The 55,365-nt window shown below is 72.8% G+C and carries 54 protein-coding genes, 1 pseudogene and 1 riboswitch (2 of these 56 running past the window's edge); of the genes and pseudogenes, 33 read left to right on the forward strand and 22 right to left on the reverse strand.

Features of this window, described 5'->3' with window-relative positions:
* A protein-coding gene (locus BMY61_RS19235; RefSeq protein WP_042445531.1) for an esterase/lipase family protein crosses the window boundary here: on the reverse strand, window positions 1–192 show its start. 768 nt of this gene lie to the left of the window's left edge; the window shows 192 of its 960 coding nt (coding positions 1–192); its start codon is at window positions 190–192; its stop codon lies beyond the left edge, outside the window.
* 320 nt (window positions 193–512) lie between these two features.
* Between BMY61_RS19235 and BMY61_RS19240 the strand changes: the two genes are divergently transcribed.
* Window positions 513–2,264 (forward strand): sensor histidine kinase, encoded by a 1,752-nt coding sequence (locus tag BMY61_RS19240; protein WP_042445532.1) that lies wholly within the window; start codon window positions 513–515, stop codon window positions 2,262–2,264.
* Window positions 2,265–2,593: 329 nt separating this feature from the next.
* Here BMY61_RS19240 and BMY61_RS45060 read toward each other — a convergent pair whose 3' ends face one another.
* Window positions 2,594–3,193, reverse strand: a complete 600-nt coding sequence (locus BMY61_RS45060; protein WP_042445534.1) for a hypothetical protein — start codon at window positions 3,191–3,193, stop codon at window positions 2,594–2,596.
* A 401-nt stretch (window positions 3,194–3,594) separates the two neighbouring features.
* Between BMY61_RS45060 and BMY61_RS19250 the strand changes: the two genes are divergently transcribed.
* The 4 genes from BMY61_RS19250 to BMY61_RS19265 all read left to right on the forward strand — a co-directional run bounded on the left by BMY61_RS19250 (window position 3,595) and on the right by BMY61_RS19265 (window position 7,679).
* Window positions 3,595–4,491: a universal stress protein gene (locus BMY61_RS19250; protein WP_042445536.1), complete on the forward strand. Its 897-nt coding sequence runs from the start codon at window positions 3,595–3,597 to the stop codon at window positions 4,489–4,491.
* A 154-nt stretch (window positions 4,492–4,645) separates the two neighbouring features.
* Complete coding sequence (locus BMY61_RS19255) at window positions 4,646–5,653, forward strand: Acg family FMN-binding oxidoreductase (protein WP_042445538.1); 1,008 nt, start codon at window positions 4,646–4,648, stop codon at window positions 5,651–5,653.
* Between the two features lie 140 nt (window positions 5,654–5,793).
* Window positions 5,794–6,807, forward strand: a complete 1,014-nt coding sequence (gene adhP, locus BMY61_RS19260; RefSeq protein WP_042445540.1) for an alcohol dehydrogenase AdhP — start codon at window positions 5,794–5,796, stop codon at window positions 6,805–6,807.
* Window positions 6,808–6,845: 38 nt separating this feature from the next.
* Window positions 6,846–7,679, forward strand: a complete 834-nt coding sequence (locus BMY61_RS19265; RefSeq protein WP_042445543.1) for a universal stress protein — start codon at window positions 6,846–6,848, stop codon at window positions 7,677–7,679.
* 6 nt (window positions 7,680–7,685) lie between these two features.
* Here BMY61_RS19265 and BMY61_RS19270 read toward each other — a convergent pair whose 3' ends face one another.
* Window positions 7,686–10,106 (reverse strand): glycoside hydrolase family 65 protein, encoded by a 2,421-nt coding sequence (locus BMY61_RS19270; protein ID WP_042445545.1) that lies wholly within the window; start codon window positions 10,104–10,106, stop codon window positions 7,686–7,688.
* 151 nt (window positions 10,107–10,257) lie between these two features.
* Between BMY61_RS19270 and BMY61_RS19275 the strand changes: the two genes are divergently transcribed.
* The gene (locus BMY61_RS19275; protein ID WP_042445547.1) at window positions 10,258–11,286 is read left to right on the forward strand and encodes a zinc-dependent alcohol dehydrogenase family protein; all 1,029 of its coding nucleotides are present in this window, start codon (window positions 10,258–10,260) and stop codon (window positions 11,284–11,286) included.
* Between the two features lie 52 nt (window positions 11,287–11,338).
* On the opposite strand, the gene BMY61_RS19280 is transcribed toward BMY61_RS19275, so the two are convergent.
* The 3 genes from BMY61_RS19280 to BMY61_RS19290 form a co-directional block, all read right to left on the reverse strand.
* Window positions 11,339–12,064, reverse strand: a complete 726-nt coding sequence (locus tag BMY61_RS19280) for an HAD family hydrolase (protein WP_042445549.1) — start codon at window positions 12,062–12,064, stop codon at window positions 11,339–11,341.
* An 87-nt stretch (window positions 12,065–12,151) separates the two neighbouring features.
* Entirely contained in the window at window positions 12,152–14,689 is a 2,538-nt protein-coding gene (locus BMY61_RS19285) for a pullulanase X25 domain-containing protein (RefSeq protein ID WP_052438554.1), read from the reverse strand.
* 190 nt (window positions 14,690–14,879) lie between these two features.
* Window positions 14,880–15,245, reverse strand: coding sequence for a hypothetical protein (locus tag BMY61_RS19290; RefSeq protein ID WP_042445551.1), 366 nt, complete (start codon window positions 15,243–15,245; stop codon window positions 14,880–14,882).
* 166 nt (window positions 15,246–15,411) lie between these two features.
* On the opposite strand from BMY61_RS19290, the gene BMY61_RS19295 reads away from it, so the two are divergent.
* Complete coding sequence (locus BMY61_RS19295; protein WP_042445552.1) at window positions 15,412–16,476, forward strand: porin PorA family protein; 1,065 nt, start codon at window positions 15,412–15,414, stop codon at window positions 16,474–16,476.
* A 23-nt stretch (window positions 16,477–16,499) separates the two neighbouring features.
* On the opposite strand, the gene htpX is transcribed toward BMY61_RS19295, so the two are convergent.
* Genes htpX through BMY61_RS19310 form a run of 3 tightly spaced genes read right to left on the reverse strand, consistent with a single transcriptional unit; the run spans window position 16,500 to window position 18,706 of the window.
* Window positions 16,500–17,408 (reverse strand): zinc metalloprotease HtpX, encoded by a 909-nt coding sequence (htpX, locus tag BMY61_RS19300; protein ID WP_042445554.1) that lies wholly within the window; start codon window positions 17,406–17,408, stop codon window positions 16,500–16,502.
* Window positions 17,409–17,448: 40 nt separating this feature from the next.
* A complete protein-coding gene (locus tag BMY61_RS19305) occupies window positions 17,449–18,270 on the reverse strand; it encodes a PspA/IM30 family protein (protein ID WP_042445556.1) in 822 nt (273 codons plus the stop codon).
* A 16-nt stretch (window positions 18,271–18,286) separates the two neighbouring features.
* Window positions 18,287–18,706, reverse strand: a complete 420-nt coding sequence (locus BMY61_RS19310) for a CBS domain-containing protein (RefSeq protein WP_042445558.1) — start codon at window positions 18,704–18,706, stop codon at window positions 18,287–18,289.
* A gap of 202 nt (window positions 18,707–18,908) precedes the next feature.
* Here BMY61_RS19310 and BMY61_RS19315 point away from each other — a divergent pair, with 202 nt between their 5' ends.
* The gene (locus BMY61_RS19315; RefSeq protein ID WP_052438555.1) at window positions 18,909–19,976 is read left to right on the forward strand and encodes a sigma 54 modulation/S30EA ribosomal C-terminal domain-containing protein; all 1,068 of its coding nucleotides are present in this window, start codon (window positions 18,909–18,911) and stop codon (window positions 19,974–19,976) included.
* Window positions 19,977–20,130: 154 nt separating this feature from the next.
* Here BMY61_RS19315 and BMY61_RS19320 read toward each other — a convergent pair whose 3' ends face one another.
* Both BMY61_RS19320 and BMY61_RS19325 read right to left on the reverse strand, forming a co-directional pair.
* Entirely contained in the window at window positions 20,131–20,958 is an 828-nt protein-coding gene (locus BMY61_RS19320; protein ID WP_236655952.1) for an ABC transporter permease, read from the reverse strand.
* Window positions 20,955–21,905: a daunorubicin resistance protein DrrA family ABC transporter ATP-binding protein gene (locus BMY61_RS19325; RefSeq protein WP_042445559.1), complete on the reverse strand. Its 951-nt coding sequence runs from the start codon at window positions 21,903–21,905 to the stop codon at window positions 20,955–20,957. The genes BMY61_RS19320 and BMY61_RS19325 overlap by 4 nt, the downstream gene beginning before the upstream one ends.
* A gap of 205 nt (window positions 21,906–22,110) precedes the next feature.
* Here BMY61_RS19325 and BMY61_RS19330 point away from each other — a divergent pair, with 205 nt between their 5' ends.
* Both BMY61_RS19330 and BMY61_RS19335 read left to right on the forward strand, forming a co-directional pair.
* The gene (locus BMY61_RS19330; protein ID WP_042445561.1) at window positions 22,111–22,971 is read left to right on the forward strand and encodes a universal stress protein; all 861 of its coding nucleotides are present in this window, start codon (window positions 22,111–22,113) and stop codon (window positions 22,969–22,971) included.
* A gap of 65 nt (window positions 22,972–23,036) precedes the next feature.
* Window positions 23,037–23,261 (forward strand): hypothetical protein, encoded by a 225-nt coding sequence (locus tag BMY61_RS19335; RefSeq protein ID WP_143094433.1) that lies wholly within the window; start codon window positions 23,037–23,039, stop codon window positions 23,259–23,261.
* Between the two features lie 79 nt (window positions 23,262–23,340).
* Here BMY61_RS19335 and BMY61_RS19340 read toward each other — a convergent pair whose 3' ends face one another.
* On the reverse strand, window positions 23,341–23,931 hold the full coding sequence (locus tag BMY61_RS19340; protein ID WP_052438556.1) for an Rv1733c family protein: 591 nt from the start codon (window positions 23,929–23,931) through the stop codon (window positions 23,341–23,343).
* A 397-nt stretch (window positions 23,932–24,328) separates the two neighbouring features.
* On the opposite strand from BMY61_RS19340, the gene BMY61_RS19345 reads away from it, so the two are divergent.
* The 10 genes from BMY61_RS19345 to BMY61_RS19390 all read left to right on the forward strand — a co-directional run bounded on the left by BMY61_RS19345 (window position 24,329) and on the right by BMY61_RS19390 (window position 31,697).
* Entirely contained in the window at window positions 24,329–24,631 is a 303-nt protein-coding gene (locus tag BMY61_RS19345; protein ID WP_042445828.1) for an urease subunit gamma, read from the forward strand.
* Between the two features lie 52 nt (window positions 24,632–24,683).
* A complete protein-coding gene (locus tag BMY61_RS19350; RefSeq protein WP_042445831.1) occupies window positions 24,684–24,995 on the forward strand; it encodes an urease subunit beta in 312 nt (103 codons plus the stop codon).
* A 44-nt stretch (window positions 24,996–25,039) separates the two neighbouring features.
* Window positions 25,040–26,752 (forward strand): urease subunit alpha, encoded by a 1,713-nt coding sequence (locus BMY61_RS19355; protein ID WP_042445834.1) that lies wholly within the window; start codon window positions 25,040–25,042, stop codon window positions 26,750–26,752.
* A gap of 33 nt (window positions 26,753–26,785) precedes the next feature.
* A complete protein-coding gene (locus BMY61_RS19360) occupies window positions 26,786–27,493 on the forward strand; it encodes an urease accessory protein UreF (protein WP_042445565.1) in 708 nt (235 codons plus the stop codon).
* A gap of 85 nt (window positions 27,494–27,578) precedes the next feature.
* Window positions 27,579–28,265 carry an urease accessory protein UreG gene (gene ureG / locus BMY61_RS19365; protein ID WP_042445568.1) on the forward strand — a complete coding sequence of 229 codons (687 nt, stop codon included), beginning with the start codon at window positions 27,579–27,581 and terminating at the stop codon, window positions 28,263–28,265.
* A complete protein-coding gene (locus tag BMY61_RS19370) occupies window positions 28,262–29,089 on the forward strand; it encodes an urease accessory protein UreD (RefSeq protein WP_063773221.1) in 828 nt (275 codons plus the stop codon). Before ureG ends, BMY61_RS19370 begins: the two co-directional genes overlap by 4 nt.
* A gap of 122 nt (window positions 29,090–29,211) precedes the next feature.
* Entirely contained in the window at window positions 29,212–29,391 is a 180-nt protein-coding gene (locus BMY61_RS19375; RefSeq protein ID WP_042445572.1) for a hypothetical protein, read from the forward strand.
* Window positions 29,392–29,485: 94 nt separating this feature from the next.
* Complete coding sequence (locus BMY61_RS19380; RefSeq protein ID WP_042445574.1) at window positions 29,486–30,637, forward strand: glycosyltransferase family protein; 1,152 nt, start codon at window positions 29,486–29,488, stop codon at window positions 30,635–30,637.
* A gap of 78 nt (window positions 30,638–30,715) precedes the next feature.
* The gene (locus tag BMY61_RS19385; protein WP_042445577.1) at window positions 30,716–31,345 is read left to right on the forward strand and encodes a DUF3887 domain-containing protein; all 630 of its coding nucleotides are present in this window, start codon (window positions 30,716–30,718) and stop codon (window positions 31,343–31,345) included.
* Between the two features lie 19 nt (window positions 31,346–31,364).
* Entirely contained in the window at window positions 31,365–31,697 is a 333-nt protein-coding gene (locus BMY61_RS19390; RefSeq protein WP_042445579.1) for a PH domain-containing protein, read from the forward strand.
* A gap of 72 nt (window positions 31,698–31,769) precedes the next feature.
* On the opposite strand, the gene BMY61_RS19395 is transcribed toward BMY61_RS19390, so the two are convergent.
* On the reverse strand, window positions 31,770–32,195 hold the full coding sequence (locus BMY61_RS19395) for a nuclear transport factor 2 family protein (RefSeq protein WP_042445581.1): 426 nt from the start codon (window positions 32,193–32,195) through the stop codon (window positions 31,770–31,772).
* Between the two features lie 74 nt (window positions 32,196–32,269).
* Window positions 32,270–33,535, reverse strand: a complete 1,266-nt coding sequence (locus tag BMY61_RS19400; protein WP_042445582.1) for an ATP-binding protein — start codon at window positions 33,533–33,535, stop codon at window positions 32,270–32,272.
* A gap of 516 nt (window positions 33,536–34,051) precedes the next feature.
* Here BMY61_RS19400 and BMY61_RS19405 point away from each other — a divergent pair.
* The 3 genes from BMY61_RS19405 to BMY61_RS46305 all read left to right on the forward strand — a co-directional run bounded on the left by BMY61_RS19405 (window position 34,052) and on the right by BMY61_RS46305 (window position 38,806).
* Window positions 34,052–35,854, forward strand: a complete 1,803-nt coding sequence (locus BMY61_RS19405) for a CocE/NonD family hydrolase (protein ID WP_042445585.1) — start codon at window positions 34,052–34,054, stop codon at window positions 35,852–35,854.
* A 492-nt stretch (window positions 35,855–36,346) separates the two neighbouring features.
* Window positions 36,347–38,437 (forward strand): SpoIIE family protein phosphatase, encoded by a 2,091-nt coding sequence (locus tag BMY61_RS19410; protein ID WP_042445588.1) that lies wholly within the window; start codon window positions 36,347–36,349, stop codon window positions 38,435–38,437.
* Between the two features lie 69 nt (window positions 38,438–38,506).
* Window positions 38,507–38,617: riboswitch (SAM riboswitch) on the forward strand.
* Between the two features lie 48 nt (window positions 38,618–38,665).
* Entirely contained in the window at window positions 38,666–38,806 is a 141-nt protein-coding gene (locus tag BMY61_RS46305; RefSeq protein ID WP_161791229.1) for a putative leader peptide, read from the forward strand.
* 90 nt (window positions 38,807–38,896) lie between these two features.
* Here BMY61_RS46305 and BMY61_RS47735 read toward each other — a convergent pair whose 3' ends face one another.
* Window positions 38,897–39,067 (reverse strand): hypothetical protein, encoded by a 171-nt coding sequence (locus BMY61_RS47735; RefSeq protein WP_236655963.1) that lies wholly within the window; start codon window positions 39,065–39,067, stop codon window positions 38,897–38,899.
* Window positions 39,068–39,233: 166 nt separating this feature from the next.
* On the opposite strand from BMY61_RS47735, the gene BMY61_RS19415 reads away from it, so the two are divergent.
* The 3 genes from BMY61_RS19415 to BMY61_RS19425 all read left to right on the forward strand — a co-directional run bounded on the left by BMY61_RS19415 (window position 39,234) and on the right by BMY61_RS19425 (window position 41,876).
* On the forward strand, window positions 39,234–40,067 hold the full coding sequence (locus BMY61_RS19415; protein WP_425314696.1) for an amino acid ABC transporter permease: 834 nt from the start codon (window positions 39,234–39,236) through the stop codon (window positions 40,065–40,067).
* Between the two features lie 53 nt (window positions 40,068–40,120).
* The gene (locus tag BMY61_RS19420; protein WP_082014918.1) at window positions 40,121–41,149 is read left to right on the forward strand and encodes a transporter substrate-binding domain-containing protein; all 1,029 of its coding nucleotides are present in this window, start codon (window positions 40,121–40,123) and stop codon (window positions 41,147–41,149) included.
* A gap of 133 nt (window positions 41,150–41,282) precedes the next feature.
* Entirely contained in the window at window positions 41,283–41,876 is a 594-nt protein-coding gene (locus tag BMY61_RS19425; protein ID WP_042445591.1) for a hypothetical protein, read from the forward strand.
* Window positions 41,877–42,316: 440 nt separating this feature from the next.
* On the opposite strand, the gene BMY61_RS19430 is transcribed toward BMY61_RS19425, so the two are convergent.
* Window positions 42,317–42,973: a TetR/AcrR family transcriptional regulator gene (locus BMY61_RS19430; RefSeq protein WP_052438557.1), complete on the reverse strand. Its 657-nt coding sequence runs from the start codon at window positions 42,971–42,973 to the stop codon at window positions 42,317–42,319.
* 88 nt (window positions 42,974–43,061) lie between these two features.
* Here BMY61_RS19430 and BMY61_RS19435 point away from each other — a divergent pair, with 88 nt between their 5' ends.
* From BMY61_RS19435 to BMY61_RS19450, 3 genes and pseudogenes are all read left to right on the forward strand, one after another.
* Window positions 43,062–45,335 (forward strand): arylsulfatase, encoded by a 2,274-nt coding sequence (locus BMY61_RS19435; protein ID WP_042445593.1) that lies wholly within the window; start codon window positions 43,062–43,064, stop codon window positions 45,333–45,335.
* A gap of 835 nt (window positions 45,336–46,170) precedes the next feature.
* Complete coding sequence (locus BMY61_RS19445; protein ID WP_042445597.1) at window positions 46,171–46,743, forward strand: HPP family protein; 573 nt, start codon at window positions 46,171–46,173, stop codon at window positions 46,741–46,743.
* 78 nt (window positions 46,744–46,821) lie between these two features.
* Window positions 46,822–47,277: pseudogene (locus BMY61_RS19450) on the forward strand (NHL repeat-containing protein); the annotation flags it as partial.
* On the opposite strand, the gene BMY61_RS19455 reads toward BMY61_RS19450, so the two are convergent.
* Window positions 47,265–47,936, reverse strand: coding sequence for a class I SAM-dependent methyltransferase (locus BMY61_RS19455; protein WP_042445850.1), 672 nt, complete (start codon window positions 47,934–47,936; stop codon window positions 47,265–47,267). The pseudogene BMY61_RS19450 and the gene BMY61_RS19455 sit on opposite strands and share 13 nt — an antisense overlap.
* A 181-nt stretch (window positions 47,937–48,117) precedes the next feature.
* Here BMY61_RS19455 and BMY61_RS19460 point away from each other — a divergent pair, with 181 nt between their 5' ends.
* Window positions 48,118–48,630, forward strand: coding sequence for a hypothetical protein (locus BMY61_RS19460; protein ID WP_042445599.1), 513 nt, complete (start codon window positions 48,118–48,120; stop codon window positions 48,628–48,630).
* A 46-nt stretch (window positions 48,631–48,676) separates the two neighbouring features.
* Here BMY61_RS19460 and BMY61_RS19465 read toward each other — a convergent pair whose 3' ends face one another.
* Entirely contained in the window at window positions 48,677–49,192 is a 516-nt protein-coding gene (locus tag BMY61_RS19465; RefSeq protein ID WP_042445600.1) for a GNAT family N-acetyltransferase, read from the reverse strand.
* Window positions 49,193–49,219: 27 nt separating this feature from the next.
* Here BMY61_RS19465 and BMY61_RS19470 point away from each other — a divergent pair, with 27 nt between their 5' ends.
* Complete coding sequence (locus tag BMY61_RS19470) at window positions 49,220–49,864, forward strand: helix-turn-helix domain-containing protein (protein WP_042445602.1); 645 nt, start codon at window positions 49,220–49,222, stop codon at window positions 49,862–49,864.
* A 113-nt stretch (window positions 49,865–49,977) separates the two neighbouring features.
* On the opposite strand, the gene BMY61_RS46310 is transcribed toward BMY61_RS19470, so the two are convergent.
* Window positions 49,978–50,139 (reverse strand): hypothetical protein, encoded by a 162-nt coding sequence (locus BMY61_RS46310; RefSeq protein WP_161791230.1) that lies wholly within the window; start codon window positions 50,137–50,139, stop codon window positions 49,978–49,980.
* Between the two features lie 122 nt (window positions 50,140–50,261).
* Between BMY61_RS46310 and BMY61_RS19475 the strand changes: the two genes are divergently transcribed.
* Window positions 50,262–51,749, forward strand: coding sequence for an FG-GAP-like repeat-containing protein (locus tag BMY61_RS19475; RefSeq protein ID WP_143094434.1), 1,488 nt, complete (start codon window positions 50,262–50,264; stop codon window positions 51,747–51,749).
* A 96-nt stretch (window positions 51,750–51,845) separates the two neighbouring features.
* Here the strand turns inward: BMY61_RS19475 and BMY61_RS19480 are convergent, their stop codons facing one another.
* From BMY61_RS19480 to BMY61_RS19490, 3 genes are all read right to left on the reverse strand, one after another.
* Window positions 51,846–52,598 carry an SDR family NAD(P)-dependent oxidoreductase gene (locus tag BMY61_RS19480; protein ID WP_052438559.1) on the reverse strand — a complete coding sequence of 251 codons (753 nt, stop codon included), beginning with the start codon at window positions 52,596–52,598 and terminating at the stop codon, window positions 51,846–51,848.
* A gap of 181 nt (window positions 52,599–52,779) precedes the next feature.
* The gene (locus tag BMY61_RS19485) at window positions 52,780–53,604 is read right to left on the reverse strand and encodes an aldo/keto reductase (protein WP_042445858.1); all 825 of its coding nucleotides are present in this window, start codon (window positions 53,602–53,604) and stop codon (window positions 52,780–52,782) included.
* A 121-nt stretch (window positions 53,605–53,725) separates the two neighbouring features.
* Window positions 53,726–54,955 carry an MFS transporter gene (locus BMY61_RS19490; protein WP_042445605.1) on the reverse strand — a complete coding sequence of 410 codons (1,230 nt, stop codon included), beginning with the start codon at window positions 54,953–54,955 and terminating at the stop codon, window positions 53,726–53,728.
* 224 nt (window positions 54,956–55,179) lie between these two features.
* On the opposite strand from BMY61_RS19490, the gene BMY61_RS19495 reads away from it, so the two are divergent.
* Window positions 55,180–55,365: the 5' end (the start) of a MarR family winged helix-turn-helix transcriptional regulator gene (locus BMY61_RS19495; protein ID WP_042445607.1), read on the forward strand. It continues 288 nt past the right edge of the window; 186 of the gene's 474 nt are visible here — the first part of the coding sequence; its start codon is at window positions 55,180–55,182; its stop codon lies beyond the right edge, outside the window.

The following is a 55,365-nucleotide window of genomic DNA, read 5'->3' on the forward strand; positions in this document are numbered from 1 at the left end:
CGAGGAGGCCGGGTCGGCGAGGGCGGGGATGACGCCGTTCGTGGGGGAGTAGGCGACGGGAAGCGGCAGCCCGCCGGCCTGGGCGGGTGCGGCGCCGGCGCCCAGGAACAGGGCGACGGCGGCGGTCAGCGACGCCGCTGCAGCGGCGAGTCTCCGGCGGGGGCGGGCAGGGCGGTGCGGCAGGACACGCATGGACGCTCCAGGGTGGAAGGGTGGGGGAGCGGAGCGGCGGCGCCCCGTCGCAAGGCGCGCGGACGGAGGCCGGTTCGTGCCGTGGGCGGTGACGGGCTGTGATGCGGCGCCTCGTCGTACGGGATTGTCGTGCCGCGTTCACCCGGGGGTCCATAGGCGTGCGCGAACTTGTTACTGACCCGTCAGTATCGGAGTGGGTTCAGGTGGCTCAGCCGCGCCAAGGCCGACGCGCACACGGCTGGTCGCGCCGCGCTCGCTGGCTCGGTAACGTGGCCTTGGCCGGGGGAAACGGCAGACAACACAGGTGGGGTGGAGGGCACGTGCCCGAGGAACCGTCGGCGGCGACGGACAGGGGAGCCCTGGGACTCCCCGATCTGCGCCTGGACCAGCTGCTGGAGGAGCTGCAGTCCCGGCTGGACGCCGCGCGCGGCACCCGCGACCGGGTGCACTCGCTGCTGGAGGCCGTCCTCACCGTCGGCCGTGAGCTCGACCTCGACCAGGCGCTGCAGCAGATCGTCGAGTCCGCGGTGTCCCTGGTGGACGCGCGGTACGGCGCCCTCGGCGTGATCGGCGACGACGGCATGCTGGCCAAGTTCCTCACCACCGGCATGACGCCCGAGCAGGTCGAGCGGATCGGCCCGTTCCCGACCGGCCACGGCATCCTCGGCGAGCTGATCCGCCACCCGGAGCCGCTGCGCCTGCGCGACATCGCCGAGCACGTCGCCTCCGTCGGGTTCCCGGCCAACCACCCGCCGATGCACAGCTTCCTCGGGGTTCCGATCCGGGTGCGCGGCGAGGTGTTCGGCAACCTCTACCTGACCGAGAAGCGCGGCGGCGGCCAGTTCGACGCCGAGGACGAGTCGGTGCTGCAGACGCTCGCCGTCGCCGCCGGGGTGGCCATCGACAACGCGCGCCTGTACCGCGAGGCCCGACTGCGCGAGCGCTGGCTGACGGCCAGTGGAGAGATCACCAGTCGGCTGCTGTCCGGCGCGTCCGAGCACGACGTGCTCGCCGAGTTGGTGCAGGCCTCCCTCGGGCTGGTCGAGGCCGACCTCGGCGTGATCGCGCTGGCGCTGCCCACGGCTGCCGGCGCGGAGCTCGCCGTCCAGCTCGCCGAGGGCGTCGGGGCCGAGGAGCACCGCGGGCTGCTGCTGCCGCTCGAGGGCACCTTCATGGGGGCGGCCTTCACCGCTCAGGCGCCCGTGACCAGCAACGACGTGGCCAACGACGTGCGGATCACGGCCGGACCGCCCCGCTGGCAGGGGCTCGGCGCGGCCGTGGCCGTGCCGATGGGCTCCGGGCCGAAGGGCCCGCGCGGCGTGCTGATGCTCGCCCGCAGGGCCGGTCTGTACCCGTTCGCGGCCGCCGACGTCGCCCCGCTCAAGTCCTTCGCCGACCAGGCCGCGCTCGCCCTGGAGCTGGCCGCGCGCCGCAGCGACGCCGAGCAGCTGGCCCTGTTGGAGGACCACGACCGGATCGCGCGCGACCTGCACGACCTGGCCATCCAGCGGATCTTCGCCACCGGCATGACGCTGCAGAGCGCGCAGCGCTTCATCACCCACCCGCAGGCCGCCGACCGGGTCGGACGCGCCGTGGAGGACCTCGACGAGACGGTGAAGATCATCCGCACGTCGATCTTCGGCCTCCGCTCGCGGGCCTCCGCCCAGGAGTCCGCCGGGCTGCGCGCCCGCCTCGTCGACGTCGTCTCCCGGTTCATCCCCACCTTCGGCTTCACCCCGTCGCTGCGCCTGGAGGGTCTGCTCGACACCGACGTGTCAGCGGAGATCGCCGAGGACGTCCTCGCGGTGGTGGAGGAGGCACTGAGCAACGCCTCCCGGCACGCCGCGGCCAAGGCGGTCGAGGTCTCGGCCAAGGTCACCGGCGGAACGGCGCCCGAGGTCGTGGTGACCGTCACCGACAACGGTGTCGGCCTGCCCGAGGGCGGGCGGCGCAGCGGGCTGGTCAACCTCGCCGAACGGGCCGCCAAGAACGGCGGCACGCTGGAGACCGAGACCCCGGCCGGCGGTGGCACCCGCCTCGTCTGGCGGGTGCCGGTGCTGACCGAGCCCTGACCGGGCGGCGGACAGCGCCTCCCGGCCGCCCGGACCGGCACGACCGGCGCCCTTGCCGCCCAGCCGATCGGCCTCCTCCGCTGCTTCGGCTCAGGACCTGATCGGCCCGCCGGAGAAGGCTCGAGGTGCCCGGACGCAACGGACCGGACCGGACCGGAGGAAGCAGCCCGGCGATGACCGCGGTCGTCGCCACGGCTCGCGGGTCGGTCTCGGCCGCCTGTCGGTGCGACGCGGAGGGCAACGCCGTCCTGAAGGTCGCGCTGTTCCGTCGCCGACGGGACGGCGTGCCCGTGGGCCGACACCTGGGTGTCGGCCCACGGGCGTACGGGTCAGTTGTCGGCTGTGAGCCCGTCGGAGAGGTGGTCGGGCATCGTGCCCATCAGACGGCCGAGCCGGGGGCCGGCCTTGGGCCGCAGCAGCGCGTCCACACTCCAGGTGGCGCCGGCCGACGCGTGGAACAGGGCCAGGGCGGCGAAGATGTAGGCCACCGCCGGGCCGAGGTCGGTGATGCCGGGGGCGCTCCAGGGCAGGCCGAAGGCCTCGGCGCTGGACCAGACGCCCAGTGCGTAGACGGCGCTGCCGAGGAAGACCGCGTTGCTGAGGAAACCGGTGACCATGGCCAGGGCGATGCACGTCTCGATGACGGCGGTGCCCACGGCGAAGGCGGCGGGCGCGGAGGTGGCGACGGCGTGCCACACCTGGATCCACTGGTGGATGACCGGTGTGTGCACGGTGCTGCCCTGGCCGAGCTCGTCACTGAGCGTGCGGCCGTGGATGAAGCCCGGCAGCCACTTGAAGGAGGCGTCGACGGCCCAGACGAGCCCGAAGGCGATGCGGACCGCGGCGGCGCGGTGCAGCGTGCGTAACGCGCTGGAGCCGGTGGTTTGTTGGCGGGTGAGTCGGCTGGTCGATGCTGTTGAGGTCGACATGGTTCTGCGTCCTGTCCGGAGCGGGGGAGGGAGCCGGAAAGTGGACACGCCGTCGGCCGTCCGACGTGCCTCGCACGGGTGCGGCGTTTGCCTCCCCGTGAGGTGGTGTCATGTCGAGACTGACGAGCAGCTCATGGGCATGTCAATGAATCCGAGGCCTTTGAGAGCACCTTGATAGAGCGCTCAGAGCGTGCGCGGCTCCGGACGGGCAAGCGCGCCGAGGACGATCGTGACGGCCTGCGGAACCGCCTCGGCCAGGACCGGGGGAGGCGGAACAGCCGGGACCGGGGCCGCCCGGCCTCTCGGGCGAGGCCGGGCGGCCCTTTCCGCGCCCCCGCGGGCGTGGCGCACTGGAGCCGAGGCGAGCCTTACCCGAACCGCCCCGGACGAAGGAGGCAGCCATGTCGTACGCCGACAACGCACCGATCCGCATCGTGGCCGGCGTCGACGGCACCCTGGAGAGCCGTCACGCCGTGGCCTGGGCCCTGGACGAGGCGAAGCGCCGCGGAGAGGCGGTCGAACTCGTGCACGCCTACGAGTACCCGCCGCCGCTGCTCCCGTTCTACGCCGCCGCCACGGAACTCGGCCAGGACCACCTGCGCGAGGTCGCCCGCGCGGCGATGAAACGCGAGGTGGCCGACGCCGCCACGCGCGAGCCGGGGGTTCTCGTCAGCGGCGAGGTCCGCGAGGGCCCGCCGATCGAGGTACTGCTGGACGCCGCCCGCGAGGCACGGCTGCTGGTCCTCGCCACGCGGGGTACCGGGGCTCCGGGGGAGCTGGTCGTCGGCTCCACCGGCACCGCGCTGGCCGGCCAGGCGGCCTGCCCGGTCGTCGTCGTGCCCTCGCCCGAGGACGGCGCCGCGGCCGGTGGCTCCGGTCCGGTCGTCGTCGGCGTCGACGGCTCCCCGCACGGTCGGGCCGCGCTCCGGCAGGGCCTGGCGGAGGCGTCGCTGCGAGGCCGCTCGCTCGTCGTCGTGCACGCCTGGCACGGTGTCCCCGGCGGCGTGTCCCAGTCCGCCGCCGCGCAACGGCGCCGGTTCAGGGCCGACGAGGTCTCCCACCAACTGCTCGTCTCCGAGACGCTGGCGGGCGAGGGACAGCTGTGGCCCGAGGTCGCCGTGACCGCTCACGTCCGGGAGGACCACCCGGTCCGCGCCCTGCTGGAGACGGCGCGCAGCGCCGCCCTGCTCGTCGTCGGCGCCCGCGGTACCGGCGGCTACCCCGGCCTGGCGCTCGGCTCCGTCGCCCTCGCGGTCCTGCACCACGCCACGCGCCCCGTCTGCGTCGTCCCGGACTGAACGGGAGGCGTTCGGGGACCGCAGTGGGGGCCGGTCGGCCCTGTGCAACGCCGGGACGGGGGCGAACGCTGGGACAGGAGGAGACCAGCCGGGCTTGCCCGGCCCTCGCACGCAACGATGACACCCGATCGGTCCACCGGAGGAGGCGGCCGCCATGACCGAGAACTCCCGCACCATCCACGCCCCGGACGCGCTGACGCCGGAGCAGTTCGGCCAACTGGCGGCCGCCGGCGGAGCCGCGCCCTCACTGCACAACAGCCAGCCCTGGCGCTTCCGCGCCACCGACGACCGCGCCGGGCTGCTGGTCTGCGTCGACCGATCCCGTGCCGTGCCCGCCACCGACCCGACGGGGCGCGCCCTGCTCGTCTCCGTCGGTGCCGCCGTCCTCAACATCCGGGTCGCCGCCGCGGCACTCGGCCTGGCGACCCGTCTGCGGCTCTTCCCGGACCCCGGGCAGCCGGACCTTGCGGCGGAACTGCGCTTCGTCCCGCCCGGCCCGGGCGAGCACCCTTCCGTCGACGCGGCGCTCCACCCCGCGATCACCGAGCGCCACAGCAGTCGGCAGCCGTTCACCAACCGTGACGTGCCCGAGCGGCTCGTCGGCGAGCTGATGGCGGCGGCCGACCAGGAGGGCGTCGTGCTGGCCGTGCTGGAGGAGGCCGAGACCCGGCGGGTCCTCGAGCTCACCACCGACGCCGAGCGCCGCACCGCGGCGGACATCGCCCGTGAGGCCGAACTGCGCAGCTGGGTACGGTTGGAGGCCCCCGCGAGCGACGGCATCCCGGCAGCGGCGCTCGGACCGCTGGACCGCGACGCCCGCGTGCCCATGCGCAGCTTCACCGGACACCCGCCGACCGGCGTGCCGGCCTCCGCCCGGTTCGAGCCGCTGCCGCAACTCGCGACGTTCACCACCCCGCACGACGACCGCAGCGCCTGGCTGCGCACCGGCATGGCGCTGGAGCGGGTGTGGCTGCTGGCGACAGTGAACGGCGTGCGCGCCTCCGTGCTGCACCAGGCCGTCGAGTGGCCGGACACGCGCTGGCAGTTGCGCGATCCGGAGAGCGGTCCCGGTTACGTTCAGATCGTGCTGCGTCTGGGCTTCGGCCCGCCCGGAGCCGAGACCCCGCGGCGACCGGTCGCGGAGATCCTGCAACTGGACTAGCCCCGGACCGAGCGCTCCGGGCCACCCGGCCCGCGCGGCGGGGACCGTCCGGCCCAAGGAGGGCCGGGCGGCCTCCTGCTGGGATGGGTGTCCGACCGCCCGCCCCGGCCCGACCGGGGCGACGAGGTGAGGAGAGAGTGATGAAGGCTGCCGTCGTCCGTGACTTCACGGCCCCGCTGACCATCGAGGACCGCACGCTGCCCGAGCCCGGCCCGCACCAGGTCCGGGTCCGGATCGAGGCCTGCGGGCTGTGCCACACCGACATCCACGCCGCCCGGGGCGACTGGCCGGTCAAGCCCACCCCGCCGTTCGTCCCCGGCCACGAGGGCGTGGGCATCGTCGAGGCCGCCGGCCACGAGGTGCGGCACGTCCGGGTCGGGGACCGGGTGGCCGTCCCGTGGCTCGCGGACGCCTGCGGCCGCTGCGACTACTGCGTCACCGGGTGGGAGACGCTCTGCCTCCAGCAGCACAACAGCGGCTACTCCGTCGACGGCGGCTACGCCGAGCAGGCGCTCGCCCACGGCGACTACGTCGTCCCGGTCCCGCACGGGGTCGACCCCCTGGACGCCGCGCCGCTGACCTGCGCCGGAGTGACGACCTACAAGGCCGTCAAGGTCTCCGGCGCCCGCCCGGGCTCGCGGGTCCTGGTCTCCGGCATCGGCGGCCTCGGCCACCTCGCACTCCAGTACGCGCGCATCGCCGGCGCCGAGACCGTCGCCGTGGACGTGACCGACGAGAAGCTCGCCCTGGCCCGGGAGCTCGGCGCCGACCACGTCATCGACGCCCGCACCCAGGACGTGGCCGCCGAGACCCAGAAGCTGGGCGGCGCGGACGCCGCGATCTCGCTCGCGGTGAGCAGCGCGTCCTTCCAGGCCGCCTACGGCGCGCTGCGGCGTGGCGGGACGCTGGTGCTGGTCGCCCTGCCCGCCGGGGGCAAACTGGAACTGCCGGTCTTCGAGACGGTGCTGAACGGCACCAAGGTCGTCGGGTCCATCGTCGGCACGCGCCAAGACCTCGCCGAGGTCTTCCGCCTGCACCAGCTGGGCCGGACCCGGGTGATCCGGGAGAGCCGCCGCCTGGAGGAGGTCAACGCCTGCATCGAGGAGGTGCTGGCCGGCAAGGTCTCCGCCCGCCTCGTCTTCGACCTTCGCTGACCGCCCGTACGGCGGCCCGGACGCAACAGGAGGAAGCCATGCCCAAACCCATCGTTCTGGCGGTGGACGAGGACGCGACCGACGACGGACCCTCTCTCGCCTGGGCCGCGTCGGAGGCCGCGCTGCGCGGAGCCGAGCTGCGGCTGCTGCACGCCTGCGGCGACGCGGCCCCGGACTACGCCCGCCAGTTCCTCGACACGCTCGCCGACGGGCTGCGCAAGCGCAGTCCCGAGCTCCTCGCCGTCAACGTCGAGGCCGTGCCGGGAGACGTGCGCGACGCGCTCGCCGCCGCGACGGCCTCCGCCGAACTGCTCGTCCTCGGCGCCCGCGGCTCGGGCGGATTCCCGGGGCTGCTGGTGGGCTCGACGAGCCTGCACCTGGCCGGCACCGCGGGCTGTCCCGTGGTCGTCGTCCCCGACCGCAGGGGTATCGGCGCGGGCTCGGTGGACGGGCGGGTGGTCGTCGGCGTCGACGCCAAGGACCCCGACGAGGCGGTGCTGGACTTCGCCTTCGAGGCCGCCGAACGGCGGAGCCGCTCCCTGCGCGCGGTGCACGCCTGGCGCTATCCCCTGCTGACGCAGGGCCGGGCGATGCCGCCCGTCTACGAGAAGGGCCACATCGAGGCCGACGAGGAGCGGCTGCTCGCCGAGGTACTGGCCGGCTGGCGTCAGCGCTACCCGTCGGTCGACGTCGGCGAGGCCAGTGTCCGGTCGGGTGCGGCCAAGGAGCTGGTGGCGCTGTCCGCGGACGCCGCGCTGGTCGTCGTCGGGCGCCACGGGAGCCACGCCGGGCCGCTCTCGCGGCTCGGCTCGGTCAGCCTCGCCGTGGTCCAGAACGCGCTGTGCCCGGTGGCCGTGGTGCCGGTGGGCTGACCTCGCTCACCTCGCGGGCCGGAGGTCGACCCGGAAGGTCTCCCCGGCCCGCAGCGTCGCCTCCGCGCCGTGGACGACGACGCGGATCGGCGCCGCGGTGCCGCGCGGCATCGTCACGGAGGCGTGCTGGTGCGTGAGCCGCACCGCGATACCGTCGTGCCCCCGGTGGTGCAGCGTCAGGTCCAGCTGTCCGAGTTGCGGCGGCAGCGCCGGGTCGAGCACGAGCGTCTCCTCGCGCAGGGACAGGCCCGAGTAGCAGCGTTCCAGCAGGTCCACCGCTCCCGCCATGGCGCCCAGGTGCACTCCCTCGGCGGTCGTGCCGCCCTGGATGTCGTGGACGTCGCTCGCGACGGCTTCCTGGAAGAACCGCCAGGAGGCCGTCCGGTCGCGGCGGGCCAGCACCCAGGCGTGGACGACGGCGCTCAGCGTGGAGCCGTGGGAGGTGCGGGCCAGGTAGTAGTCGACGGTGCGCTCCATCAGCTCCGCGTCCACCGGCACGCCGAGCCGGGAGAGCAGCCGGTGCACCTCGGCGGGCGGGAACAGGTACCAGAGCATCAGCACGTCCGCCTGCTTGGAGGCGCGGTAGCGGTTGACCGTGTCGCCCTCGGCCTCCAGGATCCGGTCCAGACGGCGGATGTCCGGGTGGCGACGGCGCAGCCCGGCCCAGTCCAGTTCCTCCAGGCGTTCGTAGCCGTCGAACTGGCTGATCACCCCGTCGTGCAGCGGCACATGGAGCCGGTGCTCGACGTCGGACCAGCGGGCCGGCTCGGCCGCGTCGATCCCGAGCCGTTCGAGCAGCTCGGCACGGCGGTGCCCGGGCAGCTGGGGGAGCAGGCGCCTGGCGGTGTGCAGGGTCCAGGAGGCCATGACGTTGGTGTAGGCGTTGTCGTCGATGCCGGGGCTCGGACTCCACGGGTACGCGTCGTGGTACTCGTCCGGGCCCACCACGCCCCTGATCCGGTAGCGGCCGATCCCCTCGTCGAACACGGCCGAGTCGGCCCAGAACCGGGCGATCTCCAGGACCAGCTCCGCGCCGGCCTCGGCCAGGAACTCCGTGTCGCCGGTGGCCTGGTGGTACTGCCAGACGTTGTAGGCGACCGCCGAGCCCACGTGGTGCTGGAGGCGGCTGTGGTCGGGCAGCCAGCGGCCCGAGCGGGGGTTGAGGTGCAGCTCCTGAGTCTCCTCGGCGCCGTCGCTGCCGCTCTGCCAGGGGAACATGCCGCCACGTCGGCCCGTGTCGGCGGCAGCGCGACGGGCCTGGTCCAGGCGGTGGTGGCGGTAGCGCAGCACGGACCGGCTCAGTTCGGGCAGGTGTCGGTTGAACCAGGGCAGGATGAACAGTTCGTCCCAGAACACGTGGCCGCGGTACGCCTCGCCGTGCAGGCCCCGCGCCGGAATGCCGACGTCCAGGTCGACCGAGTGCTGCGAGTAGGTCTGGAGCAGGTGCAGCAGGTAGAGGTGGATCGTGCCGGCGCCCTCGAAGTCCGTGCCGATCCGGCAGCGGCGCCACAGCTCGGCCCAGCGCAGCCGGTGCTCCTTCTCCAGCGCTGTGGCGTCGCCCGCGACCGCGAGCAGGTCGACGGCGGCCGTGGCGGGTTCGGCGGTGAGCCGGTCCCGGGAGGTGAACAGGGCGACGGTCTTCTCGACGGAGAGGGAGTGCCCCTGACGCACCGCCACGGTGAGCACCTGGTCGACGCGGCCGGGGGTGTCGGAGCGGGCGACGAGCGGGGCGGGCAGTTCGCGGTCGCCGGCGCGAAGCCGCGTGCGCGCGGCGAGCCCGATGCGCAGGCCGGTGTCGGGGGTGGCCACCTGGAGCCGGACCAGCTCGCCCGCAGCGTCCTGCCCGGTCGGGACGAGGTGCCGGTTCTGCAGTCCCCGGTACCGGGCGACGCCGTCGTTGACGACGCGGCCCTCCAGTCCGGAGCGGATCTCGACCGTGCCGGACCAGTCGACGGGCGTGAGGTGGGTGACCAGCACGCCCAGGTGCGGTTGGCCCATGTGGGCGAAGACACGCTGCACGAGGTCGGTCGTGCGCCCCCGGCTGTCGCGGCAGCGGCGCCGCCGGGTGAGGACCGCGTGGCGTAGGTCGAACTCCAGGCGCTGGTCGAGTGCGCAGAAGCCCGGCTCGCCGAACCAGGGAGTGTCGGCGGGCCCGTCGTCGTCGAAGGCCCGGAACGTGAAGGGGAGCCAGTTCGGGCAGTTCACCAGGTCCTCGTTGGCCACCGTACGCCCCTGCACGGTGGAGACCGTGCGGTGGTAGACCCCGGCCAGGTAGGTGCCGGGGTGGTGCACACCGTCGGCGACGGACTCGGGGGCGGCCGCGCGCGTGACGAACCAGCCGTTCCCCACCGCGCACAACGCCTCCCGCAGGCCCTCCTGGGCCGGGTCGAGGCCCTCGAAGCGCAGGGTCCAGGCGTCGCCGTTCACGGGGGCTCCAGTTGCCGGCCGGGGCCCTCATCGTCCCCGTCGGCCGGGGCCGACGCATCTCGGCCCGCCCGGGTGCGGGCTTGCGGGCCCGGCACGCCGGGAGGACCGTCGAGGGAGCAGGGGGTCGGCGAGCGGAGGCAGGTGGGCCGCGGTGGCCGCAGCAGGACACGAGACGGACGCGTGGGTCGTGGAGCGGCCGGGCCCCATGGCGAGCGGGCCGCTGCGGCTGGTCCGCAAGGCCGTGCCCGATCCGGGACCCGGCGAGCTGCTCGTCCGGGTCGACGTGTGCGGTGTCTGCCGCACCGACCTGCACCTCGCCGAAGGCGATCTGGCGCCGCACGGGCCCGGCCGCACGCCCGGTCACGAGGCCGTCGGCCGGATCCTCGCCACCGGTCCGGACACGGCCGGGTTCGCCCCCGGCGCCCGGGTCGGTGTCGCCTGGCTGGCCGGGACCTGCGGGGAGTGCCGCTACTGCCGGGCCGGGCAGGAGAACCTCTGCCCGAACTCCCGGTACACCGGCTGGGACCGCGACGGCGGCTTCGCCCGCCACCTGCTCGCCGACGCGCGCTACGTCTACGCGCTGCCGGAGGACGGGCGCGACGACGCCGAGCTGGCGCCGCTGCTGTGCGCGGGCATCATCGGCTACCGCGCCCTGGAGCGGGCCCAGCTGCCGCCCGGGGGGCGGCTCGGCCTCTACGGCTTCGGCGCCTCCGCGCACCTGACCGCGCAGCTGGCCCTGGCGCGCGGTGCCACCGTGCACGTGCTCACCCGCGCCGAGGAGGCCCGGCGGCTCGCCCTCGAGCTCGGCGCGGCCTCGGCGGGTGGCGCCTACGACGCCCCACCCGAACCGCTGGACGCGGCGATCCTCTTCGCACCCGTCGGCGACCTCGTGCCGACCGCGCTGGCCGCGCTCGACCGGGGCGGCACCCTCGCCGTGGCGGGGATCCACCTGACCGACATCCCGGCTCTGAACTACGCGGACCACCTGTTCCAGGAACGCACGCTGCGCAGCGTCACCGCGAACACCCGCGAGGACGGCCGCGCCTACCTCGCCGAGGTCGCGGGCCTGCCGCTGCGTGTCCGGATCGTGCGCTACCCGTTCGAAGGGGCCGACCGCGCCCTCACCGACCTGGCGGGCGACCGGGTCACCGGCGTGGCGGTCCTGGACCTGCGAGAGTGAGGACCGCCGACACCGGACCGCGTCTGGGGGCCGGGCCGTCCGAGTCTTCGACTCACAGCCCGAGCAGCTCCGGCAGTTCGGTCAGGGCGCCGACCACGACCTCGGCGCCGTTCGCCAGCAAGGGCCCCGCGCCCGCGCCCCGGTCCACCCCGACGACCGGCGCGAACCCGCCGCGCCGACCGGCCTGGACGCCGACCAACGCGTCCTCGACGACCATCGTCCGACCGGGCTCGGCGCCCAGGCGCCGCGCGGCCTCCAGGAACAGCGCCGGATCGGGCTTGCCCGCCAGGCCCAGCTGCGCCGCCACCAGTCCGTCCACCCGGGTGTCGAAGAGGTCCGTCAGCCCGGCGACGGCCACCACCTCCGCACAGTGCCGGCTGGCCGACACCACCGCCGTCGGCACACCGTGCCCGCGCAGGGCCGCCAGCAGCGCCACCGCGCCCGGCCGTGGGACCGCGCCCTCGTGGCGCAGCAACGCGAGGTAGATCCGGTCCTTGCGCTCGGCGAGCCGGGTCACCGCCGCCGGGTCCAGCCCGCGGAGGTCGCGTGAGGCGAGGAACACCCGCACGCCGTCCTCGCGGGAGCGGCCGTCGACGTGACGCGGATAGTCCGTCGCGATCTCGAACGGCGCCCGGGCTTCCTCGGGGGTTCCCGGCGGCAGCCCGCGCAGCAGGTCGTCGAAGGCGGCCTTCCACGCCATGGCGTGCAGCGCTGCGGTGTCGGTGAGCACGCCGTCCGTGTCGAACAGGGCCCCGGCCAGCTCCTCGATCCCGATCACACCGCCAGTACAGCACCCCCACCGGCAGGACGCGGCCCGGGGCTGGGCCGGTCGGCGGGCCGAAGGGGGCCCGCCGACCGATCCTGCTCAACCCGTGGTGAAGACCGTCACCGCCTGGGGGTCGCACGAGTTCCCGGTCGCGGAGGTGGCGCCGCCCGCGTTCAGCACCTTGGTCCAGGTCCCTGCCGGCAGGGTGACGTTGTAGGCGCCGGCGGTCGGGTTCACCACGACGACCGTGTCGTACGTCGTCGGCGCGGCCGGGTTCGAGCTGATCTCGGCGACCACGACCGAGCCGCTCACCTGTGTGGCGATCTGGTTCTTGACGGCGGACCAGGTGGTCAGCCGCAGTGAGGCGGTGGCCTTGCGCAGGGCGATGGCGTCCCGGTAGTAGCTGACGACGCTCGCGTTGGTGATCATGTCACCCCAGTGGATCGCGTTGACCGTGTCGGGGGCGTCGTAGGAGTTCATCGCCGTGGCGTAGTCGCCGTTCACCACCTTCGAGCGCAGGAACTCGTCGCCCTCGGCGATGATCGGCACGCCCTGCGAGGTGAGGATCGTGCCGACGGCCAGCTTGTCGATCGCCCCGGCGGCGCCGGTGGCCCCGCCGGCGGCACCGGAGTACGTGATCTTGTCGTAGAGGTTCAGGTTGTCGTGGATCGACGCGTAGTTCATGGTCTGCTCGGGGTTGACCGCGAAGGCCGGGGTCCACAGGTTGGAGACCGTGGCCGTGCTGTCGGCGTCGGTCGGCGAGCCGGTCATGCCGAAGGCGATGGCCGAGGGGTTGCCGTTGTTGCCCATGTAGCCGAGGACGTTGTCGTTCGTGCCGCCGCGGATCGCGTCACGGTAGACGCCGTTGAAGGCACCGAAGTGCACCGGCGACAGGGCGGGCATGTTCCCGTAGCGGACCTTCTGCGGCTCGTTCGGGTCGCTCGCCCCGCCGTTCCACGGCTCGCCGTACATCATCAGGTCGCGGTCGGCGTAGGTGGTCTGCAGATAGTTCGCCCACTGGTAGACGTTGTCGTAGTAGTGGACGCCCGCCAGGTCGAAGCGGAAACCGTCGACGTTGTAGTCGCGGACCCAGTGCTCAAGGGAGTCCTGGATCATCTGGCTGACCATCGGGTTGCCGTCGTCGATCGAGTCGCCCGTGCCGGACAGGTCGGTCGCGGTGTAGTACTTGCCGGTGATGTTGCCGAACACGCTCTTGGTGTAGGTGTGGTTGTAGACCACATCCATGATCACGCGGATGCCGTTCTTGTGGAACGCGTTGACCATGTCCTTGAACTCGCGGATGCGGTCCTCCGGCGCGGTGAACTGCGAGTACTGCTCCTCGGGCACGTTGTAGTCCACCGGGTCGTAGCCCCAGTTGGGCACGGTGCTGCCGAAGTCGAACGAGGGCATGATCTGGACGGCCGTGACGCCCAACTGCTTGAGGTGGTCGATGCCGGTGCTGACCCCGTCGTAGGTGGTGCCGTTCTCGACCAGGCCGAGGAACTTGCCGCGCTTGGCGGCGTCGACCCCGGAGCTCGGGTCGACGGTGTAGTCGTGCACGCTCAGCTCGTAGACGACCGCGTCCGTGCGGTTGACCAGAGCCGGGCGCGGGTCCCAGGCGCCGTCCGTGGGGGTGACGGCGGCCGTGTCGACGACGACGCCCTGGGTGGTGTTCGGCACGACCATCTGCGCGTACGGGTCCGGCACGGCCACGCCGTTGACGGCGAACTGGTAGTCCTGGTCCAGCAGGTTCCCGCTGACCACCGCCTGGTAGACGCCCGAGTAGCCCGGCAGGGTGGTCGCGCTCATCGGGTAGCTGGTGCCGCCGATGCTGACGGTGACGTTGGAGCTGTCCGGTGACCAGAGGCGGAACGTGGTCGCGGACGAGGTGTAGAGCGCGCCCAGCGTGTTGAGCGGCGCTGTGGGCCCGGCGTTGCTCACCACCGTCTCCAGATGCGTGGCCTCGTTGTACGAGAACGTCGTGGTGTCCCCGTCGGCCGGCACGGTGAACGGGATGTTGGCGCCGTTTGCGGCGCCGCCCGCGCCGTAGTTGGTGTTCCAGGACTGCCCGAGGGTGACCTTGGTGTTCCAGCTGCCGGCCGGGATGGCGGTGGTGGACCAGGTGGAGACGCCGGTGCCGTTCGGGTCCGTCATGGTGGTGTTCGCGCAGGTGGCGGACCAGGTGGTGGTGCATCCCGCCGACGTCTGCCAGTCGCCGGTCGAGGTGACGACGGGCATGGCGGAGCTGTCGGTGACGACGTGGGTGTCGGGGTCGTAGACGAAGCTCACCTGCTCGCCGCCGGTGGGCACGGTGATGGTGATGTTCGTGCCGCCGGGCGCCCCGCCCGCACCGTAGTTGACGGTCCAGCTGTTGTTCAGGGCGATCTTGTACGACCAGGTTCCGGCCGGCAGGTTCAGCGACGCCTTCCAGCGGCCGTCGGCTGCGAGCGTCATCTCCGCCTGGGAGCAGGCGGGTTGCCAGGTGCCGGAGCAGCCGATGGCGGTGTCGAAGGTGCCGGGCAGGCTCACCTGCGTCGGCGCGGCGGCGCGGGCCGGGGCGGGTCGGGACATCGCGCCGCCGCCGAGCAGCGCGAGCGTCGCGGCGAGGGTCGCCGCGCGCGTGACGGTGGGTCTCATGGGAGGGCGGCCTCCTGGACGTGCGGAGGCGCCGACGCGCCGGGATCCGCACGGCCGCGATGCCGGCACCTCGGGTGGGGTGGGGGACGGCGACGACGATCTCGCCCGCCGAGCGGCGCGTCAAGACACTTGCAGAAACTTCTTTGTAACTTGCTGCAAATCCATTCATCATCCGCTCGACGCGGACCGGTCACACCTTGCCGTCGGCGTAGAACTTGCCGTAGTAGCCGCCGAGCCGGTCCAGGTAGTCGTCCTCCGGGTGGCGGAACAGCTGCTTCGGCTCCGGTGCGTCCTTGATCTCCTGTCGCGTCCGGTCGACGAACACCGTCTCCTGCTCGGCGTCGACCCGGGAGACGGCCCCTGCGGGCAGCACCACGTGCTTGCCGAAGTGCCACCGGCCGATGTCGACGACGACGTAGGACGCGCTCGGCCCGTCGCTGCTGACGTGGATGATCCGGCCGATCCGCCCGTCGAGCGCCTCGACGTGGAAGCCGACGAGGTCGATGTCGTCCCCGAATCCGGTCCCCTCGCGGAATCCCCACACCCTGCCGTTCATGCTGCCTGTCCCTTCGCTGACCGCCCCCTCCAGCCTGCGTCCGGCCGACCCGCCCGGCATCTCGGGCCGGGGCCTCCGGATGCAGGGACGCCCCCGCGCGCGCACCCTTTGGTCATCAGCGGCAGCGGATCGTGAGCAAGCCGGGAACAAGCAAGGAGCAGGGAACATGACGCGGAACAGGACCCTTCGCCTCGTCGCCCTCGTCCTGGGCGTGGTGCTGATCGCGGGCGCGTTCGTGCTCGCCTTCGTCGTCACGCCGAACCTCGTGGCCCGGCTCCCCTCGGACACCAACGCCCAGCGCTCCTACACCGGCACCTTCAAGACGCTGCTGGACAGTCGGGCCGTGGCCACGGGCAACCTCGCGGCCGCGTTCAGGACGGACGTCCCGCTCAGCGTCGATCGCACCGTCAAGGTGACCGCCACCTCGGGCAACACCGCGCTGGTCGTCGACTCCCGGACGACCAGCGCCGGCGGTACGGCCGTGGAGAAGACCAGCTGGCAGTACGCCGTCGACCGCAAGACCCTGGAGCCGGTCGCCGGCCACCCGGGGGACTGGACGGTCGTGAACGCCCAGGGCCTGACGGTCAGCTTCCCGTTCGGCGCGCAGAAGAAGACCTACACCGGATGGGTCCCCGAGACCGCCGGCACCACACCCGTGGCCTACGCGCGCACCGAACAGCACGCGGGCCTGTCCACCTACGTCTACAAGGCGGCCTACGCCCCGGCGCGGATCACCGACCGTCAGGTCCTGGCCGGGCTCCCGCTCACGATCCCCAAGCAGACCCTGGCGCTCGCGGCCCAGTTCGGCCCCGGGACGGTCGCGCAGAAGGCCCAGCTCGCCGCGGAGCTGCCGAAGCTGCCCGCGCTCGTGCCGCTCGCCTACACGCTCCAGGGCACCGACACCTTCTGGGTCGAGCCGCAGACCGGCGTCGTGGTCGACGTGCAGCGTAGTCAGACGCGCGTCGCAGGCATCGCGGTGCCGGGCGCCGCGTTCACGCCGCTGTTCCCCGTCGCCGACTACAGCTACACCCAGACGCCCGCCGCGACGCAGGCCGCCGTGCACGACGCGAACAAGGGCACGGACGCGATCTCCCTCTACGGCACGATCCTGCCGATCGTCGCCGGTCTGGTGGGGGCCGCGCTGGTGGTGGTCGCCCTGCTGCTGGGGCGCCGTGCCGGGCGGGCCGCGAAGCCGGCGGCCCCGCAGGCGGGCCCGGTCGACCCCAGCTGAGCCTGACGCGTGGGACTGTCGCGTCAGTCGGCCGGCTCGCCCAGCTCCTTCGAGAGCCGGGCGAGCGCGTCGAGGCGCTTCTGCAGGCTCGGGTGCGTGGAGAAGGCGGCGACCAGCGGGGAGTCCTCGGACAGCGCCGGGGTGAAGAAGAACGCGTTGAACGCCTGCGCGGTGCGCAGGTCCTGGCTGGGAATCCGGGCGATGTCCCCGCTCACCTTGACCAGCGCGGAGGCCAGCGCCGAAGGACGCCCCGTCAGTTGGGCGGCCGAGCGGTCCGCGGCCAGCTCCCGGTAGCGGGACAGGGCGCGGATCAGCATCAGGCTGACCAGGTAGACGGCCGCGGAGACCACCATGACGAGGGCGAACAGCGCGGCGGTGTTCTGGTCGCGTCGGCCCCGGCCGCCGAGCAGCTCGGAGTAGAAGGCCATCCGGACCATCAGCCCGGCCAGCACCCCGAGGAACGAGGCGATGGTGATCACCGAAACGTCCCGGTGTGCGACGTGCGACAGCTCATGCGCCAGGACCCCGTCGAGCTCGTCCCCTTCGAGGCGGCGCAGCAGGCCGCGCGTGACGCACAGGACCGCGTGGTCGGCGCTGCGTCCGGTGGCGAAGGCGTTCGGCAGGTCCGTCTCGGAGACGGCCACCTTGGGCTTGGGCATGTCGGCCAGCGCGCAGAGCCGGTCGACCGCGCCGTGGAGCCGGGGCTCCTCCTCGGCGTCGACCTCGTGCGCGCGCATCGCGAACATGGCCATGCGGTCGGAGAACCAGTACTGCATCACCAGCACGCCGCCGGCGATGACCACGATCAGCACCACCGACTTCAGCAGCAGCACCAGCGCGGCGACGAACGCGCCGTAGACCAGGGCGAGCAGCACCAGGACCACGACCATCCGCGCGGTCAGCTGCCGGTCGGGAGCGAATCGTGAGCGCACCGCAACCACCCTCCTCTGCCGCTTCCATTGTCCTGCGGACTCAGCCCTTGCGGCCCTCCTCGTCGGGGTCGCTTTCCGCGTGCTCTGCTTCCGTATGTTCGGCGGCCTCGAGCGAGGCGGGTGACTCGGCTCCGGGGGCGAGCGCCGTTCCGCCGGACTCCGCCGCGAGCTCGGCCTTCATCGCCGCGAGTTCCGCGTCCACGCCCCCGCCGGAGCTGAGCGCGTCCAGCTCGTCGCCCAGGTCGTCGCGGGCGAGGGAAGACGTGGGGTCCTCCAGTGCGCCGGAGGCCATCAGCTCGTCGAGAGCGCCCGCCCGCGCCTGGAGCTCCTCGGTGCGGTCCTGGGCACGCTGGATCGCCGTGCCGATGTCGCCCATCTGGTCGGAGATGCCGGTCGTGGCCTCGCCGATCCGGGCCCCGGCCTCGGCCGCCGTGTAGGTGGCCTTGATCGTCTCCTTGCGGGTGCGGAAGTCCTCGACCTTGGCTTCCAGCTGCTGTGAGGCCGTGGTGAGCTTCTGCTCCTCCTGCCGCAGGGTGGTCAGTTGCTCCTCCAGCCCCTGGTCCTGTTCGAGGACGGCCGCGCGGCGGGTCAGCGCCTCGCGGGCCAGATCCTCCCTGTCGGCCGACAACGCCTGCTGCGCCTGGTCCTGGAGGGTCGCGGCGGACTTCCCCAGCTGTGTGCGCTGCAGTTCGATGCGCTTGCGGCTGGTGGCCACGTCCGCCAGGCCGCGCCGGACCTGCTGCAGCAGCTGCAGCTGGCGTTGGTACGCGTAGTCCAGGACCTCGCGGGGGTCCTCGGCCCGGTCCAGGGCCTTGTTCGCCTTGACTTTGAACACTCCGGTGACCCGGTTGACCAGACCCATCGGGGAACTCCCTCCCTCACGCGGTCGCGCAGACCGCCTCGACGAAGTGTCCGACGCGCCACTCGCCGAGGTGCCGCGACAGGTCCGCCTCGGTGATCATGCCGACCAGGCGGTGGTTCTCGATGACGGGCATGCGACGGATGCGGTACTCGGCCATGAGCTCCAGCACCTCGTCAGCCTCCGTCCCGACGTCGACGGTGAGCGGCTTGCCCTGGGCCAGGGCGCCGGCCGTCGTCGTGTTCGGGTCCATCCCGTCGGCCACGCACCGGATCACGATGTCGCGGTCGGTGATGATGCCGTGCAGCCGCTCGTCGGCGCCGCAGACGGGCAGCGCGCCGACGTCGAGCTCGCGCATGCGCCGCGCGGCGGTCGCGAGGGTCTCCTCCTCGCGCACGCAGGCCACGCCCGTGTGCATCAGGTCCCTGGCATCGCTCATGACCCGCTCCGTTCCTCGTCGTTCCTGGTCGCGCACGCGCAGGCGGCCGTGGGAGGCCTGGGCCGGAACGCTTCGGTCCACCCGGCTCCTGCCCCGTGGCGGGACGGCTACGCACCGGCGGCGGCGCGGACTTCCGGAATGCCACCGGGCCGTCGACCGCTCACAGTGGAGTCAGGACACCCGCTTCCACGGAGGGCATGCCATGGACCACGACGACCTTCCGCAGGAGCTTCCCGAGCTGCAGGTGACCGTGCTGGGCGAGGTCTCTCCGGCGACCAGCGAGCTGGCGAGGTCGACACTGGCGGAGGTGCTGGCGGAGTCCGGTGGGCACATCCGGACCGCCCAGGTGCGGCTGGCCCGGATGAGGCGGCAGGAAGGCCGCCCCGCCACGGCGCAGGCGCTCGTCGACGTGGACGGGCAGTTCGTGCGCGCCCAGGTCGCCGCGCACACGATGACGGAGGCCATCGCGCTCCTGCGCGAGCGGCTGACCGTGCAGCTGACCCGCTTGGAATGGGCCCGGCACTGGGATCCCGGCTACGACGTGGAGGGGTCCGGTCCGCTGGAGTGGCGCGAGGGGACCGAGGGCGCGCACCGGCCGGTCCGGGTGATGCTGCCCAAGGAGGAGCGCGGCATCGTCCGCCGCAAGGCCTACGACCTGGTGACCCAGACCGTGGACCGGGCGGCGCTGACGATGGAGATGATGGACTACGACTTCCATCTCTTCACCGAGTTCGGCAGCGGTCAGGACAGCGTCGTCTACCGCTTCGGTCCCGGGCCGTTCCGGCTGGCGCAGCTCGACCCGCAGCCCGAGCGCGTCACCGCCTCGGCGATCCCGGTGAACCTGCTGAAGACGCCGGCGCCGGTGCTCACCGAGGACGAGGCCAAGGCCCGGCTGGGCGAGACGGAGTACCCGTTCGTCTTCTTCAAGGACGCCTCCACCGGGCGCGGCACCGTCCTGTACTGGCGCTATGACGGCCACTACGGCCTGGTCAGCGCCGCCGCGGCCGCGGGGGCCGCGCAGGACGCCGCCCGAACCGCCGCGTCCGAGGTCGCCGAGCCCACCCCCTTGCCCGCCGCGCAGCGCAGGCCGGACTCCCTCGGTGAGCGCGTGGAGGCGCTGGAAGGCCGGGTCGCGGCCCTGGCCGACGCGCTCGACACGCTCACGACCGGCCTGGAGTCAGGCCCTGGGGAGCCCGCGGACCCCGAGGAGGTCCGACGCGCCGCACGCCTGGCGCGCGAGCTGTTGATCGCCGCCGGCTTCCGCCGCTGACCGCCGCTGACCGGGGCTGACCGGCACGCCCGCGAAGCCCACCACCGGTCGGAGTGACCGCGAGCCGGCACGACCGGCCGAACGGCTGGAGTGCCAGGAGGCTGAGACCCCGTAACTGCAGTGCCGCCGCGACGGCCCCCCGTAGGGCGGACGGTCACACCGCCCTGCGATAGAGCCAGACCCCGAGCGGGGCGAAGACGGCGACGATGCCGGCGTCCCAGGCCAGGGCCCGCCAGACATCGCTCGCCGCCGGAACGCCCAGGACCAGATCCCGGACCGCCTGGGCGGTGTGGGAGACGGGCTGGTGGTCGGCGAAGGCCTGGAGCCAGCCGGGCATCGTGTTCACCGGGATGAACGCCCCGGAGGCGAACACCAGGGGGACCAGCACCGGGAACGCGGCCGCCTGCGCCGTCTCGGGGTCACCGACCGCGAGCCCGACCACAGCGAACACCCACGACATGGCGAACGCGAAGGCGATCACCAGCAGCACCGCGGCCAGGAACGCCGGCACCGAGCTGCGCAGCCGGAAGCCGACCGCGAAGCCCGCCGCCGTCATCAGCGCGACGACGAAGACACTGCGCGCGAGGTCGGCCAGGGTACGACCGGCCAGCACGGCCGAGCGGGACATCGGCAGCGAGCGGAACCGCTCCATCAGGCCGGTCTGCATGTCGGTCGCCAGGCCGATCGCGGTGTTCATGGCCCCGAAGACCGCCGTCTGCACGAAGATGCCGGGCATCAGGTAGTCGACGTACGGGACGTCGATCAGCGAGCGGCCGATCACGCCGCCGAACACGTAACGGAACATCAACACGAAGACCAGTGGCTGGATCGTCGAGAAGACCAGCAGTTGCGGCACCCGGACCAGGCCGAGCAGGTTCCGTCCGGCCACGGCCAGTGCGTCGCGGGCGGGTGCCGTCAGGCGCTCGCGGGTCCTGACGGCGGCGCGCACCCCGGCATGGTCGGCGAGCTGTCCGGCGGTCACGGCGTGCCGTCCGCTTCGGCGTGGTGGCCGGTCAGCGCGAGGAAGACGTCGTCGAGGCTGGACTCGCGGACCGTCACCGCACGCGGTGTGAGCGCGCGCTCGTCGAGCAGGTGCAGGACGTCGAGCAGCGTGGAGCCGTCCCGGGAGGACAGGCGGAGCACGGAGTCCTGACGTTCCGGGGGGAGCGAGAGCTGCTCCGCGATCACCCGGGCCGCCCGCGCGGCACGGTCCTGATCCGGCATGCGCAGCTCGATGACGGTGTGGCCGAGCCTTTCCTTGAGCAGGGCGGGCTCGTCGTCCGCGATCACGCGGCCTTCGCTGACGACGGCGACGCGTCCCGCCAGTCGGTCCGCCTCCTCCAGGTACTGCGTGGTGAGCAGCACGGTTGTCCCGATGCCGACCAGTTCGCGGATCATCCCCCACAGGGCGAGCCGGCTGGCGGGATCGAGACCGGTGGTCGGCTCGTCCAGGAACAGCACCGGTGGTTGCGGCACCAGGGCGGCAGCGACGTCGAGCCGGCGGCGCATCCCGCCGGAGTACGTCCGCACCGTCCGGTCGCCCGCGTCGGCCAGGCCGAACCGCTCCAGCAACTCGTCGGCGCGCGGGCGGAACCGTCTTCTGGGGAGCCGGGTCAGCCGACCGATCAGCCGCAGGTTCTCCCGCCCGGTGAGGTTCGGGTCGACGGCCGCGTACTGTCCCGCGAGTCCGATCAGCCCGCGCACCACCGCCGGTTCGCGCACGACGTCGTGGCCCAGCACCTCGGCCCGGCCGGAGGTGGGGCGCAGGATCGTGGTGAGGATGCGGATGGCGGTGGTCTTTCCGGCCCCGTTCGGGCCGAGCAGGCCGAACACCGTGCCCGCCGGCACGTCCAGGTCGACGCCGTCGAGCGCGGTCAGTGAGCCGAACCGCTTGGTCAGGCCCTGCACGCTGATCGCCGACGAGGACAATCCGACTCACCTGCTCCGGACGAGGACGGCACTCCACCGGGTCGGGTCCCGCACCGTCAGGCCCCGGCGCCGTCTTCCATCCTCCGTCGTGCCGCCACCGCCTGCCCGGCGGAGGCCCGGACCGAGCCCGGGCGCACCGACCGGGGTGCGGGCCCGGTGGCGCGGGTCGAAGCTAGAAAGACCCCAGCCCTCGCGGGAGGCAGCGATGACCACTGCACCGTCGGGATCCGTCGTGGTCGGCGTCGACCAGTCCGCGGGAGCCCGGGCGGCCCTGGAATGGGCCGCCGCAGAGGCGCAGCGGCGCGCGGCCGCGCTGCGGATCGCCTGCTCCTGGAACAGTCTCGACCACGAGCTCCCGGAGGACTACCAGCAGCTCATGCAGGAGCCCGCCCAGCAGGCCACGGCCGGCTTTCTGAGCGAGACGGCGACCGAGCTGCGCGCGCGGTATCCAGACCTGGACATCGGCACCGTCACCATGGCCGAGACGCCGGCCGAGGGGCTCATCGCCCTGGCCGGGGCCGCCGACCTGCTGGTCGTCGGCCGACGGGGCCTGAACACCCTCCTGACGGTCCTCCTCGGTTCGGTGAGCCAGCAGGTCGTGGCCCACTCCCCGGTCCCCGTCGTGGTCGTGCCGGAGACCCCGGCCCCGGCGGCACCCGAGGCGCCCGTGGTCGTCGGGGTCGCACGCGAGGTGACGGAGCCGCTCGCCTTCGCCTTCGCCGAGGCGGAACTACGCGGCGCTCCGCTGATCGCGGTGCGGTCCTGGGCGCTCGCCAATCCCTACGTCGTCGCCAGCCCCGAGGCCGTGACCGAGATCGAGGCGGACGAGGACCGGGAGCTGCGGTCGCTCGTCGACGTGGTCCACCGCCGGCACCCGTCCGTCGAGGTCGGCACCCGGGTGGAGTTCGCGACGGCCGAGGCCGCGCTGATCGAGGCGGCGAAGGGCGCCGGCCTGGTGGTGCTGGGCCGACACCGCCGCCACATGCGCTACGGGCTCCCCCTGGGCCGGGTCCCCCACCGTGTCCTGCACCTGTCCGACCTGCCGGTCGTCGTGGTGCCCAACTGAGGCCTGAAGACCGAGGGCTGAGACCTGGAACCTGAGGCCGAACGGAACGAAGGGTGGCGTCCGCGATGCAGCAGTACGAACTGAGAGCCGAGCACCGTCCCGTCCCCGGCGGGGGACGCCGCGTGCACCTGTGGCACGTCGTGCGGGCGGAGGAGCAGTCGGGCCTGTGCGGATACCACCTCGTGCCGAACGCGGACAGCGGCCGGATCGCCGACCTGGAGGACCTTCCCGGGCAGCGCTGCGAGGCCTGTCGCACGGCCTACCGGTCCGCGCTGCCCCCGCCGGACTGATCCGACCGCCGCACGGCGACAGGAAACGAGCTCATGAGCACCGCCTCGGCCGTCGCGGGCTTCGCTCCGAGGACAGAGGTCAGCCGGGGCGGCCGGGGCGGCGTCGGGACCAGCCGGGCTCGACTCGCGCCCATTCGGCCTCCCACTGCGCGTACCGGTACCGGTCCAGCACGAGCCGGGAGCCCTTCCAGACCAGCACACACAGCAGGGCCATGACCGCCGCGGTGCCCGCGGCGAACTGGAAGCCGCGCAGGGCCGCCTGGGCCTGGGTGGCGGGTGCGGTGGTGCGGGACCCGTCGGGTCCGATCCACACCTGGACCGGCGTGCCGGCCGCCTGCCCGGGCCAGGCCTTCACGGTCGCGCCGTGCACGGCGCCGTTCGGGGTGGTCCAGCCCGCGAGCGCGGGCACCTGACCGCTGAGGTCGGCGTTCCCGGAGGCCGCCGGGGCGTCGGCCAGCAGATGGGCGGTGACCAGGTGCCGGGTCCGCGCCTGGGCCTGTGACGCGCGAACGACCGCGTGGTACTGCTGGACGCCGACGGTGGCCGCCGTCAGCGGCAGCACGCCGAGCACGGCGACCAGCAGGAGACGGCCCAGGAGCGACTGGACGAGGTCCGACCCTCGACGCAGTCCCCGGCCGTCCTTGGAGCGGTGGTGGGATGCACGGTCCATGGTGGCGGCCTCCAGTCGTCCGACAACGACTCCTTCCAGCCTCACCCTGCTCGCGCGGACCGTCATGGACCGTTCGGCCCGCAGATCGGGTCCGGTCGGCCCGGTCCCGCGCCACCACGGCAAGCGTGATCATCGCCGCCGGTCGACGAGATCCGTGGGCGGCCCTCGGCCGCGCGCACGGGGGTGCCCACATGTCCATGGTGGACCAGGACCGTGCGCGGCACCTGTCCACGGCGTCGGGCCCGCCCGACGTTGCCCTGAGGGGGCCGTCACGTTACATCTGACGCACCACGGCCGAGTTCTGCGGCCACGGGGCGTTCACTTCCGATACGGTGACCGCACCCCGCGGCACGAGGGCGTGCTCGCGTCCGTCCTCGCCCCCGAGGAGTCCGACGCCATGAGGCTGACCCCGCACGAGCAGGAACGGCTGATGATCCACGTCGCCGCCGACGTCGCGCTGGCGCGGCAGGCACGCGGGCTGCGGCTGAACCATCCCGAGGCCCTCGCCATCCTGACCGTCCACGTGCTCGAGGGCGCGCGGGACGGGCGGGCGGTCACCGAGCTGATGGCATCCGGGCGGACGGTCCTCGGCCGCGAGGACGTGATGGAGGGGGTCCCGGAGATGATCCGTGACGTCCAGGTCGAGGCCACCTTCCCGGACGGCACCAAGCTCGTCACCCTCCACGACCCCATCCAGTGACCGGCATCCAGTGATCGGCGGCGATGACGTGACGACGGACCTGCCCGCGGGCCTGATCCCGGGTGAACTGCTTCTCGGCGACGGCGTGGTGGAGCTCAACGTCGGCCGGGAGACGACCGCCCTGACGGTCGTCAACACCGGGGACCGCCCGGTGCAGGTCGGCTCCCACTACCACTTCGCCGAGGCCAACCCGGCGCTGCGCTTCGACCGCGCCGTCGCGCGCGGGCAGCGCCTCAACATCCCGGCCGGTACGGCCGTGCGGTTCGAACCCGGCATTCCCATGGCCGTGGAGCTGGTGCCGCTCGGCGGTCGCCGCGAGGTGTGGGGTCTGCGCGGCGAGACGGCCGGGCGGGTGGAGGCGTGAGCGGCCCGGACCCGACCGCCGTGCGGACCGCGGCCGCGCTCAACGTGACCCGGCGGCGCTATGCCGACCTGTACGGACCGACCGCCGGGGACCGCATCCGCCTGGCCGACACCGACCTGCTGATCGAGGTCGAGCAGGACCGGTGCGGCGGTGGCGACGAGGCCGTCTTCGGCGGCGGCAAGGTCATCCGCGAGTCGATGGGCCAGAGCCGCGTCCCGCGTGCGGAGGGCGCGCCGGACACCGTCATCACCGGCGCGGTCGTGCTGGACCACTGGGGCGTGGTCAAGGCGGACGTGGGCATCCGGGACGGCCGGATCACCGCGCTGGGCAAGGCCGGCAACCCCGAGACCATGGACGGGGTGCATCCGGAGTTGGTGATCGGCCCCGAGACGGAGGTGATCGCGGGCAACGGACGCATCCTCACCGCCGGCGCCGTGGACGCCCATGTGCACTTCATCTGCCCGCAGTTGTTCGAGGAGGCGTTGGCGAGCGGGGTGACCACGCTGCTCGGCGGCGGCACCGGGCCGGCGGAGGGGACCAAGGCGACCACGATCACGCCCGGCTCCTGGCACCTGGCTCGGATGTTCGCGGCGGCGGAGCAGTACCCCGTCAACCTCGGGCTGCTCGGCAAGGGCAACACCGTCTCGGCCGAGGCGATGCACGCCCAGCTGCGCGGCGGCGCTGTCGGGTTCAAGATCCACGAGGACTGGGGCGCCACGCCCGCGGCCATCGACGCCTGCCTGCGGGTCTGCGACGGGAGCGGCGCGCAGCTCGCCCTCCACACGGACACCCTCAACGAGGCGGGCTTCGTGCAGGACACGCTCGCCGCCATCGCCGGGCGCGGCATCCACGCCTACCACGCCGAGGGCGCCGGCGGCGGCCACGCGCCGGACATCATCACGGTCGTCTCCGAGCCCAACATCCTGCCCAGCTCGACCAATCCGACCCGCCCGCACACCCGGAACACCGTCGCCGAGCATCTGGACATGCTGATGGTCTGTCACCACCTCAGCGCCGACGTGCCCGAGGACCTGGCCTTCGCCGAGTCGCGGATCCGGCCCACCACCATCGCGGCGGAGGACGTGCTGCACGACCTCGGCGCGATCTCCATCATCAGCTCCGACTCCCAGGCCATGGGCCGCATCGGCGAGATCGTGCTGCGCACCTGGCAGACCGCGCACGTGATGAAGCGCCGCAACGGCGCGCTCTCCGGCGACGGCCGCGCCGACAACCTGCGGGCCCGCCGCTACGTGGCCAAGTACACGATCAACCCGGCGATCGCGCACGGCCTGGACGGCGAGATCGGCTCGGTCGAACCGGGCAAGCTGGCCGACCTGGTCCTGTGGACCCCGGCGTTCTTCGGCGTGAAGCCCGACCTGGTGGTCAAGGGCGGCCAGATCGCCTGGGCGCAGATGGGGGACGCGAACGCGTCCATCCCCACGCCCCAACCGGTGCTGCCCCGCCCGATGTTCGGCGGCATCGGCCGGGCGCCGGCGGCCAACTCGCTGAACTTCGTCACCGCCGTCGCCCTCGACGACGGCCTGCCGCAGCGGCTCGGCGAAACCCTCGGCGTGGCCAAGGGGTTCGTGGCCATCAAGGACACCCGGGGCGTGCGCAAGGAGCACCTGCGGGAGAACGCCGCGCAGCCCCACGTCAGCGTCGACCCGGACAGCTTCACCGTCCGCATCGACGGCGAGCTCGTCGAACCGCACCCGGTGACCGAACTGCCCATGGCCCAGCGTTACTTCCTGTTCTGACGCGGTGGGCCTGTGCCGACGCCGTCGACACCGATGCGAGGAGGCGATGCCGTGACGGGGTACCCGGTCCACCCGGCCCTGCTCGTCCTGGCCGACGGGCGGTTCCCGGCAGGCGGGCACGCCCACTCCGGCGGCCTGGAGGCCGCAGTGCGGTCGGGCCGGGTGAGCGACACCGCGAGCCTGGAGGAGTTCTGCTCCGGGCGGCTGCACACCGTCGGGCTCACCGCCGCCGCGTTGGCGGCCGCCGCCGCCTCGGGCGCGGACCCGCTCGCGCTCGACGAGGCCGCCGACGCCCGCACCCCCGCACCGGCCCTGCGCGCCGCGTCCCGGCGCCTGGGTCGCCAACTGCTGCGCGCCGCACGGGTGGCGTGGCCCGATCCCGCCCTCGACGACCTCGCGGCACGGTTCCCGCGCGGCGCCCACCAGCCGCTCGTGCTCGGCGTCACCGCGGCCGCCGCCGGCCTCGCCCCCGCGCAGGCGGCCACCGCCGTCGCCTACGAGACAGTGTCCGGCCCGGTCACGGCCTGCGTACGGCTGCTGGGTCTGGACCCGTTCCAGGCGACCGCCGTCCTGGCCCGCCTCGCGGACGCCGTCGGCGCGGTCGCGTGCGACGCCACCCGCGCGGCCGACGCCGTGGCCGCGACGGGCGACGTCGACCTGTTGCCCACCGGCGGCGCGCCCCTGCTCGACGTCACCGCCGAGGAGCACGCCCGCTGGCCCGTCCGCCTCTTCGCCACCTGACCCCGCCCGTGCAGTACCGCCCCGTCCTCCCCTCGGACTCTCCGACTTCGCGGACCGTCCGACCTGTCGCCCCCCGGAGCCCCGTATGCACCGCGACCCCGACCTCCCCGCCCACGACCACCACGCCGCCCCGGCCGCGACGCTGCCGCGGACCGGCTCCCGCCGCGCCCTGAGGATCGGCCTCGGCGGTCCCGTCGGCTCCGGCAAGACCGCCACTGTCGCCGCCCTGTGCCGGGCCCTGCGTGACGAACTGTCCCTGGCCGTGGTCACCAACGACATCTACACCACCGAGGACGCCGAGTTCCTGCTGCGCAACGCCGTCCTGCCGCCCGAGCGGATCACCGCCGTCGAGACCGGCTGCTGTCCCCACACCGCCATCCGCGACGACATCAGCGCCAACCTGGAGGCCGTGGAGGATCTGGAGGCCGCCGTCGGCCCGCTCGACCTGGTCCTCGTCGAGAGCGGCGGGGACAACCTGACCGCGACGTTCAGCCGCGGGTTGGTCGACCACCAGATCTTCGTCATCGACGTCTCCGGCGGCGACAAGATCCCCCGCAAGGGCGGCCCCGGCGTCACCGGCTCGGACCTGCTCGTGGTCAACAAGACCGACCTCGCGCCGCTGGTCGGCGCGGACCTGTCGGTGATGGCCCGCGACGCGGCCGCGCAACGCGGCACGCTGCCGGTCCTCTTCTGCTCGCTCGTCCAACCGGACGGCGTCGCGCCCGTCGCCGCCTGGGTCCGCGCGCGCCTGGCCGACTGGCGTCGCCCGTGAGCGGTGTCAGCGCCGTCGCCCGGATCCGTGCCGCCCCGGACGGCCGCGGCGGCACGGCGCTGCGCGAGCTCGCGGGCGACGGTCCGCTCGCGCTGCGCCGCAGCCGTCACCCGCAGGACGAGCGCGCGGCCCATGTCGTGCTGGTCGGCGCGATGGCCGGCCCTCTGGGCGGCGACCGGCTGCGGATCGTCGTCACCGTCGACCCCGGCGCCCGCCTGCTGGTGACCAGCGCCGCCGCGACCCTCTCCCTGCCCGGCCGGGAGCCCGCGCCCGCCCACTACGAGCTCGACCTCACCGTCGGCGAGGACGCCGAACTGGTCTGGCACCCCGAACCGGTGATCGCGGCAGCCGGCAGCGACCTGCGGCTGTGGACCCGACTGCGGCTGGCCCCGGGCGCCCGCGTCTCGCTCCGGGAGGAGCAGGTCCTCGGCCGCCACGCGGAACCCCCGGGGCGCCTGGCCTCCCGCCTGACGGTCCGCCGGGCCGAACGCCTCCTGCTCGACCAGTCGACCGACGTCGGCCCGGGCGCCCCACCGGGCTGGGACGGCCCCGCCGTCCTGGCCGGCAACCGGGCGCTCGGCCAGCTCCTGACGACCTCCCCGTGCCGACCCCACCCCCCGCACGGCTCGGCGCTCCTCCCGCTTGCCCCCGACCTCACCCTGGCCACCGCCCTCGCCCCGGACGCCCTCACCCTGCGCACGGCCCTGGCCTGCGTCGAGGCCGCACACGCCGCCGCACCGGGCCACGCCTGCCCTCCACGCAGTCGGGTGAGGGCGAAAAGGACGAGCGGCGCGCCGGCGCCCTGCGGCAGGATGGCGCCATGAGCGAACAACCTCTCGCATGGGTGACCCTCACCAGCTACCGGAACGTGGCAGGCCGCCCGCAGCCCGCCGAACTCATCGCCGATTGACTGCGTGACCGCGGGATCGACTGGTTCCCGTTCGCGGTGGAGGACGTCAGGATCGACCTGATGCGCGGCCAGGGGCCGGACGGCAAGCCGAACTGCACCGTGGTCGTCCGCCTGCGTGCGGACGCACTCCGGCGCCTCGGGCTCCATCCGGACCAGCCGACGTCCGTTCCGGCCGATCCGTTGCCACCGAAGTGGTGGGGGCTGCGAGCCCGCTGAGGCGTCGGGCTGAGCCGCCGGCGGGGAGGGCGCCGCGGCCACGGTCGGACCCCCCGGCGCGCGGATCGCCCACCTGCTGCTTAGCGTCGAAGACATGACCCCTCTCCCCGTCGACGTGGCGGCGGAACGACCGGGGTGGGTGCGGCTCGGCTCGCGCCTGGGCGGTCGGGGCGCCGCCTGGGCGGTGGGCGGCTACGCGCTCGTGCGGGTGGTGTCGGTGGCCGCGCTGTGGCTCTGGGGCCGCGCGGAGCACCGGACGCTCGGCTTCCTGCTCGGCAGCGCCTGGGACTCGGCCTGGTACGTCGGCATCGTCGAGCACGGCTACGACAGCGGTGCCGCGCTCTTCTCGAACATGGCCTTCTTTCCGCTCTTCCCCTTCACCGCACGCGGCCTGACGCTGGTCACGCCGCTGGGCCCGGCCGCCGGGGCCGTCGCGACCGCCTGGATCGCGGGCGGCCTCGCCGCGTGGGGGCTGTACGCGGTGGGGAACCTTCTCCACGACCGGCGCACCGGCATCGTGCTCGCCGTGCTGTGGGGTGTCATCCCGCACGCCGTCACCGAATCGATGGCCTACAGCGAGAGCCTCTTCACCGCCCTCGCGGCGTGGACGCTCTATGCCGTCCTCGCGGAGCGCTGGCTCACGGCCGGAGCGCTGTGCGTGCTCGCCGGGCTGACGCGTCCCAGCGCCACCGCGCTCTTCCCGGTGGTCTGCCTGGCCGCCCTCGTGGCGATCGTCCGGCGGCGCGCCGGCTGGCGGGCGTGGGTGGCGCTGCTGACGGCCCCGCTCGGTTGGGCCGGATACCTGCTCTGGGTCGGCCATCGGATGCACCGGCTCGACGGCTGGTTCCACATCGAGAAGGCGGGGTGGGGTTCCTCCTTCGACGGCGGCCACTACACCCTGCACACGGCCCACACCGTCCTCGCCACCGCGGTGCCGCTCGACCTCTCCCTGGTCACCCTCGTCCTCGCGCTGGCGGTCCTGCTGCTCGTGCTGGCCGCGCTGGACCGGCAGCCGTGGCCGTTGCTGCTCTACAGCGCGCTGCTGCTCGCCCTGGCCGTGGGCGGCACCGGCTACTACAACGCCAAGGCCCGGTTCCTCGTCGCCGCCTTCCCCCTGCTCCTGAAGCCCGCGACGGCCCTGGCCCATGCGCGGGCGAGCACCGCGGTGGCGGTACTGGGTTTCCTCACCGCCGTCTCCGCCTACCTCGGCGGCTATCTGCTGCTGGTGTGGAACCACTCCCCGTGAGGCGCCCCGGGCCTGTCCGTGGAGGACTCCTGTAAAGGTATCCTTGACGCACATCCCGCGTAAAGGCATCCTTGACACATGCCCGATGCTGCGCAGCCACTGACCTCCCTGAGCGGCTCGCTCGCCGACCAGGCCCGCGCCCTCGCGCGCGCCCTGGCCAACCCGGTGGAGCCACCCGCCTACCTCGACCTGGTCCGGCGCGCCCAGGACATCGACAGCCTGGCCGAGCAGGTGCTGAAGCTGTGCGTGCAGCAGAGCCGCGACGCCGGGCACACCTGGCAGGAGCTCGGGGACCTGCTCGGCGTCACCCGTCAGGCCGCCTTCCAGCGGTTCGGCAAACCCATCGATCCTCGGACGGGAGCACCCATGGACAAGACCGTGCGGATGACCGACGCCGCGGAACGCGCGATCGCGCTCGTCTCCGCCGTGCTGGACGGGCGGATGGAGGAGGCCAGACGGTCCTTCAACGCCCAGGTCCTGGCGGCCTTCACGGACGAGGTGCGCGCTGACGGCCTGGCCACGGTGACGGGCCTGGTCGGCGCGTACGAGGGCTTCGACGACGGAGACCCCTTCGTGCGCCGGATCGGGGACCACACGGTCGTCGACGTCCCGCTGCGCTTCGAGGCCGGCGAGATGAAGGCCCGCGTCGCCTTCGACACGGACGAGAAGGTCGCGGGGATCTTCATTCTCACCCCGGACGCCCCATGAGCACGCCAAGGAGAGGAACATGAGCAACACGGACCCGACGAGCTACGACGACGGGGCGATCCGCTGCGACGGAGAGGGCGTCAGCATCCGGTGCTACTACCCCTGGGGCGCGAAGCGGATCGCCTACGCCTCCATCCGGGGCGTCGAGACGCTGTCCCTGACCGGTGCGAACAAGGTGCGCCGGTGGCGGATCTGGGGATCGGGGGATTTCGTCCACTGGTGGAACCTCGACACCCGACGGCCGTCGAAGACCGCCGCGCTGGTGCTCGACGTCGGCGGGCGAGTGCGGCCCACCATCACCCCTGACGACCCGCCGGCCGTCGCCCGCATCCTCACCGACCGGATCGGTTGACCTCCCGGCTCGTGGCTCGCGGCGTGCGGCTCCCTGCTCGCGGCTTCCGGCTCCCTGCCTGCGGCTCCTGGGTCAGGCGTCCGGCTGCGGGCTCCCGGCTGCGAGCTGTCGGTCGCCGAGCGCGCGGGCGAGGGGGAGGGTGTCGGAGGTCTGCCGCAGGCGGGTGATCCGGCCGCCCGCCAGGGTGAAGAAGTGGGCGAAGCGCGAGGTGACCGCCGCGCCCGCGGCCGTCACGCCGGTGTAGCGGCCGAGGACGATCACCTGGTCGCCGTCCTCGTAGAACTCCTCGCCCACGCAGCCGAACTCCCGGAAGTCGGCCAGGAACCCGAAGAAGTCGCCGAGGATCGAGTCGAGGCCCTGGTAGACGCCGCCCTTCGGGAAACCCTCGGTGACGTCCCACTGGGCGTCCTCGGCGACGACCGAGCGGATGATGCCGACGTCGCCGCGGGCGGCGTAGAAGCGGCGGACGACATCGATCTGCGGGGAGGAGCGGTACATGGCGGCCCTTCACCTCGTTGATGTGTTCACGAGGATGATGCCCGACGCAGCCTCACGGGGAACCCGGCGCGCGGTCAGAGCCGGGCGTGGGAGCCGATGTCCGCGCGGAAGGCCTCGACCATCGCAGCCGTCACGGTCGGGCGGCCCGCCTCGATCGCCGCGAGGTAGTCCGCGGTGGTCGCGCCCGGCACCGCGTCGTCGCGCTCGAACGCGGCCTGCGCGGCCAGACGTGCGGCGTGTTCGATGTCGGCCGGCGAGAAGCGCTCGCTCGCGGCCACCAGCCCGGCGACGTCCACGTCACCCCGCCCCGAGGGCAGCGCGAAGCGTGACCAGATCGCGGCGCGGGCCTCGGCGTCGGGCGTGCCGATCGGGATGACGTAGTCGAAGCGCCCCGTGCGCAGGAACGCCGGATCCAGCGAGCGCACCGAGTTGGTCGCGCAGACCAGCAGTCGACCGTCGCGCTCCCGGAAGCCCGGGATCAGCTTGAGCAGCTCGTTGGTCACCCCGTGCACAGGGCTCATGTCGCCGCCCTCGCCGCGCACCGGGGCAATCTCCTCGACCTCGTCGATGAAGACCAGCACCTGCTCCAGCTCCCCGATCCGCGCGAACGCCTCGCGCAGCGCCGCGGCCAGGTTCCCCTCGTCGGCGAGCCGGGAGGGCAGCAGTTCGACGAACGGCCAGCCGAGCCGCGAGGCCACCGCGCGGGCGAAGGTGGTCTTGCCCGTCCCGGGCGGGCCGAACAGGGTGATCGCGCGCGGCGGCCGCACCCCGTGTCGTGCCGCCCGCTCCGGCTCGGCGAGCGGGAGCACGACGCGCCGCTCGATCAGCTGCTTCTCGGCCGTCATGCCGGCCACCTGGTCCCACAGGTCGCTGCTCAGCACGCGTCCGCCGAGCTCCTCCAGCGAGCCCGCGGCGGAGCCGGCGGCCGGCTCGGTCTTCTCGAAGTACGCGGCGGCGGGGCGTCGTTCGTAGCCGGCGTTGCGCAGGCCCTCGCCGAGCAGCTCCTCCTCGGGGAGCACGTAGGCGATGCGCCGCACCCGCGCCTCCACGAGCCGCCGCTCCAACTCCCGCAGCAGCGCGCTCGCCAGTCCCCGTCCCCGCCATGCGGGCGCGATCGCCACCCGCATCACCCACGCCCGCTCGCCTGCGACCTGCGCGAGCGCCGCGCCGATCGGCGCGCCGTCGTGCACGGCGACGACGGCGGGCTGGCGGGCCGTCAACGCGGTGATGCACTCGGCGAGCGAGAAGACGGACTCCTGGCCGAGCTCGGCGGTGCTGTCGATCAGATGGACGACGGCGGCCAGGTCGTCCTCGCGGTAGTCGTGGATCAGCCAGTTCACGTGCACGCCTCTCGGGTCGCCTGCGGATCGGATCGGTCTGGTTCCCGCTCTGTACTGCGGTTCAGTTCCGGCTTTTCGATCCGGTTCCGAATCCGGTTCCGCTTTCCGTTCCGGTTCCGGCGAACCTAAGGGGCCCGGCCGAGGCGCGTCCCCTGCCACTTCGTACGGCCTGGACCGCCTGGCCCGTACGCGGTGGTGCTTTGCGCGGGACGGCCGCTCGTGCTGTTGCGCTTCCTGGATCCGCCGCCCAGCGACTGTCAGCGCCGCCACCCTAAGCGGCTACGACAGGGCCCCCAGGCGGCGGCTTAGCGCACGCAAGGCTGCGACGGACACGAACGATGTCATGTTCACCCCTTTTGATGAACATGACAATCCGTCGGTTTCCCTGCGCCCGCATTGATCAGGATGACTCTCGGTGCTCGAACCGTTCCTGCCCCCGGGCGGGGCGGTCCCGCGCCGCTGCCTCCGAGACTCAGCCCTCGGGATCCCGCATTCGTGACCGAAAAGGGTGCTCGCATGACTGCTGCCGGTGGAGAGCCGATTCCGTCGATCACCGACGCGACGCTCACCGACATCGCCACCAACGGCATCTGGGGCCCCGGCCCCACCGTCAACCAGGCCGCCGTCGACACCGCCAGGGCGCTGCTGGCGGTCCTGCAGGGTGAGACGGGCGTGACGCTCCCGGCCGAGCTGTCGAAGCTGGTGGCCGACGTCCGCCAGCGCGCCTCGATCGGCCTCCCGCGGATCGTCGCCCACGACGGGGTCCGCCTGTCTGCCTTCTCCATCAAGCTCAACGCCTCGGATCCGCGTCCCGCCGTGATCGTGCCCGCCGGCTGGAGCCCCTACGGCTGGCTCCCGTTCATGTACGCCTACCTCACCCTGGCGCTGCGGGGCTACCACGTGCTGGCCTACACCCCGCGCGGGCTCGGCGATCCGGCGCTGCCCTCCACGTCCGAGGGCTTCATCGACGTCGCCGGGCCCCACGACTGGGCGGACGGGTCGACGGTGCTCGACTACGCGACGGAGATGTTCGAGCCGACGGCGATCGGTCTGCTCGGCGAGTCGTACGGCTCCGGGATCAGCCAGCTGGTCGCCGCGCACGACCCCGCCAACCGGGTCCAGGCCGTCGTCGCGCTGAGCACCTGGGGCAACCTGGCGACCAGCCTGTACGACAACGGCACCCGGCACCTGGAGGCCGTCAAGGCCCTGACCGCCTTCACCGGCGGCGACCGGGACGACCTGGCGGACAAGTTCGACGACGCGACCCGGCAGATCCTCGCCGACTTCGCGAAGGGCGAGAACCTCGACGAGGTAGTGGCCTGGGGCACCGAACGGTCCCCGGAAGCCTACGCGGACCTCACCAACGCGCGGGGGATCCCGACCTTCTTCTCCGGCACCTGGCACGAGAGCCTTTTCCCGCCCGGCCAGTTGATCGACACCTTCGCCAAGCTGACTGTGCCGAAGCGGCTGAACATGTGGATCGGCGACCACGGCGCCCCCGAAGGCCCCGGCCTTGCCGGGCTGCTGACCGGGCTGCCGTTCCCCGGCCTGCTCACACCGATGCGGGAGGCCTACGACTGGCTCGACCAACACCTGCTCGGCAAGGCCGTGCCGGAGCGGGAGCCGGTGAGCAACCAGGTCATGTTCACCTACCGGACCGCCCCGGTCCCCGGCGGCGGCAACCGCATCACCACTCCGGCCCGCCGCGAGCAGCAGCCGGATTGGTATGGCGGCAGCAGCGAGAGGTGGTACCCCACCGCTACCGGAGCCGACGGCGACGGCGCGCTGTCGACGGAGCCGACCAGCGGCTGGGCCCGGGACTTCTTCGCCGGTGAGCTGACCGAGGCCACCGCGATGGACGCCATCCTGCAAACCGGACAGAAGGAATGGTTCGGCAACCCGAAGACCTACGAGGCCGCCAAGTTCGACCGGACGAAGCTGCTGGTCTGGTCGACCGACCCGCTGACCGGCCCGGACGGTGTGGCACGTCGAATCCGCGGTGCCGCGACGCTGCAGCTCACCGTCCGCAGCACGAAGAACGCCACGACCCTGGTGGCCTACCTGTTCGACCTCGCCCCCGACGGCACCGCCCGCATCGTCACCCACGAGCCCTGCACCGTCTCCGACCTGGACCCCGGCAAGGACCGGACCGTCAACTGGCGCCTCCAGCCCACCGCCTACGACCTGCCCGACGGCCACCGCCTGGCCCTGGTCGTCAACAGCTGCGACAAGCTGTACTCCACGGCCAGCAAGGACAGCACCACCACTGTCACCGCGCCGACCGACAACGCGGCCACCCTGGACCTGCCGCTCCTCTGACCGCGGTAGGTGCGCGGACACTGCTGCGCCGGAGCGGGTCGACGCTGTGACGCGTCGACCGGCTCCGGCGTCCTTCCGCTCCGGCGTCGTTTCGCTCCGGCGGCGTTCTGGGTGGCCGGGCCGACTGGCGGTCATGCCCGGCGCGGCACCGTCGGCCGTCGAGCGCTCGGCCCGCCGACCCAACCGCCCGCTCGCCAACTGAAGCACTCGGTCACAAAGGCCCCGCGCCCGCATGGCGGCCCGCCCGTCGCCGCCGGTTAGGCCACTTGTTCGATCCCGGTGCTTGTGCAGCCCAACCGATGTGGGGGCTGCTCATGCCCGATGACCTGCAGCGATGCGGCCAGGTGCCATCGCCGCGGGCATCCGGGACGAAACCGGCGCGACCGGAGCGCTCCTACCCACTGGCGCGTTCGTCGCGTCGCGAGACGATAGGGGGGTGATTCCCGGGCACCGGGGAGCACAGGCGCACCCCGGGCGGAGGGAGGTGGCCGGATGACTGCCGCTGAGACGCGCTGGCCGGGACCGCAGGGCGATCCCTCGCGCGAGCCAGGCGGGCTGCTCGACGTGCTGGGCGTGGCCGCGGTCGTGCTGGACGCCGAGGGCCGGATCGTCCTGTGGAGCCCGCAGGCGGAGGAGCTGTTCGGCTACACCGCCCCCGAGGCCCTGGGCCGGCCCGCTGCGAAGGTGCTGGTCGACGAGGAGCACGTGGCCTGGGTGCTGTCCTGGTTCGCGCGGGTCATGTCCGGCGGCGGCGCCTGGGCCGGAGTCTTCCCGGTCCGCCACAAGGACGGCTACCAGCGGCTGACCGAGTTCCGCAACATGCGCCTCGAGGACGGCCGTGGGGGCCACTACGCGCTGTTGCTGGCCACCGACCAGGCGACCCTGCGCGGTCTCGAACGCGACCTGGCCCTGTCGCTGCGGCTGGTCGAGCAGTCGCCGATCGGTCTCGCCGCCGTCGGCACCGACCTGCGCTACATCCTCGTCAACCCGGCGCTGGAGCGGATCAACGGCATCCCGGCCGCCCAGCAGATCGGCCGCACCGTCCGCGAGGCGCTCCCCTTCGTGGACGCCGAGGCGATCGAGACGGCCATGCGCACCGTCCTGGCCACCGGCACCCCGCTCCTCGACCAGTTCACCAGCGGCCGGACCGAGGCGGACCCCAACAACGAACATGCGTGGTCGGTCTCCTACTACCGCCTGGACGCCCCCGGCGGCCGCGTCGTCGGGGCCGCCACCTCGATCGTCGACATCACCGAGCAGCACCGCTCGGCCCTCGCCGCGGCGGCGGCCCGCCGCCGGCTCACCGCCATCGCCGACGCCTCGGAACGGATCGGCACCACCCTGGATCTCGACGTCACCGCCCGCGAGCTGGCCGACATGCTGGTTCCGGAGTTCGCCGACTTCGCCGCCGTGGACGTGCTCGACTCCGTCCTCAACAACAGCTCCGCCCCCGCGTCCCGCGACGGCAGCCCCGCCCTGTTCCGGGCCCTCGCGGTCAAGACCGCGTACGCCACGCCCCTGGTCGACGCGGCCGACCCGGTCGGCGAGATCGCCCGTTACGACGCCACCCGGCTGGTCACCCGCAGCGTCCGCAGCGGACGGGCACTGCTCGTCGCCCACGTCACCGACGCCGACCTGCCCCGGATCGCCCGCGACGAGGCCGCAGCGGAACTGCTCAAGCAGGCCCGGACCCACTCCTACATGGCCATGCCGCTGCGCGCCCGCGGCCAAGTCCTCGGCGCGCTGGACCTGATCCGCGCCCGCAACCCGCTCCCGTTCACCGAGGACGACGTCGTGCTCGCGACCGAGCTCGCCGCGCGCGCGGCGGTCTGCATCGACAACGCCCGCTGGTACCAGCGCCAACGCCACGCCGCGCTCGCCCTGCAGCGTCATCTGTTGCCCGTCCGCCCGCCGCAGCCGCCCGGCCTGGAGGTCGCCTACCGCTACCAGCCCGCCGGCGGCACGTCCGAGGTCGGCGGCGACTGGTTCGACGTCATCACCCTGGCGGGGGAGAAGACAGCGCTGGTCGTCGGCGACGTCATGGGCAGCGGCATCAACGCCGCCGCCGCGATGGGCCAACTGCGCACCGCCGCCCGCACCCTGGCCCGGCTGGACCTGGAGCCCGCCGCCGTGCTCACCCACCTCGACGGCATCGCCGCCGACCTCGACGAGACCATCGCCACCTGCGTCTACGCCGTCTACGACCCGCACCGCAGCAGCTGCCGCATCGCCACCGCCGGCCACCTGCCCCCGGTCCACACCCGCCCCGGTCACGCGCCACGCCTGCTCGACCTGCCCACCGGGACACCCCTCGGGGTCGGCGGCACCACCTTCGAGGACGTCCTGCTGGAGCTGGGCGAGGACGACGAACTGCTCCTCTACACCGACGGACTGGTTGAGACCCGCGACCACGCCATCGACACCCGCCTGCGCGCCCTCACCGACCTGCTGAACCGCGAGCGGCCCTCGTTGGAGGACACCTGCGACCTCCTCCTGGACGCCCTCCATCACCACGACGGCAGCGACGACGTCGCCCTGCTCATCGCCCGCGCCCACCCGCGCACCGCCTCGCGCGACGACTGACCGCCCGGCGCGGCCCCGTCCTGCGGTGCGCCATTGTCCAAACGGCGCCGAGAGGTTAGCGTGAGCCTTGGTCAAGAGCGTCAGCGTGCAGCCCTGGCTTGCTGACCGGCAACCCTCCGCTGCGGTGGGGTGCTCCAGGTGACGACCGGACAGGACGACGGCGTCCTGTAAGCGCGAGGCCCAGGCTCCAGGCCACAGCCGGCCCCCGAGGACCGTGAGGAGATCCCCATGGCGCAGACCCGTTGCTCAGGCAGCGCCTGCTCCGTGCTGTGGACCCGCGCGTTCTTCCGCCTCAGCGCCGCCCGCCGGCACGTCGACCTGCTGCGGGTGAGCAGCGCCCTCTGTTCGAGCGCCGTCGTCGTCGCCTGACGACACGTCGCCTTTTCCTCCTGCGTCACCCTTTCCCCTTCGCCACCCTTTCACCACCGTCGCGCCGCGCACCGCCTCGCCGTCGGGCCCTCACGCCTGCGCTGCGGCGCGGTGACGCGTGCCTGCCCGGGATGGACACCCCACCACGATGAGCGTCTCCGACACGTCCGCATCCTCATCCGCACCCACGTCCACGTCCACGTCCACGGCCGCATCCTCATCCGCACCGACATCCACGGCCGCGTCCGCGTCCACGGCCACGTGTGCCTCCAGATCCGTATCCCTGTCGGACTCTCCCGGTTCCGGCGCGGCTCGCCCGCCGGAGGAGCGACCTGTTGCCGACCGGATCGTTCCCCGGCGGCGTCCCGGGCGATGGGCCACCGCGCTGGTCCTGCTCGTCCTCCTGGCCATGCTCGGCCACACCGTCGTGACCAACCCCCGCTTCCAATGGGCCACCGTCGGCGCCTACTTCCTGGACGGCGAGATCCTGCACGGCCTGGAACTGACGCTCTGGCTCACGGCGGCGGTCATGGCCACCGGCTACGTCCTTGGCATCGCGGTCGCGGCGATGCGGCTGTCGGGCAATCCTGTCCTGTCCGGGCTCAGCTTCGGCTTCGTCTGGCTGATGCGCTCCGTCCCGCCGCTGGTGCAGCTGCTCTTCTGGTATGAACTCGCCTCGCTGTATCCGCAGTTGTCGCTCGGCGTCCCGTTCGGCCACGCGTTCGTCACCGTTCGGACCGCCCATCTGTTCAGCGGTCTCCTCGCCGCCTACGTGGGGTTGAGCCTGGACGTGGCGGCGTTCTCCTCGGAGATCGTCCGGGGCGGGCTCCTCTCCGTCGACCGCGGCCAGACCGAGGCCGCCAAGGCGCTCGGGCTCGGCCGCCTGTGGACCTTCGGCAGGATCGTGCTGCCGCAGGCGATGCCCGCGATCGTGCCGGCCTCCGGCAACCTGCTGATCGGCATGCTGAAGGCGACATCCATCGTCAGTGTCATCGCGGTGCAGGACCTGCTCTACTCCGCCCAGTTGATCTACAACCAGAACTTCCAGGTCATCCCGCTGCTGCTGGTTGCCACCCTCTGGTACGTCCTCCTCACCACGCTGCTCTCGATCGGCCAGTACGCCGTCGAGCGCCACTTCGCGCGCGGCAGTCGGCGGCATCCCGGCCGCGGCTTCCGGGACGTGCTCCGCGGCAACGCGCCGCTGCTGGGCCGTTCGCTGCGCGGCCGTTCGCTGCGCGACCAGCCGGCGGGACTGTCATGACGCGCCCGAACCTCTCGGTCCCTGACCCGCGACCCACCTCGAAAGGAAACCTCATGCCGACCGGCCACCACCCGCGTGCAGCCTCCCGTTCCCGCGTCCCAGGGAAGTCGGCCGCACGCGCCGCGACCGGCTGCCTGATCGCGCTCGCGCTCGGGCTCGGGCTCCTCACCGGCTGCGCCTCCGGCACCGCCGCCACCGCCACGGGCGTCGCCGCGGCAGGGGGAGGGACGTCGTCGTCGGGCTCGTCCACGCAGACGGCGATCCCCACCGAGGACGTCGTCTCCTCCGTGCACACGGACGCCGCCCTGAACGCCGAACTGCCCGCGGCGATCCGTACCCGCGGCACCCTCGTCCTCGGCACCAGCCGCGCGACCGGCACCTCCGGACTGCCCCACGCCGGCCAGACCCCCGACGGCAGGACCGTCGGCCTGGACGTCGACCTGCGCGACGCGGTCGCCAAGGTGCTGGGCGTCCGCTGGGACATCCAGTACGGGACCTTCCCGACGGTCATCCCGGGCGTCCAGAACGGCAGGTTCGACGTCGGGCAGGACAACTTCGGCGTCACCAGGGCCCGCGAGCAGGTGGTCGACTTCGCGACCTACCTCGACGACGGTCAGTCCTTCCTCGGCTCCCGAACGCTCACGACCGACAAGGTGAACACCCTCACCGACCTGTGCGGCTACACCGTCGCGACCAGCCCCGGATCGACCTTCCAGCAGATCCTGACCGCCGGGGCCTCGCGTTGCGCCGCCGCCGGAAGGAGCCCGTACCACGTGCAGTACTTCACCGACACCGCGCCGATCTTCCTCGGCCTGGCGAACGGAAAGGTGGACATCTACTTCGGCCCGACGCTCAGCCTCACCTACGACGCACGGCACCTGCCGGGTACGAAGTACCTCGGCCAGATCAGCACCACCCCGGTCGGCTTCGTCACCGCGAAGAACTCGCCCCTCGCCAAGGCCCTCGGCGACGCGGTCAATCAGCTGATCGCCGACGGTGCCTATGCCAGGATCTTCGCCAAGTGGGGCGTGCCCGGCACCGCCCTCAGCACCTCCCTGGTCGACCCTCCGGCGGCGTTCTGACGAGCGCCGGGGCCCGCCCATCCGGCTCACCGGTGGGCGGGCCGTTCACCGACAAGGGTGGATCCACCTCGCGCAGGCCGCGACCCGGGCGTCTAATCGAAGACGTTGCGACCACGACCGTGAGGATCCACCCATGCGCACCGTCCGCCCGTTGGCCCCGATCCTCCCGTTGGTGGGCGTTCTGGCGCTCGGTGTCAGCGCCTGCAGCTCCTCGGCGAACAACAACTTCTCGGGCAGTACGGTGAGCACCCTGAGCGCCGGCCCGGCCACCGGTGCCTCGGGCGTCGGGCCGTCCTCGCTCCAGTCCCTCGCCTCGGCCGGCGCGGCCTCGGCCGCGTCCGCATCCGCGTCGAACCAGGCCCGGGCCTCGGCGTTCGCCTCCTCGGCGGCCGCACAGTCGGCCAAGGACTCGGCGCTCTACCACTCCGAACTCGCGAAGGTCAGCGGACGCGGCAATGCCGTCGCGGAGGTCAGCGCCGCCGGCATCAACAAGGCGCAGACGGGCGGTCTGCACGCCGCCCTGGTGACGATCACCAACCACAGCGGCGCCACTGCGTCCTACGCGGTCCAGATCGACTTCGTGGACACAGCGGGCCACGTGGTGGACACGGACGTCGTCGGCACGCGCGACCTCGCCGCGGGCGCGACGACCACCCCCGTCGCCTTCAGCGCCAAGGACGAGGCGCTCAGCCTGGCGCCGGTGGTCGCGAAGGCCCAGCGGTTCTGAGGTCCCACCGTCGAGCGGCAACCGAGGCGGCCCGGCACTCGGCGAACCTCAGGACGGCCGCCCAGCCGTCGTCCGCGGACGTGTCCGGTGCCGTCCCGTCGCCTCGGGTCGAGTTCAGGGGCCGGAGCAGGTCGCGTTCCATGACACAGCTTCCGAGAGCGGTTTCCCCCTGCCCTGGCGTCGGCAGGTGCGGCATCCGCTCGCGTGCGTCAGGCACATGGTGGCCATGGGACGGCTCTCCGTGGCCCGGCGGGCGACCGGGGTGGGCGATGTGAGTGACTCGTCCGGCGACGCAACCGGATTCAACCGGATTCGACCGGATGCCTTGGGGCGGTTGCTCCCGGTGGACGAGACTGGGCACATACCAACCGAGTGAACGAGCTGCCGCGGCCGACCTTCCACGGGGGAGGGGGTCGGCCGTCGGCATGCACGTGTGCCGTTCAGGCCGGCGACTGCGGCGCGGTCAGCAGCCCCGTGACGGCGTCGATCAGCGCCAGCGTGCAGGCCCCGGGATCGGCGAAGGTCGCGGCTCCGGTGTCCTGCCGCTCCCGCTTCTCCTGCCGCTCCTCCGCATCCGCGCACGACTGCTCCAGGTCGGCGAGTGCGGAGATGATCAGCCGGCCGGCCCAGCGTGCCCGGGCCGAGGCATGGTCCGGCTTCAGGTTCGGCAGGCGGGTCGCGACGACGCGTGCGACGGCGAAGGACTGGTCGAAGCCTCCGAGCTCGGCGAAGGCCCGTACGTCGTGACCGGTGTGGGCGAAGAGGCGCTGGAGGAAGCGCACGTAGTGGCTGCCCGGTCGGCAGGCCTGCTCGGCGAGCGGACGCACCAAGGCCTCGACCAGCATGCGGACCTCCACGCCCTGACCGGCCGTCGGCTCGGCCTCCGCGAGCAGCGCGGCGCGGCGGGCGTCGATCGTCTCCAGGCGGGTGCGGAGGACCTCTCGGATCAGGGTCGTCCTGTCGCCGAAGTGGTAGTGCGCGGCAGCGGTGTTGCGTTGGCCGGCTGCGGCACTGATCTGGCGCAGGGAGACCTCGGCGATGCCGTGACGGGCGAACAGTTCCTCCGCTGCGAGGAGCAGTTGGGCACGGGTGGTCATGGCATCAGATTAAAGCGCATGCTTTACTGCGCCCTGGGCGGATCCCTGCCGTCGCCGCGCGCCGCACCTTTCCCGCCGAAGGAGTGCCATGCCCGTCCCGTCCTCCGCACCGCGCGACCTCACCGCCGCCGTCCGCTCCTACCCGAGCGACCCGCGCGCCCGCGCCGACGCCCCGGACGTGGTCGTGATCGTCCTCGACGACCTCGGCTTCGCCCAGACCGGCGCCTTCGGGTCGGACATAGCGACCCCGCACATCGACTCCCTCGCCGCCGACGGCCTGCGCTTCAACCGCTTCCACGTGACCGCCATGTGCTCACCCACCCGGGCGAGCCTGCTCACGGGCCGCAACCACCACGCCGTGGGCATGGGATTCCTTGTCGACCTGCCGCTCGCCTTCCCCGGCTACAACGCCCGTATCCCCGCGTCAGCGGCCACCCTGCCGCGGATCCTGCGCGACGCCGGATACTCGACGCTCGCCGTCGGCAAGTGGCATCTGACCCCACGGTGGGAACGGTCGGCCGCAGGCCCCTTCACACGATGGCCGCTCGGGTACGGCTTCGAGCGGTTCTACGGCTTCCTCCAGGGCGACGCCAACCACTGGGCGCCGCAACTGGTCCGCGACAACCACTACACCGAGCCCCCGCGCGGACCCGAGGAGGGCTACCACCTCAGCGAGGATCTGGTCGACACCGCCCGGCGGATGATCCTCGACCAGACCCAGGCCGCTCCGGGCAAGCCGTTCTTCCTCTACCTTCCCTTCGGCGCGATGCACTCGCCGCACCACGTCGCCCACGAGTGGGTCGAGCCCTACCGTGGCCGCTTCGACCAGGGCTGGGAACGCTGGCGCGAACAGGTCTTCGCCCGCCAACTCGGCTCCGGCGTCGTGCCCCAGGGCACCGCACTGTCGCCCCGCCCGCCGTGGATCCCGGACTGGGAGACGCTCCCTGCCGACGAGCGGCGCCTCTTCGCCCGCATGCAGGAGGTCTACGCCGGGTTCCTCACCCACACCGACGCGCAGATCGGCCGCCTGCTGGACTTCCTGCGCGGTATCGGACGGCTCGACAACACCTTGGTGCTCTTCCTGTCCGACAACGGGGCGAGTGCTGAGGGCGGCCAGCTCGGCACCACCAACGAGCACCGCTTCTCCTCCCGGATGGAGGACACCACCGAGCGGAACCTCGCCCACCTCGACCAGTGGGGAGGCCCCGAGACCTACCCCCATTACGCCTGGGGCTGGGCCTGGGCCGGCAACACCCCCCTGCGGCTGTGGAAGCGCTACACCTGGCTGGGCGGCACCAGGGCACCGCTGATCGCCCACTGGCCCCGTGGCATCGCCGCTCGCGGCGAGATCCGGGACCAGCTCACGCACGTCTCGGACCTCATGCCCACCATCCTCGACGCCTGTGGCGTCGCCGTCCCGGGTGTGGTCGACGGAGTGCCCCAACACCCGCTCGACGGCCGCAGTCTGCTCCCGGCCTTCGCCGACGCCGGCGCCCCGCACACCCACGCCACCCAGTACTTCGAGATGCTCGGCTCGCGCTCGATCATCCACGACGGCTGGAAGGCCACCACCGACCACGTCTCCCAGGGGGTCCAGGACGAGGAACGCCTCCTGCTCGGCAGTCGCGACTTCGCGACCGACCAATGGTCGCTCTTCCGCCTGGACGAGGATTTCGCCGAGGCGCGCGACGTATCGGAAGAACACCCGGAGATCGTGGCCGAGTTGGAGCAGAGGTGGTTCGACGAGGCCGACCGCAACCAGGTCCTGCCGCTGGACGACACGCTGCAGAACCGCGTCGCCGCGATGTTGATGCCCCCGTACGGGATCCCCGGTCGCGTCGTCTACCGCCCCGGAGGCGGGCCCGTCCACGACGAGTCGCTGCCGCTGCTCTTCGGCGGCTTCACCCTCAGTGTCGACGTCACCGTCCCGCAGCGCGGCGCCGACGGCGTGCTGTGCGCGCTCGGTGACCACAACGGCGGGTTCGTGCTGCACCTGAGCGGGGGCCGCCCCGCCTTCGCCTGCTCCCGAGCCGGAGACGTGGACCGCGTTGCCGCGCCCGACCCACTGCCGCCCGGGCGGACCACGGTCGCGGTCCGGTACGACGCCAAGGCCCTGACCTTCACCCTGCTCCGCGACGGGCGCCCGATCGCGCAGACCCCGCTCGGCGGGGACTTCCCGGTGGCCTTTCAGCACGGCGGCACCGGCCTGTGCGTCGGCCGCGACCGCGGGCTACCCGTGGAGGACTCCTACCGTCCGCCCCACCCGTTCACCGGCGAGATCCACCAGCTGGTCATCGACACGCTTCCCGCGCCCGCTCCGACCCTCGCGGACGAAGTCCGCACCGCCCTGCACAGCGACTGACGACACGGACCGAGGCAGGACATGCAGGCACTGGTCGGCTTTCCTACCGGCCCTGCGGCGCGGTGGCAGTGGGCTGGGGTGGGTTGACGTGTTGTGGTGGCAGTGGGGTTCAGGGCAGCGGGCCCACGGGGCGGGGGCGCCGGCTACGTGGCGGCGCTCGTGGCCAGCGTGGTGGCGAGGGCCGTCGCGGAGACGAGGACCAGCAGCGCCAGTGCGCCCGGCCGCAGGACCAGTGCGCGCAGGCTCCGACGCGCTCCCATGCGGGTGGCCCGCCATGCATGGGCCAGGACGGCGGCCCGGTCCCCCCGTGTCTCGGAGAATGCCTGGCCCGTCTGGTCGGACGTGGGTCGTGCTGCCTCGTCTTCCACGCCGCCTCCGTTCGTTCGTGGGGTTTCGACCTGCGGCTACCCCGTGATGCGGATTCGAACCGCCTGGATGCCCGGTGTCGTGAAGTGTGGTCCCGCCGGCGGTCGGGCCGCGACCTGGAGGTGGTGTGGGTGTTGTGTCGGACCTGTGAACCGGTGCGCGTCCGTCGCCGGTGGCGCTCGCCCCGCGCACACGATGGAGGTGGCGGGTTCGCACTCCCACGGATGTCCGTGCGGGCCCGTTCGGGCTCCGCCGTTCGACTCGCCTCTTCTCGGCGGAGCCCGACCGAGTCGCCTGCGGCTACCCCCCCCCGGCCGCAGGCCCGCGAGGGGTGCGGTGGCGGAACAAGCGGAGCCATCGCACCCCCCGCCTTGCGCCATGAGGTTTGCCTCTCTGGCAAAAGTGTTGTCACGCCCTCTGGGGGTCTGTCTATGGTGGAACGGTCCTGCCCCGCCTGCCCGGAGCCCGCATGCCACCGCCCCCCGTCGTGAGCCCGCCTCTTACCAGCCCGCCCCGTACCAGCCCGCCTCGTCCGAGCCCGCCCCCGTCGCGAACGTACCGTCGTCCGGCCGGTCCGAGGCCGTCGTTGCACGCCCTCCGTGCCGCCGTGTTCGCCGCAGGTGCCCTGTCCCTGCTGGTCGGGATCGGCGTGGTGCTGCACCAGCCGCTGTTGATCCCGCCGCTGGCCGCGAGCGCGGCCCTGGTGCACGGCGCTCCCGCCCTGCCCATCTCCCAGCCGCGGAACCTGATCGGAGGACAGTTCCTCTCCGCCCTCATCGGGTTCGGCGTGCTGGCTCTGACCGGCGGCAGCGCCTGGGGCGCCGCCCTCGCTGCCGGCCTCGCGCTCGGAGCGATGCTGTTCTTCGGGCTCTCGCACTCACCGGCCGCCGCCACTGCGGTCCTCGTGGTGCTGCAGGCTCCTCCTGCCCTGCCCTTCCTTGCCCTGCTCCTCCTCGGCACCGTGTTGCTGGTGGCCGTCGGGCTGCTGCCCTCGCGGATCGGCCGGCACCCCGTCCGGTATCCCGTGCCTCGGGAAGTCTGAACGTACCGCCGGCACCACCAGGAGCGGATCAACCGAACGGTTGATCCCGGCATCGACCAATGGGGCGTGTCGACCGCCGGTTCCTGGCGCAAACCGCACTATCTCGCTGTACGACCCTCGGACGGGGCCCTCATCCTCCCCTTCGAAGGCACCCGGCTGGCCGTCGTCGACCCGGTCGACGGCCGCACCACGGTCGAGCCGATGACGGCCCGAACCCACCAGCACGGAGTCACCATCGGCAACGACGGCACGCTCTACGTCGTCGGTACCGGCCCGGTCGACCCAGGAACCGAGGCCGGCCCGTCCCTGACCATCCGCCGCCCTGACGGCCACGAGTGGGTGATTCCCCTGCAAGGCCCCCACGAGAACGTCACCATCGCCCCGGACGGCCGCACCGCCTACGTCACCGGCGGATACACCCGCGACGGCTACTGGGACGGCATCAGCGTCGTCGACCTCGGTTCCGGATCCGTCGCCCGTCTACCGGTCGGCCATCGCCCCCTGGGCGCGGTGGCGCTCCCTCATGGGGCGTAGGCCCGTCCCATCGTCGTCCCGACCCAGCCGGGTTCCCGCCCCGGGAGGGTGACCACCTCCACGTCCACGAAGCCGTGCCGCTCGAGCGTCTCCGTCCACTGCCGGTTGCTGAGCATCCATCGGACAATCGCCAGCTTCTCTCCCCGGTACCCGTTGCCGTACTTGATCTGCGGGCCGAAACACGGAGCGAGCGGCTCCACCTGTGCGAAGGCGAACAGGCCCCCGGGCCGGAGCCGGGGGAGGACCAGCGGGAGCAGCACCCGGGGATCGATGAAGAATGCCGCACCCCAGTTCGAGAAGACGCAGTCCCAGTGTTGATCGGTCCTGTCGAGGTAGGCGAGGACATCTGCCTCCACCAGGGTCACGTTGGGCTCGTCTCCCCACCATTCGCGGGCCCGCTCCATCTGGTGCGACGAGAAGTCCACGCAGGTGACCTCGACGCCGGTCCGGGCCAGGGCCACCCCGGCGACGCAGGAGGCGGAGCCGATCTCCAGCGCGGTCTTCGGGCGGCCGAGGAACTCCGCACCGGGCCCGTGGAACGGGTACTGCGTCCAGCGCATCCGGGACGCGTCCGGGACCCCGCCGGAGCCCTCGCCGGCCGAGGGCCAGAAGGTGTCCCAGTACTCTGCGGCGGTTCGGTGTTGCGGCTGCTCAGGCATCGGGCCTCCGGTCCGCTGGTGGGTCATGCCGTCTCCGGTCAGCCCAGCGTCGCAGAACTGCCCTGCTCGGACGAGAGTTTGGGGACCACGGCACCCTGGGGCGGCACCGTGCGGAGAACGGCGAGCCGGAACGAGTCCGCCCCGCATGACGGGCGGCCCCGTCGCACGGTAGAACCCGGGCATGACCGTTTTCTACTGCGCCGCCTGCGCGGCCACGCTCACCGGCGACCTGGTGGGGCTGGCCGACGTCCCCGAGGTCGGTGTCGACGACGTGGAGCGGGACCGCGACAAGAAGACCGGACAGGCCCGCTCCACGGTTCCCCGTGGGTACTTCGCCATCGATCGCGAGCCATGGGGCGCCCCCTTCATCGCGGTCGGCACGTCCAACCGGCCCGCTCGAGGTACGGGCCGCGAACTGCTGCGGACCGGCACCGGAGGCACCGTTTCCGCAGGCCGGCGCGACAGCATCGTGGTCCACCCGGACGACGTCCTGCCTCGTCTCGAACCGTTCACGAGCGGCGACAACTGGGCCGGCTGCTGCGGCCCCACCGGTGCGCACGGGCCCAACCTGGCCTGCGGATGCGGCTCTCGGCTGGCCACCTGGGCCGCCGACTGCATCGGCCCCAACGAACTCCACCTCGACCCGGTGCGCACCTATGCCTGGCACCAGGACGGGCCGGTCGAGCGCACGTGACCGGCCGTCCGGTCCGGGCCGGTCGCGAGAGCGGCGGAGCCGTCGCTCAGGACAGGCGGAGCTGCATGAGCGTCAGGTCGAGCCAGCGGCCGAACTTCGTGCCGACCTCCGGCAGGGTGCCGGCGTGGCGGAAACCGAACCGTTCGTGCAGGCGGATGGAGGCGGCGTTCTCCGCCTCGATCCCGGCGACCATGACGTGGTGGCCGGCCGAGCGCGCGGCATCGATGAGAGCGGTGAGCAACGCCGAGCCGATGCCGAGTCCGTGGTGACCGTCGCGGACGTAGACCGAGTTCTCAACGGTGTGGCGGTAACCGTCCAGCGCCCGCCAGGGGCCGTAGCAGGCGAATCCGGCAACCCCACCCTCCTCGTCCGCGCCACCCACCTCGGCCACCAGAGCCGAACCGCGGTCGAGGTGGGTGGCCAGCCAGGCGGCACCCTCCTCGGGCGACTGCGGGGTCTGCGTCCAGAGGGCCGTCGAGTGCTCGATCGCGTGATTGCGGATCGTCCGTATGGCCTCGCCGTCAGCGGGCCGGGCGGCGCGCACCGTCACGGTCACCGTCATCTCGGGTTCCTCTCGTATAGTGGATTCATGACCAATATAGTAGATCCACTGGTCGGGCAGATCGCCGACAGGGTCCGTGCCGAGCGGGGGCGGCGACGCTGGACGCTGGCCCAGTTGGCGGACGCGTCCGGGGTCTCGCAGGCGATGATCAGCCGCATCGAGCGCGGCGAGAGCAGCCCGACCGCCGTCGTGCTGGGCAAGCTCTCGGCGGCGTTCCAGCTCAGCGTGGCCTCGCTGCTCGCTCTCGCCGAGGGGGCGCCGGAGGAGGGGCTGCTGTCCGGGGCGATGCCCGTCGGCTCCGGCGCGCCCGCCGGGTTCGACTCGGCCGCCGGGGCCGGGGTGCGGCGCGGCAAGGACGTAGCCGAGTGGCGTGATCCCGGCACTGGCTACCGGCGACGGCAGATCAGCGGCCCTTCCTTTCCTGCCGAGGTGGCCGAGATCCGTCTACCCGCCGGTGCCGAGGTGCCCTATCCGGCAGCCGCCTTCGCATTCATCCGGCAGATCGTCTGGGTCCTGGACGGGCGGCTGACCTTCCACGAGGGCGACCAGGTCCACGAGCTCGAGCCGGGCGACACCATCGAACTCGGCGAGCCGGCCGACCGCGTCTTCGCCAACACCACCGATCTCGAGTGCCGGTACGCCGTCATCCTCGCCCGCGGCGCCCGGCCTTGACCCGGCCTGCCGGGTGCCGCGCCGATCTCAGTGACGTGCACAGTGATGTGCACCGCGATGGGCGACGCGTCGGTCGACCACTCGGGCGTCCACGGGGTGGTCCGCGCGGGCGTTCACGCGGGCGTTTGGTCGACCGTCCCCTCGGCCGTGCCGGCCCGGAGCTGCTCGCCGCCTCCGGCCGGCACGGCACCCACCTGGAAGCCGTCGCCGCTCAGCTCCACCCCGCCGTCGTCGCCCGCACGCAGGCCCGCCCCACCCCGCGTGCGGCAGCCCACCGGGCTCAATGGCAAGTCGGGCCTCAGGACAGGCGCGTCGGTCGGCGGAGGTAGAGTGCGCGCTCGGACGGGCGATCGCCCGTCAGGGGGAGGAATCAGTGAGCCTGTCAGGTACTGCGCGCGTGCGCGTGTTCACGAGTGCGGCAGTGGTCGTCGCACTGGTCGCGGCCGGCGGCGCTCTCGGCGCGGGTGCGGCCTCAGCCGCCCCGGCCGCGACGGCCGGCTCGGCGGCGTCGGGAACGTCCACGTCGGCTGCCCCGGTCTCGCCGACGGTGCACCGTTCGGACTTCCTGGGCAACGGATACAACGACCTCGCCCTCGGCGCGCCCGGTGGCACGGTCTCCGGCAAGGCCGGGGCGGGCTACGTCGTGGTGACCTTCGGATCCAGGAGTGGACTGCAGCCCGCGCGACGCGTCGTGCTGACGCAGGGCCACGGAGGGATCCCCGGCACGCCGACCGCGAACGCCGGCTTCGGGTCCGCGCTGGCCGTGGGCGACTTCAACGGTGACGGCTACACCGACCTCGCCATCGGTGCGCCCGGCGACGCGGGCGGCAAGGGATCGGTGACCATCGTCTTCGGTTCGGCGCACGGGTTCACCCATGCCACGCGCGTCGTCGGCACCGCGCGCCTGGGCACGGCGCTCGCCGCCGGGGACGTCGCCCGGACCGGGCGGGCGCAGTTGCTGGCCACCCAGACGCCCAGCAACTTCGGCGAGCTGGACCGCTTCTCCGTCCCCCGCCACGGCTACACCGTGCACAAGGAGGCGGACCAGGGCATCTACGGCTCGACCGCCATCGCCGTCGGCGACATGAACGGTGACGGCTACGCGGACGTGGTCGCCAGCTTCGCCGAGGTGGGCGGCAGCATGGCGCTCGCCTACTACCCGGGCAGTGCGCACGGCGTGGTCGCCTCCAAGGTGCAGGTGCGGATGTACGAGGGCGGCGCCGACATGGCGATGGCCGACCTCAACCACGACGGCCGCGCCGACCTGGTCGTCGGCAAGCCCCTGCCTCCGTTCGGCGGCTGCGCCCAGGACAGCACCGGTGGCAGCGTCTCGGTCTGGTACGGGAAACGATCCGTGGGCCTGGGTGCCGCGCCGTCGCAGACGATCACCGAGCGCACGGCGGGCATGCCGGGCGGCGCGTGGGCGCAGTGCGACGAGTTCGGCTCCTCCGTCGCCCTCGGTGACGTCAACGGTGACGGTTGGCTGGACCTGGCGGTGGGCGCGCAGCAGAAGACCGTGAACGGCCACACGCGGGCCGGCGCGGTGACGATCCTGCGGGGCGGCCCCAAGGGCTTCACCACCAAGGGCGCGCAGTTCCTGACCCTGAGCACCGCCGGGCTGCACGCCCGGGCCGGCGACAACTCCCAGTTCGGCTGGATGGTCGACCTCGCTGACTTCAACCACGACGGCCACGCCGACCTGGCCGCGACCGCGATCGGTCAGGGCGAGACCTCCCCGGGCTGGCCGTTCTACGGTGACGGCTCGCTCTCCCTGGTGACCGGCACCGTCGGCGGCCTCGCCCCCTCCCGAGCCGCCTACCTCACCCCGGCCTCCTTCGGCGCCCCGGCCCACGCCGCTCTCTTCGGCTGGGTCCTGGCCCGCTGAACCACCGTCCGACCTCGGTTCTACTTCGGTTCGACCTCGGTTCGACCTCGGTTCGGCCGCCTTCGCCCGCCCCGTCCGCCCGGGCGGGGCGGAACCTCAGGGTTGCAGGCCGCCGTCGACGGCGAGGACGTGGCCGGTGATGTAGGCGGCCTCGTCTCCGGCCAGGAAGAGCGCGGCCGCCGCGACGTCCTCGGGGAGGCCGAGGCGACCCAAGGGGGCGCGCGCTGCGATGTCGTCCAGCGCCTCGCGCGGGAAGGGGGCCGTCATGTCGGTTTCGATGACGCCCGGAGCGATGGCGTTGACGCGGATGCCCTGGGGGCCCAACTCCTGTGCGGCGCTGAGGGTCAGCGTCGCGATCGCGCCCTTGGTGGCGGCGTAGGCCGCCATGAACGCCACACCGGTCGAGGCCGCCAGTGAGGTCAGCAGCACGATGGAGCCTCCTCCGCGCGGAGCCATGATCCGTGCGGCGCCCTGCAGCACCGCAAAGGTGCCGAGCAGGTTGACCTCCACCACGGTGCGGGCGTCCGCAGTGGTGATCTCCTGAAGCGGCCCGCCGCGGCCCATCGTTCCGGCGTTGGCGATCACGATGTCCAACGCCGGGTGCTCCACGGCCAGGGTGGTCATGAACGCCTCGACCTGCGCCGGGTCGCCCTGGTCGAGCGCGAGCCCGGTCACCGTGCCGCCCGACTCGACGGCCACGTCCGCCGCCGCGTTCTTCGCCTCCTGCGCGTCGCGGCCGGTCAGCACGACCGTGGCCCCGGAGGCGGCCAGCCGCCGCGCCACCGCGCGGCCGATGCCGCGCGTGCCTCCCGTGACCAGTGCCGTCCGCCCGTCGAGTTCTCGCAGCATCCCCGCCCCCTGCCGTGGTTCGGCGCGGCACTCTGCCGCAGCATCACACAGAAGCACGAACAGGCTTGTCGTGTCCTGGAGATGACGGTTGCTCAGACGGCTTGTCGAGGCATTCGGAGGGCCGGGCGTGCGCGGTTCGGGCGCTGGGGTCAGGCTGCCCTGTCCGGCGCCGGCGGGCGGGTCAGTTGAAGGTGTCGGGGTGGGGGCCGGTCCGCAGCTCGCGGTCGAGGGCCTCGATCGCGGCCATCTCCGTGTCGTCCAACAGGAAGTCGAAGACGTCGAGGTTCTGGCGGATCCGCGCCGGGGTGACCGACTTGGGGATGACGACGTTGCCGAGCTGGAGGTGCCAGCGCAGCACGACCTGCGCCGGTGTCCGGTCCCGGTGGGCGGCGATCGCCATGATCGCGGGGTCGTCCAGCACCGCGCCCTGGGCCAGCGGGCTCCAGGCCTCGGTGACGATGCCGTGCTCGGCGTGGAAGGTGCGCAGCTCGGCCTGCTGCAGCCCGGGGTGCAGTTCGATCTGGTTGACCAGGGGGACGAGGGCGCTGTGGTCGAGCAGTCGACGCAGGTGGGCGGTCTGGAAGTTGGACACGCCGGCGGCGCGGACGCGGCCCTCCTCGACGAGTCGCTCGATCGCGCGCCAGGAGTCGAGGTAGAGGTCGCGGGCCGGGGTGGGCCAGTGGATGAGGTAGAGGTCGACGTGGTCGAGGCCGAGCCTGGCCAGGCCTGCGTCGAAGGCGCGCAGGGTCGCGTCGTAGCCCTGGTCCGGGTTCCACAGCTTGGTCGTGACGAAGAGGTCCTGGCGCGGCAGTCCGGAGGAGGCCAGCGCGCGGCCGACGCCGCGCTCGTTGCCGTAGACGGCGGCGGTGTCGATGCTGCGGTAGCCGGCGTCCAGGGCGGCGGTGACGGCCGTGGTGGTCTCGTCGTCGGGGACCTGGAAGACACCGAAGCCGAGCTGGGGGATCTCGACGCCGTTGTTGAGCGTCACGGTCGGGACGGTCGGGATGGCGGGGACGGTCATGGTGCGGTGGGTCCGTTCGGTGTGCGGTGTGCGGTGTGCGGTGAGCGGGTGCGGATGCCGGTGCGAGCCGCGTGGGTATGGGCGTGGGTGTCCCTGACCGTGTCGGTCAGGCGGCCGGCACGGAGCACGGGGGCGTCGGCGTGGTTGCCGGGAGTGGCCCGGTCGTCGTGGTCGGTGCCGGTGTCCGGGTCCGGGAGCGACGCTCCAGCGCGGCGGACCACACGGCGAGGACGAGGGCGGACGCCGCGAGGAGAGCGCCGACCCAGTTGGGTGCGGTGTAGCCGAAGCCGGCCGTGATGACGAGGCCGCCGAGCCAGGCGGAGAGCGCGTTGCCCAGGTTGAAGGCGCCGATGTTGACCGCGGAGGCCAGCGTGGGCGCGCCGTGGGCCTGGTCGAGCACGCGCTTCTGCAACGGCGGGACGGTGGCGAAGCCGAGCGCGCCGATCAGCACGATCGTGACGGCGGCGAGGAACTTGTTGTGGGCGGTGACGGTGAACAGGGCCAGCACGACCGCCAGTCCGCCGAGGGTGGTGAAGAGCATCGGCATCAGGCGGCGGTCGGCGTAGCGGCCGCCGAGCAGGTTGCCGAGGAACATGCCGATCCCGAACAGGACCAGCAGCCAGGTGACGGCGCCTTCGGAGTAGCCCGCGACCTGGGTCATCATCGGCGCGATGTAGGTGATCGCGGCGAACACCCCGCCGAAGCCGAGCACCGTCATCGCCATGGCCAGCACGACCTGGGTGTTGCGGAAGGCTGCGAGCTCGCGCCGCAGGTGGGCGCCCTCGGCGCGGGGCAGGACGGGGACGAGCCTGGCGATGCCGACCAGGCCGACGACGCCGAGTGCGGCGACGGCGGCGAAGGTGACGCGCCAGCCGACGGCCTGGCCGATGAACGTGCCCAGCGGGACGCCGACGATGTTGGCGACGGTGAGGCCGGTGAACATGGTGGCGATGGCGCCGGCCTTCTTGTTCGGCGCGACCAGGTCGGCCGCGACGACGGCGCCGATGCCGAAGAAGGCGCCGTGCGCGAGAGAGGCGACGATGCGGCCGACCAACAGGATCCCGAAGCTCGGCGCCAGGGCGGAGAGCAGGTTGCCGACGGTGAACAGGCCCATGAGCACCATGAGCATCGTTCTGCGGTTGATCTTGGTGCCGAGGGTGGTCATCAGCGGCGCGCCGATGACGACGCCGAGTGCGTAGCCGGTGACCAGGAGGCCCGCGGTGGGGATGGTGGTGCCGAAGTCACCGGCGATCCCGGGCAGCAGGCCCATGATCACGAACTCGGTGGTGCCGATCCCGAAGGCCCCGATGGCGAGGGCGAGGAGCGCGAGTGGCATGGCGCCTCCCTTCGTGCGATTGCTTGTGCGTCTTACGTGCTTCGACAATAGTTGCACACGCGCTATAAGTGCAAGTGCGTGCAATCACTCATGGCCTTGGAAGGTGGTGCGAGGGCTCCGCTCGGCGGGTGGGGATTGCTTGTCGGGGCCTGCTATCGGCATGAGCAGGTATTTTTGGCCAGGACGTATCCTGGAGGCAGCCGCCTCGGAAGGAGACCGGATCCATGACCGCCACGGACCCCGCGCTGACCGCCCTCGCCAACGGATGGGCCGCGCTCTACGTCCTGTACGGCCGGATCGAGGCTCACGTCGAGCGCTCACTGCAGTCCGAGCACGACCTGAGCGTGCGCGAGTACTCGCTGCTCGACGTGCTCGGCCGGCAGCACGACGGCGAGGGCGGGCACCTCCAG

This window comes from Streptacidiphilus jiangxiensis, assembly GCF_900109465.1.
Classification (GTDB): Bacteria; Actinomycetota; Actinomycetes; order Streptomycetales; family Streptomycetaceae; genus Streptacidiphilus; species Streptacidiphilus jiangxiensis.

Excerpts from the sequence above, each read along its gene's own strand:
- BMY61_RS45060 (WP_042445534.1), bottom strand. The coding sequence starts at position 3,193 with ATGTCGACCTCAACAGCATCGACCAGCCGACTCACCCGCCAACAAACC.
- BMY61_RS19250 (WP_042445536.1), top strand. The coding sequence starts at position 3,595 with ATGTCGTACGCCGACAACGCACCGATCCGCATCGTGGCCGGCGTCGAC.
- BMY61_RS19255 (WP_042445538.1), top strand. The coding sequence starts at position 4,646 with ATGACCGAGAACTCCCGCACCATCCACGCCCCGGACGCGCTGACGCCG.
- adhP (WP_042445540.1), top strand. The coding sequence starts at position 5,794 with ATGAAGGCTGCCGTCGTCCGTGACTTCACGGCCCCGCTGACCATCGAG.
- BMY61_RS19265 (WP_042445543.1), top strand. The coding sequence starts at position 6,846 with ATGCCCAAACCCATCGTTCTGGCGGTGGACGAGGACGCGACCGACGAC.
- BMY61_RS19285 (WP_052438554.1), bottom strand. The coding sequence starts at position 14,689 with ATGAGACCCACCGTCACGCGCGCGGCGACCCTCGCCGCGACGCTCGCG.
- BMY61_RS19290 (WP_042445551.1), bottom strand. The coding sequence starts at position 15,245 with ATGAACGGCAGGGTGTGGGGATTCCGCGAGGGGACCGGATTCGGGGAC.
- BMY61_RS19295 (WP_042445552.1), top strand. The coding sequence starts at position 15,412 with ATGACGCGGAACAGGACCCTTCGCCTCGTCGCCCTCGTCCTGGGCGTG.
- BMY61_RS19305 (WP_042445556.1), bottom strand. The coding sequence starts at position 18,270 with ATGGGTCTGGTCAACCGGGTCACCGGAGTGTTCAAAGTCAAGGCGAAC.
- BMY61_RS19310 (WP_042445558.1), bottom strand. The coding sequence starts at position 18,706 with ATGAGCGATGCCAGGGACCTGATGCACACGGGCGTGGCCTGCGTGCGC.
- BMY61_RS19315 (WP_052438555.1), top strand. The coding sequence starts at position 18,909 with ATGGACCACGACGACCTTCCGCAGGAGCTTCCCGAGCTGCAGGTGACC.
- BMY61_RS19330 (WP_042445561.1), top strand. The coding sequence starts at position 22,111 with ATGACCACTGCACCGTCGGGATCCGTCGTGGTCGGCGTCGACCAGTCC.
- BMY61_RS19335 (WP_143094433.1), top strand. The coding sequence starts at position 23,037 with ATGCAGCAGTACGAACTGAGAGCCGAGCACCGTCCCGTCCCCGGCGGG.
- BMY61_RS19340 (WP_052438556.1), bottom strand. The coding sequence starts at position 23,931 with ATGGACCGTGCATCCCACCACCGCTCCAAGGACGGCCGGGGACTGCGT.
- BMY61_RS19345 (WP_042445828.1), top strand. The coding sequence starts at position 24,329 with ATGAGGCTGACCCCGCACGAGCAGGAACGGCTGATGATCCACGTCGCC.
- BMY61_RS19360 (WP_042445565.1), top strand. The coding sequence starts at position 26,786 with ATGCGAGGAGGCGATGCCGTGACGGGGTACCCGGTCCACCCGGCCCTG.
- ureG (WP_042445568.1), top strand. The coding sequence starts at position 27,579 with ATGCACCGCGACCCCGACCTCCCCGCCCACGACCACCACGCCGCCCCG.
- BMY61_RS19380 (WP_042445574.1), top strand. The coding sequence starts at position 29,486 with ATGACCCCTCTCCCCGTCGACGTGGCGGCGGAACGACCGGGGTGGGTG.
- BMY61_RS19385 (WP_042445577.1), top strand. The coding sequence starts at position 30,716 with ATGCCCGATGCTGCGCAGCCACTGACCTCCCTGAGCGGCTCGCTCGCC.
- BMY61_RS19390 (WP_042445579.1), top strand. The coding sequence starts at position 31,365 with ATGAGCAACACGGACCCGACGAGCTACGACGACGGGGCGATCCGCTGC.
- BMY61_RS19395 (WP_042445581.1), bottom strand. The coding sequence starts at position 32,195 with ATGTACCGCTCCTCCCCGCAGATCGATGTCGTCCGCCGCTTCTACGCC.
- BMY61_RS19405 (WP_042445585.1), top strand. The coding sequence starts at position 34,052 with ATGACTGCTGCCGGTGGAGAGCCGATTCCGTCGATCACCGACGCGACG.
- BMY61_RS19410 (WP_042445588.1), top strand. The coding sequence starts at position 36,347 with ATGACTGCCGCTGAGACGCGCTGGCCGGGACCGCAGGGCGATCCCTCG.
- BMY61_RS46305 (WP_161791229.1), top strand. The coding sequence starts at position 38,666 with ATGGCGCAGACCCGTTGCTCAGGCAGCGCCTGCTCCGTGCTGTGGACC.
- BMY61_RS19420 (WP_082014918.1), top strand. The coding sequence starts at position 40,121 with ATGCCGACCGGCCACCACCCGCGTGCAGCCTCCCGTTCCCGCGTCCCA.
- BMY61_RS19425 (WP_042445591.1), top strand. The coding sequence starts at position 41,283 with ATGCGCACCGTCCGCCCGTTGGCCCCGATCCTCCCGTTGGTGGGCGTT.
- BMY61_RS19430 (WP_052438557.1), bottom strand. The coding sequence starts at position 42,973 with ATGACCACCCGTGCCCAACTGCTCCTCGCAGCGGAGGAACTGTTCGCC.
- BMY61_RS19435 (WP_042445593.1), top strand. The coding sequence starts at position 43,062 with ATGCCCGTCCCGTCCTCCGCACCGCGCGACCTCACCGCCGCCGTCCGC.
- BMY61_RS19445 (WP_042445597.1), top strand. The coding sequence starts at position 46,171 with ATGCCACCGCCCCCCGTCGTGAGCCCGCCTCTTACCAGCCCGCCCCGT.
- BMY61_RS19455 (WP_042445850.1), bottom strand. The coding sequence starts at position 47,936 with ATGCCTGAGCAGCCGCAACACCGAACCGCCGCAGAGTACTGGGACACC.
- BMY61_RS19460 (WP_042445599.1), top strand. The coding sequence starts at position 48,118 with ATGACCGTTTTCTACTGCGCCGCCTGCGCGGCCACGCTCACCGGCGAC.
- BMY61_RS19465 (WP_042445600.1), bottom strand. The coding sequence starts at position 49,192 with ATGACGGTGACCGTGACGGTGCGCGCCGCCCGGCCCGCTGACGGCGAG.
- BMY61_RS19470 (WP_042445602.1), top strand. The coding sequence starts at position 49,220 with ATGACCAATATAGTAGATCCACTGGTCGGGCAGATCGCCGACAGGGTC.
- BMY61_RS19480 (WP_052438559.1), bottom strand. The coding sequence starts at position 52,598 with ATGCTGCGAGAACTCGACGGGCGGACGGCACTGGTCACGGGAGGCACG.
- BMY61_RS19490 (WP_042445605.1), bottom strand. The coding sequence starts at position 54,955 with ATGCCACTCGCGCTCCTCGCCCTCGCCATCGGGGCCTTCGGGATCGGC.